At 49.7% G+C, this 57,671-nt stretch carries 43 protein-coding genes and 3 pseudogenes (1 of these 46 running past the window's edge); 16 read left to right on the plus strand and 30 right to left on the minus strand.

The window, feature by feature from the left end:
• Positions 1 to 813: 813 nt before the first annotated feature.
• On the minus strand, positions 814 to 1,866 hold the full coding sequence (locus tag AWJ19_RS06750; protein ID WP_068722337.1) for a rhamnogalacturonan acetylesterase: 1,053 nt from the start codon (positions 1,864 to 1,866) through the stop codon (positions 814 to 816).
• A gap of 357 nt (positions 1,867 to 2,223) precedes the next feature.
• Here AWJ19_RS06750 and AWJ19_RS06755 point away from each other — a divergent pair.
• The 3 genes and pseudogenes from AWJ19_RS06755 to AWJ19_RS06765 all read left to right on the plus strand — a co-directional run bounded on the left by AWJ19_RS06755 (position 2,224) and on the right by AWJ19_RS06765 (position 7,301).
• Positions 2,224 to 4,889 (plus strand): annotated as a pseudogene (locus AWJ19_RS06755) (cation-translocating P-type ATPase).
• Between the two features lie 140 nt (positions 4,890 to 5,029).
• On the plus strand, positions 5,030 to 5,911 hold the full coding sequence (locus tag AWJ19_RS06760; RefSeq protein WP_068722339.1) for an AraC family transcriptional regulator: 882 nt from the start codon (positions 5,030 to 5,032) through the stop codon (positions 5,909 to 5,911).
• A 115-nt stretch (positions 5,912 to 6,026) separates the two neighbouring features.
• Positions 6,027 to 7,301 (plus strand): glycoside hydrolase family 27 protein, encoded by a 1,275-nt coding sequence (locus tag AWJ19_RS06765; protein ID WP_068722341.1) that lies wholly within the window; start codon positions 6,027 to 6,029, stop codon positions 7,299 to 7,301.
• Positions 7,302 to 7,365: 64 nt separating this feature from the next.
• On the opposite strand, the gene AWJ19_RS36315 is transcribed toward AWJ19_RS06765, so the two are convergent.
• Entirely contained in the window at positions 7,366 to 8,754 is a 1,389-nt protein-coding gene (locus tag AWJ19_RS36315; RefSeq protein WP_241781627.1) for a glycoside hydrolase family 2 TIM barrel-domain containing protein, read from the minus strand.
• A 245-nt stretch (positions 8,755 to 8,999) separates the two neighbouring features.
• A pseudogene (locus tag AWJ19_RS36320) lies at positions 9,000 to 9,677 on the minus strand (sugar-binding domain-containing protein); the annotation flags it as partial.
• Positions 9,678 to 9,811: 134 nt separating this feature from the next.
• Here AWJ19_RS36320 and AWJ19_RS06775 point away from each other — a divergent pair.
• On the plus strand, positions 9,812 to 10,636 hold the full coding sequence (locus AWJ19_RS06775) for an AraC family transcriptional regulator (RefSeq protein ID WP_068722343.1): 825 nt from the start codon (positions 9,812 to 9,814) through the stop codon (positions 10,634 to 10,636).
• Between the two features lie 266 nt (positions 10,637 to 10,902).
• On the opposite strand, the gene AWJ19_RS06780 is transcribed toward AWJ19_RS06775, so the two are convergent.
• From AWJ19_RS06780 to AWJ19_RS06795, 4 genes are all read right to left on the minus strand, one after another.
• On the minus strand, positions 10,903 to 12,843 hold the full coding sequence (locus AWJ19_RS06780; RefSeq protein WP_068722345.1) for a DCC1-like thiol-disulfide oxidoreductase family protein: 1,941 nt from the start codon (positions 12,841 to 12,843) through the stop codon (positions 10,903 to 10,905).
• A 660-nt stretch (positions 12,844 to 13,503) separates the two neighbouring features.
• The gene (locus tag AWJ19_RS06785; protein ID WP_068722346.1) at positions 13,504 to 14,229 is read right to left on the minus strand and encodes an HAD-IA family hydrolase; all 726 of its coding nucleotides are present in this window, start codon (positions 14,227 to 14,229) and stop codon (positions 13,504 to 13,506) included.
• A 28-nt stretch (positions 14,230 to 14,257) separates the two neighbouring features.
• A complete protein-coding gene (locus AWJ19_RS06790; protein WP_068722348.1) occupies positions 14,258 to 15,463 on the minus strand; it encodes a M20 aminoacylase family protein in 1,206 nt (401 codons plus the stop codon).
• A gap of 166 nt (positions 15,464 to 15,629) precedes the next feature.
• On the minus strand, positions 15,630 to 16,718 hold the full coding sequence (locus AWJ19_RS06795; protein WP_241781628.1) for a diaminopropionate ammonia-lyase: 1,089 nt from the start codon (positions 16,716 to 16,718) through the stop codon (positions 15,630 to 15,632).
• Positions 16,719 to 16,938: 220 nt separating this feature from the next.
• Here AWJ19_RS06795 and AWJ19_RS06800 point away from each other — a divergent pair, with 220 nt between their 5' ends.
• Together AWJ19_RS06800 and AWJ19_RS06805 are read left to right on the plus strand one after the other, a co-directional pair.
• Positions 16,939 to 17,610: a GntR family transcriptional regulator gene (locus AWJ19_RS06800; RefSeq protein ID WP_198536483.1), complete on the plus strand. Its 672-nt coding sequence runs from the start codon at positions 16,939 to 16,941 to the stop codon at positions 17,608 to 17,610.
• Positions 17,611 to 17,652: 42 nt separating this feature from the next.
• The gene (locus AWJ19_RS06805; protein ID WP_068722352.1) at positions 17,653 to 18,534 is read left to right on the plus strand and encodes a hypothetical protein; all 882 of its coding nucleotides are present in this window, start codon (positions 17,653 to 17,655) and stop codon (positions 18,532 to 18,534) included.
• 608 nt (positions 18,535 to 19,142) lie between these two features.
• Here the strand turns inward: AWJ19_RS06805 and AWJ19_RS06810 are convergent.
• Positions 19,143 to 19,442: a heme biosynthesis protein HemY gene (locus tag AWJ19_RS06810; protein ID WP_068722354.1), complete on the minus strand. Its 300-nt coding sequence runs from the start codon at positions 19,440 to 19,442 to the stop codon at positions 19,143 to 19,145.
• 219 nt (positions 19,443 to 19,661) lie between these two features.
• On the opposite strand from AWJ19_RS06810, the gene AWJ19_RS06815 reads away from it, so the two are divergent.
• From AWJ19_RS06815 to AWJ19_RS06835, 5 genes are all read left to right on the plus strand, one after another.
• Positions 19,662 to 19,850 carry a spore coat protein gene (locus AWJ19_RS06815; protein ID WP_068722356.1) on the plus strand — a complete coding sequence of 63 codons (189 nt, stop codon included), beginning with the start codon at positions 19,662 to 19,664 and terminating at the stop codon, positions 19,848 to 19,850.
• 12 nt (positions 19,851 to 19,862) lie between these two features.
• Positions 19,863 to 20,171 carry a spore coat protein gene (locus tag AWJ19_RS06820; protein WP_082707736.1) on the plus strand — a complete coding sequence of 103 codons (309 nt, stop codon included), beginning with the start codon at positions 19,863 to 19,865 and terminating at the stop codon, positions 20,169 to 20,171.
• Positions 20,172 to 20,315: 144 nt separating this feature from the next.
• Positions 20,316 to 22,103 (plus strand): alpha-glycosidase, encoded by a 1,788-nt coding sequence (locus AWJ19_RS06825; RefSeq protein ID WP_082707737.1) that lies wholly within the window; start codon positions 20,316 to 20,318, stop codon positions 22,101 to 22,103.
• A gap of 167 nt (positions 22,104 to 22,270) precedes the next feature.
• Complete coding sequence (locus AWJ19_RS06830) at positions 22,271 to 22,792, plus strand: DUF3231 family protein (RefSeq protein ID WP_068722358.1); 522 nt, start codon at positions 22,271 to 22,273, stop codon at positions 22,790 to 22,792.
• A 47-nt stretch (positions 22,793 to 22,839) separates the two neighbouring features.
• Positions 22,840 to 23,694, plus strand: a complete 855-nt coding sequence (locus AWJ19_RS06835) for a manganese catalase family protein (protein ID WP_068722360.1) — start codon at positions 22,840 to 22,842, stop codon at positions 23,692 to 23,694.
• A 40-nt stretch (positions 23,695 to 23,734) separates the two neighbouring features.
• Here AWJ19_RS06835 and AWJ19_RS06840 read toward each other — a convergent pair whose 3' ends face one another.
• Positions 23,735 to 24,586 (minus strand): Ku protein, encoded by an 852-nt coding sequence (locus tag AWJ19_RS06840; protein WP_068722362.1) that lies wholly within the window; start codon positions 24,584 to 24,586, stop codon positions 23,735 to 23,737.
• A gap of 41 nt (positions 24,587 to 24,627) precedes the next feature.
• Positions 24,628 to 25,701, minus strand: coding sequence for an SGNH/GDSL hydrolase family protein (locus tag AWJ19_RS06845; RefSeq protein ID WP_068722364.1), 1,074 nt, complete (start codon positions 25,699 to 25,701; stop codon positions 24,628 to 24,630).
• A gap of 375 nt (positions 25,702 to 26,076) precedes the next feature.
• On the opposite strand from AWJ19_RS06845, the gene AWJ19_RS06850 reads away from it, so the two are divergent.
• The 3 genes from AWJ19_RS06850 (at position 26,077) to AWJ19_RS06860 (ending at position 29,604) form a co-directional block, all read left to right on the plus strand.
• Positions 26,077 to 27,729 carry an extracellular solute-binding protein gene (locus AWJ19_RS06850; protein WP_068722366.1) on the plus strand — a complete coding sequence of 551 codons (1,653 nt, stop codon included), beginning with the start codon at positions 26,077 to 26,079 and terminating at the stop codon, positions 27,727 to 27,729.
• 82 nt (positions 27,730 to 27,811) lie between these two features.
• Positions 27,812 to 28,702: an ABC transporter permease subunit gene (locus tag AWJ19_RS06855; protein ID WP_068722368.1), complete on the plus strand. Its 891-nt coding sequence runs from the start codon at positions 27,812 to 27,814 to the stop codon at positions 28,700 to 28,702.
• An 11-nt stretch (positions 28,703 to 28,713) separates the two neighbouring features.
• On the plus strand, positions 28,714 to 29,604 hold the full coding sequence (locus AWJ19_RS06860; RefSeq protein WP_068722370.1) for a carbohydrate ABC transporter permease: 891 nt from the start codon (positions 28,714 to 28,716) through the stop codon (positions 29,602 to 29,604).
• A 92-nt stretch (positions 29,605 to 29,696) separates the two neighbouring features.
• Here AWJ19_RS06860 and AWJ19_RS06865 read toward each other — a convergent pair whose 3' ends face one another.
• The 5 genes from AWJ19_RS06865 to AWJ19_RS06885 all read right to left on the minus strand — a co-directional run bounded on the left by AWJ19_RS06865 (position 29,697) and on the right by AWJ19_RS06885 (position 36,246).
• Positions 29,697 to 31,436 carry a sensor histidine kinase gene (locus AWJ19_RS06865; RefSeq protein WP_068722372.1) on the minus strand — a complete coding sequence of 580 codons (1,740 nt, stop codon included), beginning with the start codon at positions 31,434 to 31,436 and terminating at the stop codon, positions 29,697 to 29,699.
• A gap of 35 nt (positions 31,437 to 31,471) precedes the next feature.
• Complete coding sequence (locus tag AWJ19_RS06870) at positions 31,472 to 33,076, minus strand: response regulator (protein WP_068722373.1); 1,605 nt, start codon at positions 33,074 to 33,076, stop codon at positions 31,472 to 31,474.
• Between the two features lie 88 nt (positions 33,077 to 33,164).
• Positions 33,165 to 33,761, minus strand: a complete 597-nt coding sequence (locus AWJ19_RS06875) for a TetR/AcrR family transcriptional regulator (RefSeq protein ID WP_068722376.1) — start codon at positions 33,759 to 33,761, stop codon at positions 33,165 to 33,167.
• 16 nt (positions 33,762 to 33,777) lie between these two features.
• Positions 33,778 to 35,178 (minus strand): MFS transporter, encoded by a 1,401-nt coding sequence (locus AWJ19_RS06880; protein ID WP_068722378.1) that lies wholly within the window; start codon positions 35,176 to 35,178, stop codon positions 33,778 to 33,780.
• 195 nt (positions 35,179 to 35,373) lie between these two features.
• Complete coding sequence (locus AWJ19_RS06885) at positions 35,374 to 36,246, minus strand: YitT family protein (RefSeq protein WP_068722380.1); 873 nt, start codon at positions 36,244 to 36,246, stop codon at positions 35,374 to 35,376.
• Positions 36,247 to 36,465: 219 nt separating this feature from the next.
• Here AWJ19_RS06885 and AWJ19_RS06890 point away from each other — a divergent pair, with 219 nt between their 5' ends.
• A complete protein-coding gene (locus AWJ19_RS06890; RefSeq protein ID WP_068722382.1) occupies positions 36,466 to 36,669 on the plus strand; it encodes a hypothetical protein in 204 nt (67 codons plus the stop codon).
• A gap of 349 nt (positions 36,670 to 37,018) precedes the next feature.
• Here the strand turns inward: AWJ19_RS06890 and AWJ19_RS06895 are convergent, their stop codons facing one another.
• From AWJ19_RS06895 to AWJ19_RS06915, 5 genes are all read right to left on the minus strand, one after another.
• Positions 37,019 to 37,681 carry a hypothetical protein gene (locus AWJ19_RS06895; RefSeq protein ID WP_068722592.1) on the minus strand — a complete coding sequence of 221 codons (663 nt, stop codon included), beginning with the start codon at positions 37,679 to 37,681 and terminating at the stop codon, positions 37,019 to 37,021.
• Between the two features lie 5 nt (positions 37,682 to 37,686).
• Positions 37,687 to 40,341, minus strand: coding sequence for a hypothetical protein (locus tag AWJ19_RS06900; RefSeq protein ID WP_068722384.1), 2,655 nt, complete (start codon positions 40,339 to 40,341; stop codon positions 37,687 to 37,689).
• A 127-nt stretch (positions 40,342 to 40,468) separates the two neighbouring features.
• Positions 40,469 to 41,884 carry a PAS domain-containing sensor histidine kinase gene (locus AWJ19_RS06905; protein WP_068722386.1) on the minus strand — a complete coding sequence of 472 codons (1,416 nt, stop codon included), beginning with the start codon at positions 41,882 to 41,884 and terminating at the stop codon, positions 40,469 to 40,471.
• 451 nt (positions 41,885 to 42,335) lie between these two features.
• Positions 42,336 to 42,941, minus strand: coding sequence for a DUF1349 domain-containing protein (locus AWJ19_RS06910; RefSeq protein ID WP_068722388.1), 606 nt, complete (start codon positions 42,939 to 42,941; stop codon positions 42,336 to 42,338).
• Between the two features lie 176 nt (positions 42,942 to 43,117).
• Entirely contained in the window at positions 43,118 to 43,933 is an 816-nt protein-coding gene (locus AWJ19_RS06915; protein WP_068722390.1) for a Cof-type HAD-IIB family hydrolase, read from the minus strand.
• Between the two features lie 124 nt (positions 43,934 to 44,057).
• Here AWJ19_RS06915 and AWJ19_RS06920 point away from each other — a divergent pair, with 124 nt between their 5' ends.
• Positions 44,058 to 44,546, plus strand: coding sequence for a prolyl-tRNA synthetase associated domain-containing protein (locus tag AWJ19_RS06920; RefSeq protein ID WP_068722391.1), 489 nt, complete (start codon positions 44,058 to 44,060; stop codon positions 44,544 to 44,546).
• A gap of 81 nt (positions 44,547 to 44,627) precedes the next feature.
• On the opposite strand, the gene AWJ19_RS06925 is transcribed toward AWJ19_RS06920, so the two are convergent.
• The 10 genes and pseudogenes from AWJ19_RS06925 to AWJ19_RS06970 all read right to left on the minus strand — a co-directional run.
• Positions 44,628 to 45,716: a serine hydrolase domain-containing protein gene (locus AWJ19_RS06925; protein WP_068722393.1), complete on the minus strand. Its 1,089-nt coding sequence runs from the start codon at positions 45,714 to 45,716 to the stop codon at positions 44,628 to 44,630.
• 163 nt (positions 45,717 to 45,879) lie between these two features.
• Complete coding sequence (locus AWJ19_RS06930) at positions 45,880 to 46,263, minus strand: hypothetical protein (protein WP_068722395.1); 384 nt, start codon at positions 46,261 to 46,263, stop codon at positions 45,880 to 45,882.
• Positions 46,264 to 46,344: 81 nt separating this feature from the next.
• A complete protein-coding gene (locus AWJ19_RS06935; protein ID WP_068722397.1) occupies positions 46,345 to 47,505 on the minus strand; it encodes an amidase domain-containing protein in 1,161 nt (386 codons plus the stop codon).
• 242 nt (positions 47,506 to 47,747) lie between these two features.
• Positions 47,748 to 50,125: pseudogene (locus tag AWJ19_RS06940) on the minus strand (NdvB protein).
• 146 nt (positions 50,126 to 50,271) lie between these two features.
• A complete protein-coding gene (locus AWJ19_RS06945) occupies positions 50,272 to 50,913 on the minus strand; it encodes a hypothetical protein (protein ID WP_128083526.1) in 642 nt (213 codons plus the stop codon).
• A gap of 360 nt (positions 50,914 to 51,273) precedes the next feature.
• Complete coding sequence (locus tag AWJ19_RS35610) at positions 51,274 to 51,708, minus strand: hypothetical protein (RefSeq protein WP_068722400.1); 435 nt, start codon at positions 51,706 to 51,708, stop codon at positions 51,274 to 51,276.
• 149 nt (positions 51,709 to 51,857) lie between these two features.
• Positions 51,858 to 52,919: an iron ABC transporter permease gene (locus AWJ19_RS06955; RefSeq protein ID WP_068722403.1), complete on the minus strand. Its 1,062-nt coding sequence runs from the start codon at positions 52,917 to 52,919 to the stop codon at positions 51,858 to 51,860.
• On the minus strand, positions 52,912 to 53,943 hold the full coding sequence (locus AWJ19_RS06960) for an iron ABC transporter permease (protein ID WP_068722405.1): 1,032 nt from the start codon (positions 53,941 to 53,943) through the stop codon (positions 52,912 to 52,914). The genes AWJ19_RS06955 and AWJ19_RS06960 overlap by 8 nt, the downstream gene beginning before the upstream one ends.
• Before the next feature lie 20 nt (positions 53,944 to 53,963).
• A complete protein-coding gene (locus AWJ19_RS06965; protein ID WP_068722407.1) occupies positions 53,964 to 54,998 on the minus strand; it encodes an ABC transporter substrate-binding protein in 1,035 nt (344 codons plus the stop codon).
• Between the two features lie 682 nt (positions 54,999 to 55,680).
• On the minus strand, positions 55,681 to 57,671 hold the end of the coding sequence (locus tag AWJ19_RS06970) for an S-layer homology domain-containing protein (protein WP_082707739.1). It continues 4,816 nt past the right edge of the window; 1,991 of the gene's 6,807 nt are visible here — the last part of the coding sequence; the start codon falls outside the window, past its right edge; its stop codon occupies positions 55,681 to 55,683.

Raw genomic sequence — 57,671 nt, forward strand, 5'->3', positions numbered from 1 at the left:
TTCCTCTTGATGGCGGACTCGGGACGGGGATATGGCTCATTTAATGGGATTTTTCCCCTTTAATGACGAGCTTAGGACGGGGATATGGCTCATTTAATGGGATTTTTCCCTTTAATGGCGGGCTCGGGACGGGGATATGGCTCATTTAATGGGATTTTTCCCTTTAAAGGGCGACGAACGTACACCCGGGTCTGACGCACTCTAAGCCAGCACAAACAGCAACCAGTCCGCAGACAAGTTGCTGTTTGTGCTGGCACATCGCGTTGAGCAGAACATAATGTTAGTTTTAACAATAAGCTCATCCCTTACTCTTGCGAAACACTGCCGGTTAACTCCGGACCGGTTCAGCTCCGCCGTACACTGCAGCTTACCTGGCAAACAACAGCGAGCACCACAAACTACCTCTGACGATCACAGCTATCAGAACACGGTTAACTACTTCTGACGAATCCAGTTATCCGAGCACCACCAACTACCTCTGACGATCACAGCTATCAAAACACCGTTAACTAACTCTGAGAAATCACAGCTATCCGAACACCGACAGCTACCTCTGACGCTCAGCTCTTCGGCACCACCCGCATTGTAACAAACTAAATACCTGCTGCTCCGGCCCGGCATCTTCAGCCAAAACCAGTGCTATCCCCCGTTGTCGCAGCAGCACAGCCCCCTAGCCAAGCCTCATTCTTACTCTACCGCCACTTCTGCAGCAAGCCCAACCAATGCAATACTAACTGCCCGTTTTCAGCACTATCAACCAACCGTACCTGCCGGGCCTCAAAAAGCCAGGTCCCTTATTTACGATTATTGCTCTCACACGATCCGGTTCATTACCGCCGCAGCCTCTTCTTCCGTGATAAGATGCCGGCTAAGCGGCTCGAATCCTGCTTCACGCATACCCCTGACTACCAGCCTCGCGATCTCAACAGCTCCTGCTTCTGTGAAATGGGTATTATCCTGAGCGCCCTCAGGCAGGTTAACATATTGACCCGGCTCTGCCCACAAGAACACCTGCTTGGTGCGCTCTTCCCCCAGCTCTTCGAAATAAGCTTTGCTCAGGCCCGCAAGGTCTATGAAAGGCACCTTCTCCCGCAAGGCAAGCTGCCGCATGGCCTCAATGTAAGCCCCGTGTGTATTCCGGATACTCCCGTCTGCCTCGAAGAAGCGCCGGTGCATCGGGGATACCAGCACAGGATGGGCCTCCTTTTCCCTCGCAAGATTGATATACTGCTGCAGATAATGCGGATAGGTAGTAAACGGCCCGGCTCCGTCCTCTGTTTCCTTTTCGTCATTATGGGCAAACTGAATCAGCAGGAAATCACCTTTGCGCAGCTTCTTCGCAATCCGGGTCAAGCGGTCCTCCTGAATAAAGCTCCCGGCACTTCTCCCGGAGCAGGCATGATTGGCGGTAGCAAGCCCGTCCTTCAGAAACAGACCAAGCATCTGCCCCCAGCCGGAATACGGGTACTTCGACGAGGCCTGATCCGTAACGGTGGAGTCTCCGGCCAGGAAAAGAGTTGGAATATCTGCATTCCGCCTGATCTCCACCTGCTCCATTACAGCCCCTGCTCCAGAGGCAAGCATTAGCTGGCCGCTGTTAACATGAACAGAAAAGGAAGCCGTCACCTGCCTTGGAGCTTCGGCATTTTGCTGCAGCAGCCTGAGATGTCCTACTCCTTCACGCAGGGCAGTTATACTCTCCTGAGCCTCAATGCTTATCTTTACAGCAACCTGGTAATTGCCATTCGGCACATCCATCAGCAGCGTGGGCACAGCAGGTGAATAATAATCCCCCGGCCAGGAGTCCCGCAAATCCTCATTTCCGGACAGCCCCGGCGCAGCAGCATAACCGCTTCCGCGGCCCATATCTTATGTAACACCGGCTTCCGGTACGTAAGTACAGCTGAATTTCATTTTTTATCCAACCCTTCATTCATCATTATTCCAATTTACTCATTTTAACAGGAACGGCTCCGCTGCGGCAGCAAGATTACTCATGCTTATGTTCGGGCGAAGTCCCGCTCTCAACCCGGCATATATATCTTTTGAAACCTCCTTCCCGTATTAACCGTAACTTTTACAAACAGGTTCTAAATCGTGATTATTGGGCAAACTGATGTATCATACCTGAGTAGAAAATGAGTTTAACGGGTATTAGTCCAGTAAATCGAAGCTTATGTGCCACATAAAAAGACACCGCACAGCAGAGAGGAGAAATCATTAGTGGAGTATTACCGCAAAAGTGTATCAGACAGCTTACAGGAGCAGCAGAGCTCGGCAAAAGGGCTCACCTCAGCCGAAGTCCAGAAGCGGCTTGAACAGGACGGCTACAATGAAATCAAGGGCCGGGACAGGGACCCCATATGGAAGCTTTTCCTGGAAAACTTCAAAGACCCGATGGTGGTCGTGCTGCTGATTGCAGCTGCCGTCCAGATCTTTATGGGACATGTCATGGAATCGCTAATTATCTTCCTCGTCCTGATCCTCAATGCCGTAATCAGTGTCATTCAGACCCGTAAAGCGGAAAGCTCACTGGCTGCACTGCAGCAGATGTCCGCACCTGAAGCCAAGGTACTGCGGGATGGAGCACCCCGGACCGTTCCGGCCCGCGAGCTAGTCCGCGGTGATATCGTTATTCTCGAAGCCGGAGATTTCGTTCCTGCAGACGGCCGGATCATCGAATCCGGAAGCCTTAAGATCAATGAAGGTATGCTGACCGGGGAATCCGAGGCTGTTGAAAAGCATACCAACACCATTGACCAGGAGGCTCCGCTCGGCGACCGCCGCAATATGGCGTTCAGCGGTTCCCTGGTGGTTTACGGACGCGGTGTTTTTCTCGTAACTGGTACTGCCCTGACCACTGAAATAGGTAAAATCGCCGAGCTGCTCGAAAGCGCCGAAGCCAAACAGACGCCGCTGCAGCGCAAGCTCGAGGCATTCAGTAAACAGCTCGGTATTGCTATTCTGATACTGTCGGTCATTATCTTCGGTATCCAGGCCGGCCGTGTATGGCTGTCTGATACTAACGTTGATACTACTGAAGCCATATTCAACGCTCTGATGTTTGCTGTCGCTGTTGCGGTAGCCGCTATTCCTGAAGCGCTCTCCTCCATCGTGACGATTGTCTTGTCTGTAGGCACGAACAAGATGGCCAAGCAGAATGCGATTATCCGCAAGCTGCCGGCTGTTGAGGCGCTCGGCTCGGCCGGCGTCATCTGTACCGATAAAACCGGTACCCTCACCCAGAATAAAATGACGGTTGTCGATTATTATCTGCCGGAGGGACAGAAGGACCAGTTCAAGCTTGAACATCATGAATGGTCCCCGGAAGCCCGCAGGCTGCTGCATATTGCCGTTCTCTGTAACGACTCGAATATCAATGAAGAGGGCAAGGAGCTGGGTGACCCGACAGAGGTTGCTCTGATCGCCTTCAGTAACAGCCTGGATAAGGATTACCGGGAAATCCGCGATAACTTCCCCCGGGAAGCAGAGCTCCCGTTTGACTCCGAACGTAAACTGATGAGTACCCTGCATACGTTTGGCGGACAAAAGAAAATGATCACCAAGGGCGGACCGGATGTGCTCTTTAGCGTATGTTCGCATGTGCTGATCGATGAAAAGGAAGTGCCGTTTACAGAGGAGCTGCGTGAACGGTTCATTAAAGTCAATGAGGATTTCTCCAACAGGGCACTGCGTGTTCTGGCGTATGCCTACAAAACTGTACCGAATACCACTACACAAATTACGCTTGAGGATGAAAAAAATCTGGTGCTAGTTGGATTAACTGCGATGATTGACCCTCCGCGTGAAGCGGTCTACAGCGCCATCGCTGAATCTAAAAACGCCGGTATCCGCACGATCATGATCACCGGCGACCACAAAACCACTGCCCAGGCAATCGGCCGCGACATTGGACTGATGAGCAAAACGGATATTGCCATCACCGGCCAGGAACTGGATGCCATGTCCGATACAGAGCTCGACAACAAGCTGGAGCAGATCGGCGTATACGCCCGCGTCTCTCCGGAGAACAAGATCCGGATTGTCCGTGCATGGCAGCGTAAAGGTAAAATCACAGCCATGACCGGCGACGGCGTAAATGATGCCCCTGCGCTGAAGCAGCAGATATCGGCGTCGCGATGGGCAGCGGGACCGATGTTGCCAAGGACGCAGCTGCGATGATTCTGACCGATGATAACTTTGTCTCGATTGTTAACGCAGTCTCTGTAGGCCGGACGGTGTTCGACAATATCAAAAAGGCGATCGCCTATCTGTTCTCGGGCAACCTGGGTGCGATTATCGCTATCCTGTTCGCCCTGATCTTCGACTGGATCAATCCGTTCACAGCGATTCAGCTGCTGTTCATCAACCTGGCTAATGACTCTCTCCCTGCGATCGCCCTGGGAATGGAAAAAGCCGAGCCGAATGTGATGAGCAGAAAGCCGAGAGAGCTTAATGAAGGCATCTTCTCCGGCGGCCTGATGCAGGCGATCATTACCCGCGGTGTTCTTATCGGAGCAGCGGTTATTGTCTCCCTGTACCTTGGTCTTCAGCATTCCGATGAAATGGGTGTAGCGATGGCTTTCACCACGCTGATTTTGTCCCGTACGCTTCAGACTTTTGCCGCGCGCTCCAATACCCAGACTTCGATTGAAGCCGGCTTCTTCAGCAACAAATATGTGATTGGAGCCGTCCTGGTCTGCTTCGCCTTCTACGGTGTTGCAGTACTGCCGGGAATCAGACAAATCTTCTCCATTCCGGATACGTTCGGGATGTCCGACTGGCTGACGGCAACAGGCCTGGCCGTCGGCGCCGTTGTCCTGATGGAGCTGACCAAGCTGATCCGCAGAGCCTTCGGAGCCAAGACAGCGGAAAGTGCCCAGGCCTGAGGATAGAGCCGGACACGCCATAGCATTAAAAGATAGACAGCACAGCGCTGCTCCTGCCTGCGGGAGCGGCGCTGTTTTTTGCAGACGGGTGTGATAAAGTAGCAGTCAGATACTATTCCTGCAAGGAGGCCACAACAGCTATGGATATGTCCGCAGGCACCTACGGCTTCCGGTTCGCCGAAGATAAAGAGCTTACGCTGTGCGTGCTGTATGCCGCCGGCTGTGATTCCATTACCACCCCGGCCTACCGCTGGGACGGACTGGAGCGGACAGACGGCCCGCTTCTGCTGTTCCAGTACACCCTCTCCGGCGAGGGTGTGTTTGAGTCCGGGAGCCGGACTTACCGGGTCGCCGCCGGACAGGCTTTTTTGGCGGAGATTCCCGGACCCCACCGTTATTATTATGACCCGGAGGCTTCGGAGCCGTGGGAATTCATGTTCCTGCTGTTCCGTCCCGAGCTGATTCTGCCCCACTGGCGCAAATTTCTGCGCGAAGCCGGGGAGGTACCTCATCTGCCTGCCGACTGCGCGCCGATCCGGCTGCTGAAGCTGATTGTCGCCGATGCGGCAGCAGGCCGGATCTCCGACCCGCTGATTGCTTCCTCCTCTATCTACCAGTTCATGACCGAGCTGGCCAGGATGCAGGTGACGTCTCTGCGGGACAAGGATAACTGGTCTGATAACGTAAGGCGGGCAGCCGAATATATAGAGCAGCACTATGCACAGATGATCAGCGTCGATCAGCTGTCAGAGCATGTGGGCCTGTCCAAATACCATCTGATCCGCCGGTTTTCGGCCAGTACCGGACTGACACCCGGTGCATATCTGACCCGTGTCCGCACGGAGAAAGCCATGGAGCTGCTCCGGGGAACCAGCCTCAGCATCGAAGCCATCGCCGCACGGATAGGCTATTCCAGCGGAAGCTATTTCATCAAGGCCTTCCGCGGGCTGACCGGGCTGACGCCGGGAGAATTCCGCAGCGGAGGCGAGAGTCTGACCTACCGCAGGCTGTTCTTCGATTAACCGTCAACCGCAATATAGTGCTATTTGGCTTGTAAGATTACTATAGATATTGCGAATCTCCTACCTTATGATGATCTTAATAAGAGCAATAATCCATCAGTAAAGGAGATTCACAATGACACATAAGCTTGCAGCACCTACTCCTCCGCTCGGCTGGAACAGCTGGGACTGTTACGGTGCAGCCGTAACGGAAGCCGAAATACGCGGTAACGCAGAATATATGGCGGAGCATCTTAAAGACTACGGCTGGAACTACATCACTGTTGATATTCAGTGGTATGAGCCTTACGCCAACTCCTCCCAATACCGGCCGTTCGTCCCGCTGGTCATGGATGAATATTCACGGCTGTTGCCTGCCGAGAACCGCTTCCCTTCGGCAGCCGGCGGCCAGGGCTTCAAGCCGCTTGCCGATTACGTGCACAGCCTCGGGCTGAAATTCGGTATCCATATTATGCGCGGTATTCCGCGGCAGGCTGCCCATGCCGGCACGGCATTGCTCGGTACAACCGCAACGGCACGCGACATCGCCCACACCAACTCCATCTGCCCTTGGAATACGGATATGTACGGAGTGGACGCCTCGAAGGAAGGCGCTCAGGCCTATTACGATTCGCTCTTTGAGCTGTACGCACAGTGGGGCGTCGATCTGGTCAAGGTGGATGACATCGCCGCTTCCAGACTGTATGACACCCATCAGCCGGAGATTGCCCTGATCTCCAAGGCCATCGAGCGCAGCGGCCGGCCGATGGTGCTGAGCCTGTCACCGGGCCCGGCTCCGGTGGAATACGCCGATTTCTTCGTAGAGCACGCTAACATGTGGCGGGTCACGGATGATTTTTGGGATCTGTGGCCGCTGCTGCTGGACATGTTCGACCGCTGCCGCAAGTGGCAGGGCGTACCCGGGGACGGCAGCTGGCCGGACTGCGATATGCTGCCGCTCGGCCATATCGGCATCCGTTCCGTGGACGGCGGCGGCGCAGACCGCTGGACCCGGTTCACGCGTGACGAGCAGCTGACGATGATGTCGCTCTGGAGCATTTTCCGCTCGCCGCTCATCTTCGGCGGCGAGCTGCGCGACAATGACGAGTGGACACTGTCATTGCTGACCAACCGCGAAGTGCTGCGCATCCAGCAGGAGAGCCACGGCGCCAGAGAAGCCCTCTGCAAGGGCGATCTCATCGTGTGGACTGCCGCACACAACGACGGCACCCGTTATGCTGCGGTGTTCAACACGGGCGAGAGCCCGCTGCAGGTGGAGCTGGCCCTTGAAGAGATCGGCCTGAGCGCAGCAGCCGGTACGGAGCTGTGGAGCGGTGAAGCGGCTGAGCTGGCCGCAGGCACACTTAAGACAACCGTACCGCCGCATGGCGTAAGATTGTATAGCTTTTAATTAAAGAGGTATCCCGCAAGCCGTCAGCCGGCGGCCCGGGATACCCCTTTTTTTGACGCAACCGTTACCTTACATTAATGATCAGCTGTGCCGCATACATTCCCTCCGAGTAGGCTGACAACACGATGCGCCCCTTCTCACCACTCAGCCGGATGGCCGTGCTGAGACAGCCGCGGTACAAATGCATCCAATTGCGGTCATACGGCTCGCTTGAGCTAAGGTCGCCATTGTCCACAGCAATGATCTCAGCCGGGCCTTCGACCTCAAAGGTTACCTTGGAGCTGTCGCGGAATACCGGCACACCATCAGCATCTACTGCCCGGACAGTGAGCAGCTTTTGCGATACGTTATCCGCATCCAGAGTGACTGCCTCCTGATCAAAGGCCAGCCTGACCGCCGGCCCAGCCGTCTTCAGCTCATATCGGCTCACTTCTTCGCCGCCGATAAAGCCTCTTACTGTAATCGTACCGGGCTGATAAGGCAGATACCCGGTAATCATCCGGCCCGGGTAGGCAGCCGGCTTGCCCACATGAAATCTTTTACCGTTTAAATCAAGTGTGACCTCCTCGCAGTTCGTAGCAATCATGTACGAAATCACGGTCTTGTTGAACTGCGGGAAGTTCCAGTGGCCGGCATATCGCGGCGTATCCCAGTGCTCCTTGGTCCCCTCATCCTGCAGGGAATAATCCATGACGGCCAGATAAACCATTGGCTTATCAGACCAGTAGCTTTCATAGAGGTAGGACAGCGGCTTGCGCTCATTATTCGTATAGAACAGCGAGCCTGCCCAGCCTTTTGCCGGATACCCCATAGACTCCCCAAGGTAATCAATCCCGGTCCACAGCATCCCGCCGATCACATAATCGTGCTGCTCCACATCCATCCAGGGGATATCGGCCGTAAAGTTCTGCATCTGCTCGCGGTGGCCGCGGAAAAACTGATACGTCTCCGTCCCCAGAATCAGCTTATCCGGCAAGGCTTCGTGAATCTCGGGATACCATTGCTCCTGGTAATTGCAGCAGATCACATCGACGATTTCCCCGATCCGGCGGATCCGCTCGACCCGTTCGGCCACATCATAAATTTCCGTATCATCCGCTTCATCAACAAACTGCTGGATATCCTCTATTTTGGACACGTCGACATTGCTCTCATATTTAAAATGCGGATTCATCGCATACGACACCGGCCGCGTATTATCCATCGTCAGCAGATGCCCTTTCAGCATCTTCAGAATATTCAGCATGGAAGCCTGCCCCTGATGCTCCACCTCATTGCCGACACCCCACATAAAGATGCACGGATGATTCCGGTCCCGCTTCACCATCCCCTCCAGATCGCGCTGCCACTCGGTCTCGAAGTAACGTCCATAAGCCCCGCCGGTCCATTTGTCAAAAGGCTCCTCGTACACCAGCAGGCCCAGCTCATCACACAGGTCCAGTAACTCTGCCATAAAAATATGGTGGGAGGTGCGGATCGCATTACAGCCGATTTTTTGAAGGCAAGCAGCCGGTCCTTCCAGATCTCCGCCGTTACAGCCGTTCCGAGACAGCCTGCATCCTGGTGGATACACAGCCCTTTTATCTTGGTTGATTGGCCGTTGATGTACATCCCCTTATGCGGAACCATCCTGATCTCCCGGATACCGACGTTCAGGCCGTAACGGTCAACAGCTTCATTTCCCTGGAAAAGCGACAGCTCCAGACGGTACAAATGCGGCTCCTGCGGACTCCACAGCTTCGCTGACGGAACCTCAAACCGGATAACGCCCTGATCGTCGGACTCTTCCGTGTAAGAGGTGTCTGCATCTGCATCCGAGAGAACGGCTTTTACGCGGGCTGTTGTGCCGGTTTTTACAGTGACAATACCTTTCCCGTCTTCAATTTCCGTTGTTACTTGAATTTCATAAGGCACCAGATGATTCTGCGGCAGCTCCAGCAGCTTAACATTACGGTAAATGCCTGCACCCGAATACCACCGGTCCGCCGGGAATACGGTGTTATCCACCTTAACCTGAATCAGGTTATCGCCCTCATGAATCAGGTTCGTTATATCCAGCTCAAAGCTGGTGTAGCCGTATTTGTGGCCGCCCGCCTCCTTGCCGTTGATCCAGACCGTACTGTTTTCATAGATTCCGCCAAAATGCAGCTTATACACATACCCTTCCTTAATCGGGCTGATCGGGAGCTGTTTTCTGTACCACCCGGTTCCCCAGCGGTCCCTGAAGCCCTGAGCCTCTCCCTGCTTCATCTGTGTATTTACCGGAGCGGTGATCGCCCAGTCATGCGGCAGCTTTACGGGTGCAAAATTTCCGTCCTCAGGCTGCTGCAGGGTGAATTCCCAGCCGTCCATGATTTTGGTTTCAAGCCTGCTCATTGTGTTGTACCATCCTTTATTTATATTTGTAAGCGCTCAACAAACTTTGTTATATTTATATTGTAGTGATGTTATTCCCTGCGAACAATCTAAGGATATTCATAAAAACATTAAAATATTAAGGTCGTGGTCCTATGTACAGGAGGCTTCTGCCCCTCATCACGGAATCAGACAAGGAGCTTCCCTACTACCTTGTGGATGCGGGTGTTCACTGGGATCAGGAGCCGATTGTCCGTCCGGACGGCTACTTATATCAATGGATTCAATGCGTGGAAGGCGAAGGCGAGCTGATCACCGGCGGCAGAACCTTCCGGGTAAAAGAAGGCACCGCAATGCTGCTGCTCAAGGGGGCCCCCCATGAATATTATGCGGTCAGCCCGTCCTGGAGGGTGAACTGGATTGTGTTCGACGGCCATCAGGTGGAGAGCTTTCTGAAGCGGACGGCGGGGATTACCGCTCCTGGCGTTTACTATATTTCGAAGCCTGAGGTGTTTACAGCCAGAATCCAGAGCATCATGGATATACAGCAGTCGGACTATGCCCTGCGCAGCCTGGAGTGGTCTTCACAAATCTATTCCCTGCTGATTGAAATGGTCCAGTATGCCTCCGTTCATCCGCACAACAGCGCATCCAGCCTCAATTTGAAGCTGAAGCCGCTGTTTGACTATATTGAGCAGAATGCCCACAAACCGCTGACCCTGGAGGAGATGGCCGGAGTGGCCGGCATTACGCCGCAGCACCTGTGCACCGTGTTCAAGAAGACGACGAATATCCGGATTTTCCAGTACATCCATTCGGTGCGGATCAAGAACAGCAAGGAGCTGCTGCTGCGCAGTCCCAATATGCCGGTAAAAGAGGTGGCCCTCCTGTCCGGATTCGAGGACCCCAACTATTTCTGCACCGTGTTCAAAAAGCACGAGCAGCTCAGCCCGAACCAGTTCAGGAAGCTGTATTACTGAGCTGGTTCGGGGGCCGCAGCTGAGGATAGACGCAAAGCAGCCGCAAACGCGAATGCGCTTGCGGCTGCTTTTGTGGATCGAGTGTGGGTGGGACTATGTTTTGCATAGATGTGACTCAGACAAGGATATGCTGCGAACGCATCTGCGAGTCCGTTTATGGACGCTGATGCGGCGCAGATGATCATGGTGTGAACGCATCTGCGAGCTCATATATGGACGCTGATGCAGCACGGCTGAGTATCGTTGAGATGCGGATGTAGCTATAATTATGGAGCCGATGCAGTTGCGGTGGCATTGACCACAGCCTCCACAGCCTCACCCCAGGTCCCCTGGTCTCCGCTGCCCGCGGCGCCGTCCATTACAAGCTGCAGGCTGCCGCCGCTGGCGGCAATTTCGCCGATCCGGCTCCACGGCTGGTCCATATTGTCCTGCAGCAGTCCGGGACGGAAGTCATCCATTACCACCTTAATCGGCTTCCGCTGGATTTCAATATGCCCGTTGCCCGAGTGCAGATCTGTCCCGCTGTCCTCTGCCCAGAAGGCGGCGTAATCCAGCATACTGTTCTTGGCCTGCTCGTATGGAATGTCGGGTTTTACCGTGGCATAGGCCCAGTTATCCCACTGCCTGCCGACCTTGTAGCCCCGGGAAAAGCCGTTATCGTCCATGATAGGCAACGGCACCGTTGAATCTCCGTCTACATAGACCAGCCGGGTCTGAAACCCATACTTTTCATAATGCGTTTCCGTATACACACCATGGTTAGTCCAGCCCAGCACGGGATAGGTTATCCGCTTGTAGACTGCGGCGGTATCCCTGAGCGCAGCCGTCAGGCTGCTGTTCTCGCCTGTCAGATACTTCCCGTAGGCTGGTGTTCCGAAGGAAAGGATAATGAACGAAACGGCCCACAGCAGCAGGAATGTTCCGGCCGGCCAGAACTTCCCGCTGAATGGAGTCGCCGCCTTCTCCGGCGGAGCCACGATCCCGATGCCGCAGGTGCTGTCTGTGCAGCCGCCCTCCCGTTTGCGTTTCGCTGCTACCTTGCCGTATATGGCAGCCGCGATACCGTGAAACGGCGGCCGGCCGAGCAGCAGGCCTGCCGGATATGCCCAACCCATCGACCGCAGAACCGCGGCATAGGTATCCACGCCTTTATGCAGCTTCGCCCCGTTCTCCACAGCATAAATGTCATGCAGGAGATCGGCCTCCGGAATATCTGCCAGCAGCTTTTCCTCAGCCGCAAAATCCTGCAGCGCCTTCCAATCAATCGCTTTGCGGAAATCCAGTGCCGAGAGGATACCGACTGTCTGGCGGCACAGCGGGCAAAGCCGGTCATAATAGACAGTCAGCCGTTTATGCTTCGCTGCGATCCACCGGTCATACAGCTTGCGGTAGACGCTCTCCGGAATAATGGCCAGATGAATGGCGATCACCAGGAGACTCATAGCCGGAATCGGGAAGACAGCAAGTACACCTGCATGCAGAAGCACTCCGGCAAGACTCATCCATACCCTGAGCGGCCTGAACCACACCAGGAAGATATACGCTCCTTCATAGAGAAGCAGAGAATAACCCATGATGCGCACCAGCCACTCATGATCGATCAGCCAGGAGACATCATAATAAGTAGTAAAGGGCAGGGAGGCAGGAGCCCATAAACCCAGTCCGGAGAGATACATGTCAGAAGAAAGCTTATAGAGCATCGAATCCAGATAAAACAGCCCGATCAGCAGAATCAGGAACGCGGTATGCATAAATCTGGCCTGGGGCCGGGGCAGTTTCCGGACACGGACTCTGGCCTGGCGGCGGCGTTCCATCAGGCTTTCTATGGACAGGCAAGCCGACACAGGCATAAACATCAGCAGGAACGAGCCTGTCAGAAAGAGAGAATCCACCTGCCAGTTGTTCGCTTCATTCACCACAACAAAGCCCAGTATATAGACACTAATCAGATAGTTGACGATTGCAGCGGGGCGTGTCAGGTATCCGATCAGCATCAGGAACAAAGCGGTCATCCAGAGCACAAACAGGACGGTCAGGAAGGACGGCACGGTTGCGGCCAGGCTGTCTTTTTGAAAAATCAGATCCCTGAGCGTCATCATCTGCAGCAGCTCAAGCATCAATACAAGCGAGAACCCGATCCGGAACAATGCAAGCGGAAAAGCCGGCTCCTTCCGGTCATACAGCTTCTCTTTGATCTTATTCAACATCGCATAGCCCCCTTGCAACTGTCTTGGTTTCACTCAATCATTAACCGATTACCCGCCGTGCAAACAGCAGGAACTCATACGCAGCCGACTGTAACGGACTCAGATAACCTTATTTAGGCAAAATCCCGCACTTGCCCTGGCTAACGGACACCAGCGCTCTTATTTTGCGGAAATGGCCTGCTCGGCCTATATTTAAAGGATAATAAGAGCATCTCGGTCCGTTAGCCCGTCTGAATGCCCTCTATAATGAAAATAAGGTCGCCTCGGTCCGTTAGCGCCTGCTCCTGTCCTGCTCCTGCTCCTGTACCTAACAGGCCGTCGACAAGCTTTCCGGGTCCCGATAATACGCTGGTCTGTGCGCCTAATAACTGTCTGGCCCCACTAGCTGCCGCATCCCCGCCTGTCTGCTTTCCATTTTCCGACTATCCTCCAACAGTCCGTCTGCAACTTCACAGCTATCCGCCAACCTATCCCCCGCCTGCTCAGCTGCGTATAAATCTGTTTACTTGCCCTCTAGCTGCCTGCTTTCTCTACTCAACCGGATGTTAGTCTATGTGACTATACCTCTTCCCCAAAACAAAAAACCTTGAAGGCAAACGCCATTCAAGGTTTATTTTCCAACAGGACTACAACGGAAAAATACGAACAAATACTGTCTAATCAGAGCAACCCGCCGCTGCCTGTATGCAATTGGCTGTTTAGCGCAGTGTATGTACTGAATTCCAGGTGAGGCTGCCGGCCGTCACCTGCCGGCAGCCTCCGGGGATTGTACCAATAGACCTGCCAGCCTGCTGCCAGCGCCCCGGTCACATCTTTGTCCCAGGAGTCTCCGATGTATACACATTCCGGCAGCAGCGTGCCGGTCATCCGGTTAACGTATGCAAAAATCTCAGGGTCCGGCTTGGCCAGGCCAAGCGCCCCGGAAATAAAGATCAGCTCCCTTGCGATGAGCCGGTCCAGCCCGAGCCCCCGGATCTTGGTCCACTGGTAATCCTCGGGCCCGTTGGTAATAATGCCAACCGGATGTCCGGACTCCATAATCCGCCTGATACACTCCCTTGCTCCGCTGATCCAGTCAAACCGGCGCTGGCGCTGCAGATAATCACGCTGGAATTGCTCCGACCTGCTGCGGTCCAGTGTCAATCCGCAATCCTTGCAGGCCAGCTCTATTCTAAGCAGCTTAAGCTCAGCCAGCTCAAGCTCACCTCTCTCGTAACGCGGCCAGAGCTGATCGCTGTGGTGGCGCATCCGGCAGAACAGCCGTGCCGTATCCGTTGCTTGTTCATCCGCAGTAAGCAGCCTGCTAACCGTTTCCTCAAAGGGCATAAAATGATCGTAAAGCGTATCGTCCAAATCAAAGAAAAAGGCCTGTTTACGGGTTATCACGGCAGACTCCCTTCTCTGCAGATTTAGGTTATTCCGGCAGCCGGATCCGGACCAGCTCGGCAAAATATTCCGCACCCCGCTTCAAGATCCGGTCATTAAAATCATAACCGGAGCTATGCAGCGGAATATTGCCCGAACCTTCAGCATCGTCACCGTTACCGATAAATACAAAGCAGCCCGGAACGTGCTGCAGAAAGACGCCAAAATCCTCAGAGATCATCGTCGGCCGGACATCCGGGTCCACCCGGTTGTCACCGGCGACGTTACGCGCTGCTTTTACAGCGAATCTGGCGCACTCCGCCCAGTTAACAGTAGGTGCAAACTCATGGGTATATTCAAACGTGCATTCCGCCCCGTTCATTCCGCAAATGGCTGTGCTGATCGTCCGCATCCGTTCCTCCAGCAGCAGCTGCACCTCAGGCGTATAGCTCCGGGTATCTCCTTTGATTTCAACACGGGTCGGAATGGCATTACGGATTCCGTCCGTATGGAGCTCCGTGCAGGAGATTACTGCCGGCACACCCGGCTCGAGATTACGCGAGATGATGGTCTGCAGAGCAATAATGATTTCAGAGGCAATGACCAGCGGGTCCTTGCTCATATGCGGACGTGCCGCATGTGCACCCTGCCCCTTGATCCTGATCACAAAATTGTCCTCACTAGCCATTATACCGCCGCTTCGGGTAGAAAATGAACCCGCCGGCATACCGGGCATATTATGCAGGCCATAGATTTCATCCACCGGAAAACGTTCGAGCAGCCCGTCCCTGAGCATGGCCAGTGCCCCTTTTCCCGGTTCCTCGGCAGGCTGAAAGATAAAACGGACCGTGCCGTTAAAATGTTGGCGCTGAGTTAGCAGCCTTGCTGCACCCAATACCATTGCCATATGGCCGTCATGACCGCAGGCGTGCATCTTGCCGGTATTCAGTGAAGAGTAAGCGTGCTGTGCTTCTTCAGTCAGGTTAAGGGCGTCCATATCCGCACGGATGCCGATGACCCCTGGCCCGTTCCCCGCTGTCAGGCTGGCTACAATACCTGTCCCGCCGATGCCTCTATGTACCTTGAGGCCCATTTCCGTCAGCACAGCGGCGATATAATTGGATGTGTCCTTCTCCTCAAACGCAGTTTCGGGGCGCCTGTGCAGATCATGTCTCCAGGCGGTAAGCTGCTTCTCAAAGTCTGACACATCCGTATTCACCGCCGCAGCCTCATTTATATCCCTGTCCTTGTGCATATTTATCCCCCTTCCCGCCGGCACGAAAAACTGCCATTCCAGACAATCTCCCTGTAGCTCTCCGGATCGGTATCACCCTCCGTGCTAATCAGAAGTATTTTGGCGTCCTGGTCAAGCTTTAGCCTTTCAGCCAGCTCATGCTGATCTCCGTGTACCAGAATAGAGCTTAATACGCCCAGCCCGACTGCCCGGATTCGCCTGAGATCACTTTGGGATCACCTTCCAGGGGATTACCGAGGATTCTCATTCCACTCGCGGCGGTATAATCCGGACAGGAAATGTACAAATCCGCATAGTCACGCAAAAGCGGCCACGCCACCGTGCTCGGTTCCCCGCAGGCCAGCCCTGCCATGATTGTAGGCATATAGCCTTCTACAGCATGCGGTTTGCCGTCACCTGCAGCCGCTGACTTGTAAATGCAGGCGGCCTCATCCGGCTCAACAATGACGGTTACCGGCCTGTCCTCACCAAACTGCATCAGCAGATAACCAAGCATACTTGCTGCAAAAGATCCCACCCCTGCCTGCAAAAACACATGCGTCGGAGCCCCTTCCCCTTCGGCCATGATCTGTTCCAGCGCCTCGTCGATCAGCGTGCAGTAGCCCTGCATAATCCAGACGGGAATTTGTTCATATCCGTCCCAAGCGCTGTCCTGCACCAGTGTGCCGTTATTCTCAGCCGCATAAGTGCCGGCCCATCTTACCGCATCGTCATAATTCAAATCTGTGACCGATGCGTCTGCGCCTTCTTTTCTGATATTAGCGAGCCGGGTTTCCGAGGAGCCTCTGGGCATGAACACGACCGATTTCTGGCCCAGCTGCTGTGCCGCCCAGGCAATGCCTCTGCCATGATTTCCGTCTGTCGCCGTTACAAAAGTGACCCCTCCAAGCTGCGCTCTAACCGCATCCGTGTTCAGTTCGCCAAAAGTCAGCTGCGCCGGTTCCCTGTCAAGCTTTTCCGCCAGAACCATTCCGGCTGCGTAGGAGCCTCCCAGCACCTTAAAAGCATTAAGGCCAAACCGGAAGGACTCGTCTTTAACCCAGATTTTCTTTACTCCGAGTTTCCCGGCCAGCTTATTCAGACTGTGCAGCGGCGTTACCTCATATTGCGGAAAGCTCTGGTGGAATCTCCTCACCCTGTTTACAGTTTCCCTGTTTACAGTTTCCCTGTTTAAAAAAGGGACTGTACTCTCCTCCACCTCCTGCTTCCGGGCCCGTTCATTGGCCACATATTTCAGTTCACCGGCTTTATTCACATGCGTCCCTCCCTAGAAAAATATGGTGCTTAGTCTTTGTTGATGATACCGTCTCATGTTGATGATTCTGGCTAGTGTTGATAATTCCCGTTTGTAAATTGATATGTGATATATTACATGTTAATTAGACTGCCTGCTTGCTGTCAATCCAAAATTGTATGTGATATATTACTCCTATGTGTAATTGTTTTGTGTAATTGTAATGAAGGAGGTTTTTCGATTGCTGCCGCAAGATACAGCGAAGGTCAAGCGCTCATCCATCCGTGAGCAGGTGTACCTTCAAATACAGGAATGGATTATTAACGGGGTGCTGAAGCCGGGCGACAAGCTCAAGGACCAGGAGTTGGCGGAAGCCCTGGGCGCAAGCCGGACTCCGATTCGTGAGGCGCTGCTCCGGCTCGAAGAAGAAGGTATGATTCAGAGCAAGGCCAACAGCTGGACCCAGGTCGCACCCGTGGATATTAATCAGGCATACCGGTTGTATCCGATGATCATCTCACTTGAAAAGCTGGCTGTCTCCTTTGCCAAGGACCATGTCACCTCTGCGCATATCCGGGAAATGGAGCAATATAATGAGCAGCTGGAGCAAGCGCTGAACACCCGGGATGCACTGGAAGCCCAGCGTCTGGATACGTTATTTCATCAGGTGCTGATCAGCCTGTCAGCTAATGAGGAGCTTATCAGTGTACTGGACGGACTCAAAAAAAAGCTGCGCCGCTATGAAGTAACCTACTTCAACGGGTTCACTGGTGCCGGGCAGTCGGTTGAAGAACATGGGCAGATTATCAGCGCCCTGCGGGCAGGTGACTTCCCGGCTGCGGCAGCGGGTATTGAACGGAACTGGCAGGAAAGCTTCAAGCGCCGGCTCGGCGGTCAGGGATTGGACGCCTAAGCGCATATTTTCGCGTAACGATCAGAAGGTAAAGGGGATATCATGGAATCCAACACAACAGAACGAATTCAAGAGGACAACTACAAAGTCTTAACCTTGTTAAGCCAGTATTTAAATAACAGGGCAGATTACATTAGCAATGAAGATATAGATGAGATAACCGGATTCGGCGTGTCTGCGGAGTATGCATTCGGTGTTCTTTTTGCGGGTGCGCTGGGGCTGGATATTGTGGATAACGCTGAGGATACGATCCTTTACAACCGGTATTTCAGTAAAATGCTCCACAGGCTGGATGTCCATGAATACTACGCTAATCCCTACTTCAGGAACATTACAATACCTGCGGTCACGATCGGCAGCAGTGAATTGAAATATGAACAGTACAAGCCTTATGAGGCTTTTGTCTGCAATGACATCATTACCACGCCTGAAGGACGGCTGATGCCGCAGATCGGCTTTTTTGAGAAGGAATTCCGCTTTCCGGCGGTGCTCGAGAATAACCGGATCTGGATGACGATTACTCCGAATGAGATCGAGACGATGAAGGAAGCTGTAACAGGAGCGACTGGCAATGTGCTTACGTACGGGCTCGGGATGGGGTATTATGCCTACATGGTGTCGGAAAAAGAAGACGTGCAAAGTGTAACGATTGTGGACAGCAACGAGGATGTAATCAGGCTGTTCAACCAGTATATTCTGCCCCAGTTCGGTAATGCGCACAAGGTCAGGATTATTCAGGCAGATGCTTTTGAATTTGCGCAGCAGCAAATGTCCCAGGGCCAATACGACTTTGTGTTCACCGACCTGTGGCATGACGTTTCAGACGGCCTGGGCATGTACCTGCGGATGAAGACATACGAGAACCTGAGCCCGGCCTCCCGGTTTATGTATTGGATTGAGCAGTCGATTTTGTGCTATTTGTAAAAAGAGACTTGTCTCTGAGAGTGATGCAGAAAGCGATGGCGCATGGGTTAGCATGGCCCGGTGTACGGGCCGTGAGGAGCCGGGCCAAGGGGCCGGGCCGCAGGCTACCGGGCCTCTTAGTTTAAAGGGACAAATCCCTTTATTTAGCCTCATTCCACTTTATTTGGGCTAGTTTAAAGGGAAAAATCCCTTTATTCACTCTCACTCCACCTGATTTGGCCCAGTTTAAAGGGAAAAATCCCCTTATTTAGCCTCACTCCACCTGATCTGGGCCAATTCAAAGGCAAAAATCCCCTTATTTAGCCTCACCCCACCCGATTTGAGCCCATTTAAAGGGAAAAATCCTTTTATTCACTCTCACCCCACCTGGTTTCAGCCAGTTTAAAGGGACAAAATCCCTTTATTCACTCTCACTCCACCTGGTTTTGGCTAAATTAGCCACAATCAACCCGTCCCCGACTCTCACTAAATCAAGCAGTCTTGGCTGTCCTCCCCTCTATTCCAGGCGAGCAGGGCAGTTTTCCCCTTCACATTAAGCGACTAGAAGCCATAAAAAAGCGTCCAGCCCGCAGCCGGGCCGAACGCTTTTTTCGCATAAACAGTATTGCTTATTTTTCAAGGAATCCGGTAGATGGATTTGTGATGAAGAAGCCTTCCTGCGGCACGTAGAAGTATTGAATCCATACTCCGTCCAGCAGCGGCTCACGTGTATCCAGCAATACCTCGATATCCTTGTCGGTTGCCACAATTTCATCATGCTCGGTAGGTGTATCCAGGGTCACGTCATAGTGGCCGTGGTCTCCGTGATTCTGGGTAATCACTACGCGGATTTTCTTGCCTTCTGCTTCCGGAGTGTTCAGCATGTCTTTCAGAACTTTAGCGGCATTACGGTTAATTTTACATTTCATCCTCTAGCGACCTCTATTCTTCATAATTTGCAGTAAGGAGTTCATTATAACATATTATAAGGTACTATATATAATTTAGTGCAACCTCTTGAATTTGAATTTGAATTTGAATTTGAATTTTACTCACCTCCGGCAGGGATGGAAAATCCCTGTTTAGTTCCTCCGGCACGGGTTATTTATAATGTAGCACTTTATGAATTCACAAGGAGGCATACATCCATGGCGAAGGAACTGGCACTGCATGAAAAACTTGAAATTCATGAGCTCCTGACCTTGAAGACCTCATGCGCCACCAAGGCGGCTACCATGCTGGAGCTGGCCAAAGACGACAAGCTCAAAGCCTTAATTGAAGAAGATTTGAAGAATTCATCCAAAGCGATCAAGGAATTGTCTTCACTTTTACAATAAGGAGGGGTTACGATGCCAACCACAACCAAAACAAAGGAAATGCTGGTTAACGCTATAGCACCTATGGATGATCTCGCTATTGCCACAGACATGCTGTTATCGGCAAAAGCGGCCGTACGCACCTACGCGATTGCCCTTACAGAAACCGCTACTCCCAAAGTACACAAGGCACTGAAGGCCCAGCTGGATACCGCCATCGAAACGCATCAGAAAATTGCAGCGTACATGATTGAAAACGAAATGTACCATCCTTATGATGTCAACGAACAGGTGGATCATGATATGAAAAAAGCTGAAACAGCGCTTGACCTGTCTAAATAAACATAACGTCACGTTAGCGTAATCTCCGGCAGCCCGGTTAAATTCCGGGCTTTTTCTGACGGCAATTATAAGTCTCCGGCTTATTCCATTTTAAAAAGGTAACAATAAAAACCATACGCCATCAGCTTACAGGGAGGAACAAAGATGATATCAAATGAACAAGCCATAAGCTCTGCTAACCTTACAACCAATATTCATTTGGAGAGTCTGCATCATGTTCCGCACAGCAATTGGGCCTACCCTTATGACAAGGATACCTTTCATTTACGCGTCCGGACCAAAAAACAGAACGTGGAACGGGTCTATGCGCTGACCGGGGATAAATATGACTGGGAAACTTACAATCACGAATATGAGATGCGCAAAATTGGAACCGACCGGCTCTTCGACTACTGGCAGACGACCGTAAAGCCGGACCACCGCCGTTTCTCCTATGCCTTCCGCTTTCATACTGGTGAAGAAACCGTATGGATGACGGAAAACGGAATTTTTACAGATGAACCGGAAGCTCCAAACGGCTTCTACGACTGGCCGTATATCCATGAGATTGATATCTTCCAGGCGCCGGAATGGGCAAAGTCAGCTGTGTTCTATCAGATCATGCCTGAACGTTTTGCGAACGGGGATACAAGCAATGATCCCGATGACGTTGCACCTTGGGGGGACAAGCCTACCAGGGAGAATTTTTTCGGCGGAGATCTGCAGGGGATTATCGACCATCTCGACTACCTGGAGGATTTGGGCATTACGGCCATTTACCTCACTCCGATCTTTGAAGCGGCTACGAATCACAAGTATGATACCACCGACTATATGAAGGTTGACCCTCACTTCGGAGATACGGAACTGCTGAAAAAGCTGGTCGATGAGGCCCACTCCAAAGGCATCCGGATCGTCCTAGATGCCGTGTTTAACCATATCGGGTCCAATTCGCCCCAGTTCAAGGATGTTATCGAAAAAGGGGAGCATTCCAAATATGCGGACTGGTTCCACATTAATGAATTCCCGGTCCAGCTCAAAGAAGATAAGCCTAATTACGATGCCTTCGGATTCTTCGCCGAGATGCCCAAGCTGAATACGGCCAATCCGGAAACGCGCGAATATCTGCTGAATATTGCCGAATACTGGCTCAAGGAACTCGGGATGGACGGCTGGCGGCTGGATGTCGCCAATGAGATTGACCATCGTTTCTGGAAGGAATTCCGTGCCCGCATTAAAGCAATTAATCCGGATGCCTATATTATCGGGGAGAATTGGAATGATTCCCTGCGCTGGCTGCACGGAGACCAGTTTGATTCGGTGATGAACTATCCGTTGTCTGAGCGGCTGATTGAATTCATGAAAAGCGACGATATGGACGCACAGACCTTCTCGGAATATATCAGCAGTCTGCTGATGCGTTATCCGCAGCAGGCCAATGAAGTGCTGTTCAATCTGCTGGCCAGCCATGATACCGCTCGGCTGCTTACCCAGCTCGGAGGCGACAAAAGAAAGCTCAAGCTGGCGGTTGCTTTCCTGCTCACCTTTACCGGAACCCCGTGTATCTATTATGGAGATGAGATCGGACTGGAGGGTGAAAATGACCCGGATTGCCGGAAATGCATGATCTGGGAGGAAGAACGGCAGGACCGCGATCTGCACCAAACGTACAAGCAGCTGATCAGGCTCCGCAAGGAGTATCCGGTTCTCCGTACAGGGGAATTCGGATTCCTGCAGAACAACTCTCAGGAGCGTCCGCTGATTTACGAACGTTACGATGCTGAAAATCATTGTACCGTCTGGATGAATCCGTCAGGAGAGCCGACAACCTTGGCCCAGAAGCTTGAGGGCAGCTGGAAGGATGCCCTGACCGGAGAATCCGCCAAAGCGGATAATGGCGAGATCAGGCTTGAGCTTAAGCCCTTCAGCTTCAGGATTTTGATTAAAGAATAAACGCTTCAGGCACTAAGCATACAAGCCGCTTCTATTCCTTGTGAGGAGTAAAAGCGGCTTTTCTTTTTCCAGCATTTCCGTAAAAAAGAAGTCTGCAATTTCTGCACATTTTCCGGGCATGCTATTTGTTGTTCCATATTTAACTTTAACGACAAAGGAGCATAATCATGACAGGAATATTAGGCGGTAATCCCAAAGACGAGCCGATGCATTACGGTGAGATTTTTAGTGTGTGGTCAGCCTCGAATATGGCCAAAGGCGCTTTATCCTGTTACCGGGCGTACATGTATCATGCCGGTGACCATGACCTGAAAAAGATCCTGGGAGCTATGATTGATCAGGCGGAGCTGGAAATCAGCGAATTGGACTCACTTTTGGCTGAACAGGGCCTTGCTTCTGCACCGGCTATGCCGCTGCGCCCTGAAGCCAAGCTGGAGGACATCCCGGTCGGTGCCAGATTTACAGATTCGGAGATTGCAGCCAAGCTTGCTGCGGACAGTGCAGCCGGATTGGTTGCCTGCAGCCAGGCCATGGGTCTCTCCATCCGTGAGGATGTCGGCGCATTGTTCGCCAAGTATCACCTGACCAAAGCCGCACTTGGGATGAAGGTACTTCATTTGACCAAGAAGAACGGCTGGCTGATCCCTCCGCCGCTTCAGGTTAAAAGACCCGAGGCTGTAAAGGCGTAACAGCTTTATTCCAACACTAAAAATTTCCTTACAAAGGTGGGGATTATTTGTATTTCTACAAGGAAGGCCTGATCAATGACATCGTAGTGGACAAGCCGGATCCTGCGGCTGCAAAGGTGCTGCAGGAAATACTCGGCGGACATTACGGCGAGATGCGGACCATGATGCAGTATTTCTTCCAGAGCAGCAACTTCCGCGGGAAGGAGACCCAGTTCCGGGATCTCATGCGCGGCATATTCCTTGAGGAGATTGCCCACGTGGATCTGGTTCAGCATACCATTAACCAGCTCCTCAACGGCTCCGGAGAGGAACAAGCCGGAAATGCCGGACAGGATGGTGCTCCGCTGGATGAAGCGGTACGGCACGCTAATCCCCATCACTATATTGTGGGGGCACAGGCTTCGCTGCCGGTGGATGCCATGGGCAATCCGTGGCTCGGCAACTACGTCTACAGCCACGGTAATCTGATCAGTGACCTGCTGAATAATGTAGTGCTGGAATCGACAGGTGTGCTGCAGAAAACCCGGATTTACGAGATGAGCGCAAACAAAACATTCCGTGAGACGCTTGCATTCCTGATCGTGCGCGACAACGCGCATCAGAATGCTTTTGCCAAGGCACTGGAAACGCTCGGGGTCAACTGGGGAAATCTGTTCCCGGTTCCCAATTATGATATCAACAAATATCCCGAATGCCGTAAATTCGTGGATATGGGCTACCATAATGTGCAGTTTAATTTCTGTCTGGACCCTTCCAGAATGGCAGAAATCTTCCAGGGCCCTTCCCCTAGCCGCAATAAAGGCAATCTCGAGGTTACTGCTCCGCCGCCGGGCTTCCCGGTTCCGGTCATGCCGGAGATGCCGAACGAGCATAGCCCTGGACTTCAGGATATGTCCAACTGATTATGAAGAGGCCTGCGGAAACCGCAGGCCTCTCTTCTTGTCAGGCACCCGTCCGGCTGGAGCGGGATTTCGTCCGGCTGTGATGAGGCTTATTGCCGGTTCCTTTATCCGCCTGTCCGGCAGGATTGAGCAGCCTCAGACTGGCCTGCAGCGCATCCATCAGTTCAAGCACACCATGGGCCGCTTCCTCAGGAGCCCTGCTTGCCTCTTCTCTGCCTTCCACCTTATCCTCAATCGCCTTTTTGAGCCGTTCTTTGTATTCATCCCTGTATTTCTCAGGCTCAAAATTCCCGGTTAACTGGTCGATCAGCTGCTTCGCCATATCCAGCTCCCTACGGTCTGCTTTTTCACGTTCAGGCAGATCCGGAATCTGTTCCTTCCCTAGAATCTCCTCATCATATAGCATAGTGACCAGCGACAGGACTCCATCGATTACCCTTACTGCAGCGAGGCTGCTTTTCTGGCGGATGGTCACATTCGCGATGCCGATTTTCCGCGTAGACTCTATAGCTTCCACCAGCAGCCTGTAAGCATGCTGTCCGGTTTCCTCCGGAGATAAATAATAGGTTTTCTGAAAATAGATCGGATCGATATCAGCCAGGTCTACAAAATCCATAATGCGGATTTCGCGTGACGATTCCGAAGCCAGCTCGGCCAGCTCCTCTTTTTCAAAGGTGACATATTGCCCCTCTTCATATTCATAACCCTTGACGATATCGCTCCATGGAACCTCCTCTTCACATTTCGGACAAGTCCGGCTGTAATGAATCGGCTCCTGATACTCCCTGTGCAGCATCCGCAGCGGAATGTCATTCTCCCGGGTAGACTTATACATTCTGACAGGAATATGGACCAGACCAAAGCTGACTGCGCCTTTCCAGATGACCTGCATGCCGTTAGCCTCCTTCTTGGATGTTTGACATTTATTAACCGCTATTCACGCTGCATAAGCTCTTTAATATGGGCAGCCAGTTTATCAGCCGCTTTATGATGAGTAACCGGAGACGGGTGTAGGTCGGACGCATAACCGTCTGCCGCCTGCTGCACCTCAAACTTCATCGTAGAAATATTATGGTCCCCGGTTTCAGCAGAATAGCGGCTAACCGCCTGCTCCACATAGGGATACAGCCTGTCCCCCATGATTCCCAGCGTACACAAGATGTGTGCACGGGGATTGCAGCGTCTGACTGTTTTCAGAAATCCGGCATATTCCCGGGCATACTCGGCTTGCAGGCCGGGGTTATCCTTGGTATAAGAATCATCATTGGTACCCAGATTGATAACGATCAGGTCAGGTACAAACCTGTTGAAATCCCAGGGAAGCTGCTGGGGAAGCAGCTTATTATCAAATCTGCCCTCAGATTTGCCCACCTTTTCATAGTAATCCGGAAGCAGTTGTGTAGTCAGCTTCTGGTCATTTTCCGTATAGCCTGTGATAATCCCGTATCCGCTGAAGGATACCATGCTGTAGTCTGCCTGAAGCCTCCGGGCGGTCAGATACGCATAAGCTTTGGTTACATCTTCAGTAGCTGTGGTAAAAGGGTGCGTTCCGTCCTCATCATCCACGCCATAGCCGCAGGTAATGGAATCGCCGATAAATTCGATCTTATGTTCGCTGGCCGGGGCCGGCTTAATGCCGTCCGCAGCATCGACTGTGATAGACTGAATCCCTGCGGTCGACATTGCCGCCTCGGACAGCTTGATGACGGTTACCGTAATTTCCTGTTCTGCATCGCTTTCAAACACAGTGTAGGTTACAAGCGGCTGATTAATCTGGTCATCAATCACCCGCACGCCGTTTACACAGATAGCGATCCGGGCCAGGTTATTGCCGGTCAAGGCGATGGCGTCTCCCTGCAGCGTAATTTCCGCTTTGCGGCCGTAAAAGGTGAATTCAACACCGCTGCCGGAGAGGGCCAGCCACAGCACATCATTATAATAATGTGTCCGTCCGATGATTTTTACATTATCCTCCGTTGCTTTATATACCTGGATTGTTTCCGCCATACCTGCAACTACCTTCCTTCTTGTCTTCTATACACTGATACTCGCAGTAGTAATGTAATCCCAAAGCCGGTTTTTTGGCAATAGCTTTTGAATAACAGCAAATTCCCGTACCGGTCACCTCCTTAAGCCAAAGCTACCTGCATTTATTATCGCATCTGACCTCCGGGTAATTATAGAGGTATTCCTGCTGATCCCAAAAAGTAAAAAATAAAAAAAGAATCTGTAAAATAAGTGCAATATCCAACCGTTTCAGCAGCATCAAGTCAAAAAAGTAACGGGTTCTCGTCAATATAATTTATTACGCTTCAACAACGCCTCGTTTAGAATAAGTGGTGCAAGTTACTCTTTAACTACAAGATTAATGGGGGTAGATGTATGGTCAAGAAATTTACAGTTGTGATCCTGACATTTTGTATGGTCTTTGTACTGGCGGCATGCAGCGGCAGCGGCAATGAAAGCAATAGCCCGTCGGGAGAAGCATCCGGCAACAATGAAGCAGCCGGCTCCATTGAGGTTGACCCTTCAGATCCTTCCTTTAGCGCCTTCAAGGAACCGGTAACCATTCACACGGTAACTTCTGAATACGCTTCCGCAAAATATCCGGAGGGCGATGACATTACCAATAATGTCTGGATCGAACGCTACAAAGAAAAATACAACATCAATGTCGTAACGGACTGGGTCAGCGATGAGTACGACACCAAGCTCAATCTGGCGATTTCCTCCAATGATCTTCCCGATGTGTTCCGCGTAAATGCCTCTCAACTGCAGCAGTTAATTGAAGCAGATATGATCATGGATCTAACAACTGTATTTGAAGGCTATGCCTCAGACCGCCTGAAGGGTTACATGGAGGCTGATGCAGACAGCTTTGAATCAGGCAAAAAGGACGGCAAGCTGTACGGGATTCCACAGCTGCACTGGGGACTCATCGACCAGCCGGATTACATCTGGATCCGTAATGACTGGAAAGAAGAGCTGGGAATCAGCGACCCGCAATCCGTTGCCGATTTGAAGGACATCGCACTTAAGTTCATGGAGAAGCATGGCGGCTACGGTATAGCAGTAGATCAGACGCTTGACTATCTCAATCTGCTGGCCATTGCCTGGAATGCACATCCTGATATGTGGATAGAAGGCGGTGACGGCAAACTGACATACGGCTCTATCCAGCCTGAAATGAAGGCTGCCCTGACCGATTGGGCGGAATGGTTCAAGCTGGGGATTATTGATCCGGAATTTGCCATCAAGGATTTCAGTGCGATGAATGCTGATGTAGTAGCCGGCAAGGTCGGCATGCAGCCTTACTATCAGTGGTGGGGCTACAACCCGGGGGTAGATACAATCTCGAATCTGGGCAAGGATGCCATCTTCTACCCGTATCTCATACCTACAACCGACGGTAAAGAAGCCAAGCAGTCCATCTTCTTCGCTAACGGTAACTATACCGTTATCAAGAAGGGATTCAAACATCCGGAAGCCGCAATTAAGCTGCTTAACGACTATGCCTACATCGTAGATGAAGGCGTCGGCAAAGAATCTGAAGAAACCTTGTCCGCTCTCCTGGACAATGATATGGCGCATGTGGTTGGGGCTTTCCGGGTGCTGAATCCAAACTCCGACTATGAGCAGTTCGAAGCAGTATCTGCAGCTCTGCAGTCCAAGGATACCAGCGGCCTGACCACTGCGGGCATGTGGCAAAAATATAACAATAGTGTCGATTTCATTAACAATGCCACACCGGGTGCCACAGGCGATTATCTGCAGCAGGGTGCTCCCAAGACCGCCTACGGCTTGTCCAAAAAAGTACTCGACAGCGGAAATTACATCAAGACTGCCTTGTGGGGAGCCAGTCCGGAAGCACTCGCAAGCTTCGGTACAACACTGGACGACATCCTGACCGAAGGCTTCACAAAAATCATCATGGGCACTGAAAGTATCGATTACTTCGATACTGTAGTCCAGAACTGGCGGACAGCCGGCGGAGATGCGGCCGCTGAAGCCGTTAATGCAGCATACGGAAAGTAAAGGTTCCGGTGACAGGGGGACGAGAAGGCTCGCCCCCCTGTGTTATGTATGCGGGAAGATCCATTGAAACGGAGGATTTCGAATGCTCAAAAAATTAAAACAGCAGGGCCCCTTTCACCTGATGCTGCTTCCGAGTATTGTTCTTGTATTCATCTTCTGCTATATCCCTTTCTACGGGCTGGTCATTGCCTTTCAGAAATACAATCCCGGCCTTGGATTCAGCTCCCCGTGGGTGGGCTGGGACAACTTCCAGCATGTCTTTAATCAGCCCAACTTTGTACGGACGATCTGGAATACGCTTTACATGTCCGCCTTCAAGATTATCGGGGGCATTGTAATGCCTGTTATCTTTGCACTGCTGCTGAACGAGGTGGCCAGAAGCAGTATCAAACGCACCTTTCAGACCCTTGTCTACATTCCGAACTTTCTGTCATGGGTCATTATGGCCGGCATCCTGCTGGATATCCTTAGCGCAGACGGCATTGTCAACAACTTCCTGGCCATCTTCGGCGTTAACCCCGTCCCTTTTCTGGGCAATCCGTCCATCTTTCCATGGACGATGATTGTGAGTGATATCTGGAAAGGCTTCGGGTTCGGCACGGTTGTCTATCTTGCTGCCCTGACCAGTATTGATCCCGGATTATATGAAGCGGCGGTCATCGACGGAGCCAAGCGATGGAAGCAGACACTCTACATCACCCTGCCTTTACTGATGCCGACGATTGTACTAATGTCTGTACTCGCACTCGGCAACGTACTGAATGCCGGCTTCGACCAGATCTTCAACCTTTATTCACCGGTTGTCTATCAGACAGGGGACATTATCGACACCTATGTATACCGTCTGGGTATTCAGCAGGCTCAGTATTCCATCAGCGCGGCTGTAGGCCTGTTCAAATCCGTAATCTCCTGCATTCTGGTAGGTGTATCCTATATTCTTGCCTACAAAGTCGCCAATTACCGTATTTTCTGAGGAGGCCTCTTATGATTCAAGACAACAGCCTGGGCAGACGCCTGTTCCATATCCTGAATTACACCATACTGATCGCAACCTCCCTGCTCTGCATCCTGCCGTTTATTAACCTGCTGGCCGTATCCTTCAGCAGCAGTGCGGCAGTATCAGCCGGCAATGTGGCGTTCTGGCCGGTCGAATTCACAACCAAAGCCTATGAGTTCGCCTTGACCGGCGGTGACTTCTTCAGCTCCCTGTGGATTTCCGTCAAACGGGTGGTGCTCGGCACCCTGATCAATATCGTCCTGATGGTGCTGACCGCATACCCGCTCTCCAAGTCCGCCCAGAAGCTGACGGGCCGCAATCTCTATATGACTTTTTTTATCATCACAATCCTGTTTAACGGCGGATTAATTCCAACCTACCTTGTTGTAGTAAAAATGGGACTGATCAACTCCATCTGGTCGCTTATTTTGCCCGGCGCCCTTCCGGTGTTCAGTATGATTATTCTGATGAATTTTATCCGCGGCCTTCCCGAGGAGATCGAAGAATCAGCCATTATAGACGGCGCAGGGCCGATGCAGATTCTGACCCGCATTCTGCTTCCCTTATTGAAGCCGGCCTTGGCCACTGTCGGCCTGTTTAGTATCGTCGGCCACTGGAACTCCTGGTTTGACGGCATTATCTACATGAATAACCCTGACAATTATCCGCTGCAAAGCTATCTGCAGACCCTGCTGCAGAGCTTTGAGCAGATTATGCTGAAGTCGGGTACGGATTATACCCAGCTGTTATCCATGATGAATGCGAGAACCGGTCGTGCCGCCCAGATGTTTCTTGGCGCAATCCCTATTCTGCTGGTATATCCATTTTTACAGAAGTATTTCACCAAGGGCCTGGTGCTCGGAAGTGTCAAAGGTTAGGATCAAAGTTATGGGCAGTAGCCATCATCTGAAAAAAAAGCAGAGGAGCTCTCTCCCCCGGCGGAGAATGACACCTCTGCTTATTTGTCTGACTATCCGGGTATACCGGGCAGCAGAATATAAAAGGCTGTCCCTTCCCCCAGGCGGCTCTCAGCCCTTATTCCGTAGCCTTCGCCAAAATGAAGCTGGATGCGGCGCTGCACATTATACAGCCCGATTCCTTTCGCTCCGCCTTGAGTGGCCGTCCAGCTCTCCGTCAGCTCCTGTACCATCGCCTGATCCATACCGCTGCCATTGTCACGGATTATAATCATCAGATCATTGCCGCTGGACCCAATGGTAACGGTGATCATCCCCTCTTCTTCGAGCTCCGCAAAGCCATGGAAGATTGCGTTTTCGATAATAGGCTGCATAATCATCTTTGGAATCCGGTAATCCAGCAGCGTCTCTTCAATCTCGTATACTGTCTGAATAGAATTATAATATCTGACGTTCTGGATCGTGATGTAGTTCATGACATTATCCAGCTCTTCCCGGACGGATACCAGCGTTCCGTCCAATCTCGTAGCATAACGGAGCATGGAGATTAAAGCTTCCGTCATATCGACGATTTTGTCAGCCTTTTGCATGGAGGCAATCCACTTGACCGAGCCCAGCGTGTTATACAGAAAATGAGGGTTAATCTGTGAGTGCAGCGCCTTGATCTCAGCAGCAGCCTTTTCGCTTTCCTCCTGCTGAACCCGTTCGATCAGCTGCTTTAATTCGTAGGACATTTTAATGAAACGGCCCGACAAATGCCCGAATTCATCTCTGGAGCCAATATCCTCGACCCGCTCAAATTGCCCTTTTTCAACGAAACGGATATTGTTCATAAGCTTTTTGATGGGCCGGGTAATCACATTGGACAGAAAGACCGAGATGATAAGTGCAAACAAGGACATTACGATAGCCAAAGTGATCAGATTGCGTCCCAGAATTTCGCCTTCATCGGTTAATTCATCCATGGGCATATACAAATAGGTGGTCCATTCCTGCTGGCTGAGCGGATTAGTCACCACAATATTCTTAAATTCATCTGGACGGACATTATCCCTGAATAAGGTGCCAATCAGCCGGTCATCGGGGTTGTACACAATTTTATCGTCAGCATCGACAATCATGAACCTGGAGCGCAGCGCCTCCTGCAGATTGCTGTTCACAATCTCGATAAACCTGATATCGATACTGACGACAATGACGCCCAGCAGCTTCCCGGTTGTCCCATCGTATATTTTTCGCGCATGGGAGACCGCCAGCACTTTATTTTGCAGCTGCTCATCGATTCGGGTAGTTAAGGTGATCGTCCTGTCCTTGGTATGCATAAATTTCTTGAACCACAGCTCGTTAGCGACTTTGAAATCATAGTTAATCGGCTGATTGGGGCTGACGAACAGATCGGCTCCGCCGTTTAAATTGTAGAGATAAATGGAGAATACTCGGTCTTTCATCATGATGTAATTCATCAGAATGTTATAGGCTGAGTTCTCGTTCTGCTCGCCTCCAAACCGGAGATAATCCTGGATCGGATAGCTGCCCTCCATAGTCGCGGATAAGGTACTGCTTAGCCCGTTGCCGGCCAGCAATGTGATTTTTTCGACATCCTTAAGGAATTCATCAATTCTTATATTCGTCTGTTTGGCAAGATCCTTCAGCAGATTTCTGTAGTTATGCTCCAATAATCTTTCAGAGGACCGGTACGAATTAATGGTCATAACAAACACAGGCAGAATAATTACCGTTAGGCAAATAATCATAATTTTGGTCTTTATCCGAACCGGATATCGTCCGCGCATATGCACCTCTCCAGACCTCATAAGCAGAATTGGTGTTATTCCCGGTAGTCCTCAGGAGAGACACCTGTGATTTTTTTGAATATCTTGCTGAAATAAGTGTGATTGTGATAACCAACCTTGTCAGCGATTTCATAAACCTTCAGCTTGCCTCCCTTTAAATACGCTTTAGCCCGTTCAATCCTGACCCTGGTTAAAAAAGAGATGAAATTCTCTCCCTGCTCCTGCTTGAAAATCCGGCTCAGATATGACGGGTTGACGTTAATCTGGCCTGCCACGCTCTGCAGTGAAATATCCTCGGCATAATATTTGTTAATAATATCTACAGCCATCTCTGTATACGTGCGTTCGCGCATCATACTGGAGTCTACTTCAAAGCAGTATTTCATGTAATCGAGTACACTCTGATGAATATCGCCCCAATTTTCCCCTCTCAAGATGGTTTCATAAGGCGATCTTTCTACCGGTGAAGGGCGCAGCCGTTTGGCCGCAAGCGGAAAATGAGTGTGCATTTGCTCCATCAGCAAAATATACTTTTCCCGGATGCTATGCTCATTAGCCCGTAATTCAGCAAGCCTGGAGCGGAATCCGCCCAATAATTCTGCCGCCTGCTGCTCATCCTTGCTCTCCCAGACGGCCGCAAAGTCATGCTCTTCGTCAGGGGTGATCAAAGTTATAACCGGTTCACGGGAAGGTAATTTAGCCACGTCTTCATAGAACAGCACGTTCTTGGTGCTGTCAAAAAAACGATAACCGAGAGCCAGCTCAGCCTCCTCATAGGCTGTCTTGACCGATTTATAGCTTGCAACGACTGTACTTACTCCTGCAGTAAGCTCAAGATTCATAAAATCTTTTATAGAAAGAATAATCTTATCGCACAGCCGCCCGATATCACCGCGAATGGAACCGCTGCCAATAAGTGTGTTCACAAAAACCAGATATTCAGATGAATCGCCCAGGATAACCTCCCTGTCCCATTTTGCAGGAATAACCTCTTCTATAATGTTAAGAATCGAGAACCTGAGCAGCTTTTCATCCTTTTCCACATATTTCTTCTTCACCCTATCAAAATGATTCACTTTAAAGATCAGCACTGCCAGGCCGCTGCCCCTGACCTTAATCTCAAGCTCCTCCGCTCTCGCCTTTGCAGCCTGCTCACTGATGAACCCGCTGATCAAGTCCTTGAAATAGTCCTCCTTCAGGTGCCCCAGTCCCCGCGTAACGTTATAAGGCAGCTTGCGGTTACTCCCCTGGCTCTCGTGCTCTGTCTGCAGCTTATCGCGGATTACGGCAAGCAGGTCTGTTAAAGAGGCTGGTGAAATCTCACTTTTGATCAGGTAATCTGCTGCACCCAGCTTCAGCGCTTCCTTCACATAAGCGAACTCATCAAAATTGCTCAGGATGACATATTTGCAGGCTTTTAAGTTAAGAGAGAGCTCCCGTATAAACTGCAGGCCGTCCATCACAGGCATTTTGATATCGGTAATAATCAGGTCCGGCGAGGTTGCCAGTGCCATTTCGAGCCCTTCCTTGCCGTTCCCAGCTTCTCCCACCACATGAAACCCGTGCTCTTCCCAATCAATCATTGAACGTATGCCCACACGCATTAATAATTCATCATCGACAATCATTAATTTGTACATAATCATCCCTCGGGTGTATTATTCTTAATTAGAATATAATCAATTTCTCTTAAAAGGGATACAAATTAATTAACGTTTTTCTATGAACCTAACGCCCCAGCCCCCTCGTAAACGTCCCCACACTCTCCGTAATGAAATCTTCCAGTGTCAGGCCGGGGAATTGTTCACCGGCAGTCAAATTGTTAAGGAATACACCGTAATTCATAGATATGAAGGAATAAGCCTGCATCTCCGCGTTTGTCTCAATCAGCTTGCCCTGACTGGTCATTTCCGTAAAATAACGGGTCAGAATTTCAATGAACTGCTTGGGGTGCTTAATGGTGCGCTCACGAAAGCCCGGCAGATGATCTGCCTCCTTTACACTGATCATAATCATCTTGCGATTGCGGTTCATGATCTCATGATAGGTCCGGCTGATTAGCAGCAGGTCTGTTTCCAGCTCCCACACCAGCTTTTCATTGAACAGCCTGGTCATTTCCTCCGCATAATGAAACCGGTCAAAGGCTGCCTCAAGCAGGTTTTGCTTGCTTCCGAAATGGCGGAACAGTGTCTTCTCGCTCAACCCGGCGGCTGCGGCAATCTCCTGGGTTGTTACTCCCTTATAGCCTTTGCTTGCCATCAGATCAATCGCAGCCAGCAGCAATTTATCACCGGTATTCTTGGCAGCATTGCTTACTTCACTCATTCTTTCCACCTCATGATTATAGTCTGGCCGTTCCCGCCCGTTCAGCTGTGTCCTTGTCAGAGCCGCGCCCGAATTGTACAAAATACAAAACAGCCATAACGGCCACCAGAAACGCCAGTATTAAAAAGATATTACTGTATACAAAAGCAGCATCATTCCGGGGAATCGGATTAAACCGGACCGTTGTTGTGCCGAAATCCAGAATTTTGCCTATCGTCGCAGTAGATACCGCTGCTGCAATAAAGTTTAACATGGAAAACAGGCCCATCCCGATCCCGATCTGATCCTTGGCTAAGGTGCGGGAAATGGTGTTTGATAAGGCGATCTGCATAAAGGATTGGCCCAGCACCGTAAAGATAAGGGATACTGCAATAAAAACAGGCGGCATGCCTGCAACCGATGACAGGCAGATAAAGCCAAAGATCAGCAGGGCTGCAGCAGTAATTAAAAGAAAGGAATTGCCTTTTTCGTCAGCAAGCCTGCCTCCTTTGCGTCCCATGTATGCCGTTATAAGCGCTGAGGGCAGCATGATCAATCCAATTACAGCAGGTGACAGCTCGTTTAGCTGTGCCAGGAGCTGGGGCGTAATGAACGGTGTGCTGAAGCTGATTGCAGTCAGCACAAACGCAATAGCCAGACCGGATGTATACGCCTTGTTCCGGAAAACTACCGGATCAATAAACGGATGAGCCGCATAGCGGACGCGCAGGATGAAGAGCATCAGCAGTATGATCCCGCTGACTGCGTATTCTAAGCCCCCATTCGTTAATGCAAGCAGTAAGGCAGCTACAGTTCCTGCCAGCAGAACACCGCCGATAAAGTCGATTTTGCTGTCGTTCCCCTTCTCGTCGTCCAGGTATTTACGGTAGAACGGCAAAGTGAACAGGGCAAGCAGCGGAATTACAAACAGGACCTGCCAGCTCCACACCGTTGAAACAAACCCGGCAATAATCGGGCCGAGTGCGGAGCCAAGCGCTACCCCGATGGCTGAAGTGCCCAGGGCACGCCCGCGCTTTTCCGGTGAAAAATAACGGATCGGGATGATCATCGCCAGCGCCGGAATGACGGATGCCCCGACGGCCTGGAGCAAACGCGCCACAATCATCATCCAGTACTGGGTGGACACGATTCCGAATATGGAGCCCGCTGCTAAAAAGATCAGACCAAACGTCAGCAGGTTTTTAAGACTGTATTTGTCCGTCAGCTTGCCGAAGGTAACCGTGCCGATTGCGTATACAATCAAATATCCCGATACCATCCAGCTTACCTGTGACGGAGAGAGCTGAAATTGCCTGCTGATCACCGGAAGCACTACATTAAACATTGTTCCGTTCATCACCGAGATGATCAGTGTAAATACAAGAATTCGCATAAGCCGCTCGCCGTTATTGGCGGGGATGCTGCTGTTTGTCTGCATTGAAGGGCCTCTTTTCTCTTTTCTATAAAATAAGCCTGCCATTCCCGGCCTGACTGACTGTCAGTACTGACTGACATTTATGCTGATGATAGCCTACATCCAGTTGTTTGTCAAAGGTTAATATTGAAGCTGTTGCACAAAAATAACGCGCCCGCAGAAGAAAAGCGATCCTCCTGCAAGCGCGTCATATGATGATTAGTGAATATCTTTCTTTTTAAAGTTACCGCCCTTCACTTCCGCCACATCGTACACTACAACAAAAGCACCCGGGTCAATCTCATGAATAATCTCTTTAATCTTGCTTTCTTCCAGACGGTTGATGACACAGGTAATTTCTTTGAACTGCTCATTGGAGTAGCCGCCGTAAGCATCGGTGTAGGTTGCTCCCCGGCCCAGCCGGTCGCGGATGGTTTCGACCATGACTTCAGGCTGGTTGGTGATGATTTTGAACGTTTTGGAGCCGCTCAGGCCCTCCTCTACGATATGTATAACTTTTGAAGCAATAAAATAGGCAAGTGCCGACAGGATCGCCCCCTGCAGACCAAACACGGTTGAAACGACAATGAATACAAAGGTGTTCAGGAACAGGATCAGGTCACTCGTACCAAAAGGCAGCTTCCGTGACAGCAGCACAGCCAGCATATCAATCCCGTCCAGCGCCCCGCCGTTACGCAAAGCAAGACCCATCCCGAAACCGATTATAATCCCGCCGACCACCGTAACAAGCAAGGTATCCCCCTGAATAATGGTCGGTACGTGATGCATAAGGACAGTGCCGACCGCTAATGACGCAATTCCGAGAATGGAATAGAGGGCGAAGCTTTTGCCGATCTGTTTATAACCCAGCCACACAAAGGGGATATTAATGACCGCAATCAGCAGCCCCAGCGGCACTCCGAACAATTCCGAGCCCACGATACTAAGACCGGTCACGCCTCCGTCAGAGACATTATTGGGTATTAACACAGCCTCCAGCCCGTAAGCAGCGATCATGGCTCCGATGGTTACTAATATTGCTTTTGAAAAAATCTTCAGCTTATTGGACTTCGGTTGTCTTATCACATTCATTAAACTTCCCCGTTTCTGAATAAATTTTCCTTTTAGAAAAAAGCTCACAGAAACCAGTCTATAATATTTATCACAATATTAGCAAATGAGCGGTATGTATGCGGAAGAGGAATAGAGGACTTTATGGTTCATGAGGTCCGGGGGCGGTTATCGTTACATATAACGGCTTTTTGTGACACATCCTAAGATAGAGTCTGCACATTGAAAGGAGATTATCCAATGAAGGACAACAAGGAAGCTCCGCTGGACGGACGCAAACCGGGTGTACACCCGATCCCTGAGCCGGATTCCAAGGCGGATAGCGATACAGGAGCAGCGGGTAAGCTCGACGAAATTGTCGGCGCTGTGCTCGGAGATGACCCTGAGGTAACCGCTCCCGGGATTGCCCCGGATCGTGAGGACAATAAGGACCGCCGAGGCTGAGCAGCTGTCTGAAAATCTACGGGCGCCTGTTTAGTAGGGCGGGGCCGGCTAGGGCTGCTTCTGCCCAAATAGAGGGATTTTTCCCTCTATTTGGGCTTGGGCGGGACAACTTCGGCCCCTTTAGAGGGATTTTCCCCTCTATTTGGGCTTGGATGGGGCAATTTCAGGCTCGGACAGAGCAAACGGAGCATTGGGGGCCCGCAATAAAACAAGGTATCCCGGACCGCAGCAGGCTGCGAAGTCCGGGATACCTTGTTTTTATTGGATACAATTAGTGTTCTAGAATTATCGTTCATTACAATTATCGTTTAGCACAACTATCGTTCATTAGATTGTCACTCAGCACCCTTTACAGTGAAACGGGACCTCCGTCTGCCTTTGCACCCGTTTTGCCCAGCAGCTTGTTCGTAAAATGCACATCGAAGAAATGAATGATCGGACCCAGACCGAATGCGGATACCAGCGTGCCCAGGCCGATGATGCCGCCTGCCAGGAAGCAGATCAGCGCACACAGCGCATCCGTAAACATCCGGTGCCAGAAGTAAGAAATTCTTGGCGCTCTAATCTTCATGATCAGGGACAGCGCGTCATAGGGAGCTACTCCGACATCCGAGCTCTGATACAAGGACACCCCAAAGCTGCACACCACCACACCAATCGCCACAGTAATGACCCGCTGCCAGAGCAACTGGGGTTCACCCAGGACATCTATCCAGATATCATAAAAAAATGTAGCGATATAACCCAGAAAAATAGCATTAACGAACGTTCCGGCTCCGATAAACTTCCTCCCGGTAATCCATTCAACTATGAACAGCACTACATTCAGTAAAATCAGAAAATTAGCATAGGAGATAAAACTGAGATCTGCAAGGGCCATCACCATGCCGCTGAAAGGATCATTCCCCATGCCGGACAGCTTGAAAATACTGATGCCCATTCCCAGAAAGATGTTGCCGATCACCATAATGATCAGCCGTTTGGGGTCCACGCTTTTAATATATCTCATCATATAATTCATCCCGTCACCTTAATGCTGACTTCCAGTTTGACCGGGATTATCCCGTCATCAGCAATGAATTCTGCAATATATGGTTCATTCCGCACATCGTCCACAGTTGGTGTCCAGCTGAACACACAGGCCTTGCCCGGTACAAAAGAAGAGATGTCAAAGCTCGCCCCCTCAGGCAGCTTACCAGCTGTCAAAATCATCGGCTCAGCAATCCCCTGTACAGCCGGGTCCCTATCCGAGGCGGTCTCATTATAAATTTTGCCGTCCGTTTCACGGGCGGAAGCCTCATACGCAGGCTGCCTGGCTACAACGGTAAAGGAAAGGAGTTCACCCGCCCGGACACTCTGCTCCGGTACAAAGGCGAAGAACGGCCGGAATACCGTCTGCGGCAAAGGAAGCTCAGGGGTCGCAACCGGATAGTTGTATCCATTCTCAGGAATTGCGACCGTTTCATACGGATACAACGAGTCCTTGGGCGTCCCCGGAGCAGGTGCCCCGACTTCTACAGCCTTGACAGACAAACGGTTGTCCAGAGTTACATGTTCAACTTCAGTCTGCTGATACGGATAATCCGGAACATATTCCAGTCCTGCAGGCCGTTTGAACCGGTTTTTCACGAGGATAATTTCTTCAACACCTTCTGCATGATCTGCACGGATATTCTGAAGCGAGCCGTTTACGACATCATCAAGCACAATGGGATACCGGGTATCTTCTGTAAGATAGCGCAGCTCGATTTCATCCAGAACCAGATTTTCCACATGTCTTGCATACAGCCCGTATGCCGGGAGGATTCCCCAGTTGCTCGGCTCCGGATAAACCTCCGGCAGCTCCGGTACGTTGAAGGGAGCATCCTTCCACACCCCCGCTTCCGGATCCCATTCCACCCGGGGCAGCAGCCCTTCATTTTTCAGAAAAAAGGTGTTCACCAGCCAAGGCAGCGACTGCACACTGCGTTTGTTCCCGCCATACTGGGCATATTCCCAGTTGGTATTCAGCTGGCGCTGCTCCACTGCATGCTCCAGGCTCAGACCGCCGCGGTATTCCACCTTGATGTTGGTAATAGATACATTTTTAATCCGGCTTCCAATCAGCCCCATGATTTCAATCGGATAGCGGGGATCGGCATTTTTGACCGAAATATTCCGGACGATAATGTCGTGAACATAAGCAATGTGATCACTGCCGTTCGCATTGGCATACAGCGGAAGCTCGCTTTCCTGCAGCTCTTTAACATAGTCGGGCACATACTTTTTGGACAGCTCATCATAGCGGACAGCGAAGAATCTGCCGTTCTCTTCATGAATGTTCGCCGGATTCAGCCGGAGAGGCTGCTCAGCGTCTACGATATAAAAGGAAGATGCGCCGTCCGCCGAAACTTTACGGGTTCTGTTATAGGACGGAAGATAGCGCCTCGCCGGGTACACCTGATAAGGCTCCTTGGCCGGCAGTACCCAGTGCGTCTGGTCGAGTCTCACATTCGGCGGAGCATCCCTGTCCGGGATGAAGTCTTCCCCGGTGCTATTCCCCGTTACAGGAAACCGGCCGCGGTCTCCTGCTTTAATGAAGATTGGCGAGCTGCTTACATCCTCCATAGTCGAATCCTCAAAGATAATATTGCTCAAATCCGCCCCGTCGACAGCCTCAAGGGCAAAGCCTCTGGATCTTCTAAACTGGACACGGCGTACCGTAACGAGGTCATACCCGCAGGTGGATTCCGTACCCAGCTTGACCCGGGCGGTAGGGCCGCAGCGGTCAGTAGCAATCAGCTTGTCCTGTGTATACGTTTTCGCATATACGGAGCCCATGTCGTAACCGCTGACAATGCAGTCCTCAATCAACACATTCCTCAGCGGCATGAATATACCGCCGCCGTAGGAGGCTTTTAACACAATGGCATCATCGGTCAGGGAGTTGAAGGTGGAATGCACAATCGTCACATTCTCACAGCAGTCCACATCAAACGCATCGCGGTTTGTATCCACCAGAATACGCTCCACAACCATATTTTTCACACATGTTGTAATAATCGCAAAATGGCCGCCGGCCAGGATCGAAAAATCGCAAAAGGCCACATTTTCACACCGCACCAGCGCAATCGCCTTGTTGCCGAACCATTCTCCCTGGTGTCCCGGCCCGTTACGGCGTACCGGCTCATGCGGGTCTCCGCCCATCAGGATCTGCTCCAGCTCCCCCTTATCATTCAGAGAGCTTCCATCCAGCAGCCCTGGCCCGTAAATCATTACATCACGGATATCCGCGCCATAAATCAGGCTGTTGGCAAAATAAGTATGGCCGTGATCCTGCAGGCCGACATACAGATTAACCTCCGGCTCATCATAATTGCCGCCTTCTCCAGCCTGCAGCTCATAGGATCGGGTGATATCCGTTCTGGCTGCTGAAAGCACACTGCCTGCAGACAAGTACAGATTGACGCCGCTCAATAGACGGACCGTATATACTCTGAAGTTACCTTCAGGAATAACGACTGTCCCGCCTTCTGCCGATGCTGCCTGAATAGCGTGATTAATCGCCTCAGTATTCACCACTGGTGAATGTTCCACACCCGCCCCAAAATTGCGGATATCAAACCGGCGTTCTTCCTTTAATAGATAGCTTCTGTCAAAAGGGCATCCTGTTGCTTCTGTTACCTGAAACATAATAGCCTCCATTTTATCAGAGAGAACTCAGGACGGATCATCCGGCGCAGTCATCTCTTGTTCTATTTCTTTGTTGCCGTCCGGCAGCCGGATTACATGCTGAACCCTTTCATTATAGCGCGTACCGCTACATTATAGGCAGTGTAATCTCAACAATCGTTCCGGAAGGCTGATTCGCCTTGAACAGGAACGTTCCTCTATGATTATGTATAATCTTTCTGCTGATCATAACCCCGAGCCCGTGCCCTCCCGGTTTGGTGGTGAAGAAAGGCGAGCCGATCTGATCTATGTATTCTGCGGGAATGCCCCGTCCATTATCGCTTATCCGAATGACGGCCATATCCTCTGTGCGGTCCAGCTCTACTGTTATTTCTGCTCCGTCAGGGCTTGCTTCAATTGCATTTTTTAGAACATTGATGAAGACCTGCTTCAGCTTGTTGGCTGAGCCTTTAAGCGTAAGGCCGGCAAGATGGGTATGCATGAGAATCTCAATGTTTGTCATATGCGCCTGGGCATTCAGCAGCACGACGGCTTGTCTTAACAGCTGAACCAGATTATAGTCAGCCAGACTGGATGGGGCTTCTTTGCCCAGCAGCAGCAGTTCACCGATAATCGAATTGATCCGGTCTACCTCCGACACTACGATCTGATGAAACTCTCTGCCTTTTGCGGAACGGGAGAACAGGAGCTGAACGAATCCCCGGATACTGGTAAGCGGATTACGGATTTCGTGGGCAATGCCAGCAGACAGCTCACCGATCATGGAAATATTCTCCGTATACCGGAGAAACTCCTCGGTCCTCTTGCGTTCAGTCAGATCACGGCTGATCGAAATGACCATTTTGCGGCCATTCAGCTTAAACGGCTTGGCACTGATTTCTACAGGGATTTGCTTCCCTTCCCTTGTTACCTGAATCCATTCAACGAATATCCCGTCTCCTTCAAGGATTCTATCAAAGAGATGGTCAACCTCGCTCTGCAACGACTCTGCTGCTATGGAATACGGTGTTTTATCCAGAAGCTCCCGGCGTGTGTACCCCAGCATCCGGCAGGCTGCTTCATTAACGTCCAGAAATTTGGACGGCTTCCCGTCCGGGTTCTGTTCATAGATAAAAATGGGGTCATTCGCTTCATTAAATAGCTTGTAGTACTTTAGCTCAGAGAACTTAATCTCGGTTACATCCCTCAGTACACATACATAAGCCTTAATGCATCCTTCCGGATCCTTTACCGGAGAAATGGTTATTTTGACACTGATCAGTTCCCCGTTTCGCTTAATGCGGAACGTATCAAGGGCAAACAGCTTCCGGCCCTGATCGATGAAAATATACATCTGGGCAAGCTCATCCCTAAGCTCCAGGGGGATATGCGGGAAATCGAGCTTATTCAGCTCTTCCATTGACCATCCATACAGCTCTACAAAGACAGGATTGGCGTAGATTACCTTTTTATCGTTGCCCAGAATGTAAATCGGATCAGGACTGTACTCGGCAAAAGAAAACAGCGAATAATGTATGAAATCGTGAACTGAGTAACCACTCATATAACCGCTCCCGCAGCCAGTTTATTTCAATATATAGTAGCATTACACGGGTAACATATCTATGAAAAATAAGACTAAAAACACAGACTTCCAAGTTTGACAGCATACTGTCCAATTGATAGGATGCTCATAAGGTAAGGGGTTCAGGAGACATCATCAAAATGAACGGAATGGAGTGTTCCTATGAAAGATATCTACGATAAAACATATCCTGCGGAGATATTACAGCGCATAGCTCAACGATCAACCCCTCAGTGGGGAACCATGCATGTCGCTCAAATGCTCGCTCACTGCTCAGCGTGGATCATCATTTAAGGCAGTTTGGTGTATAGCATAGCTTTTATATAGCCTACCGGGAATAAAAAAGCGGTGCCCACAATAAGGAGCACCGCTTTGGCAGAATGTTTATAGATTACAATTCGCGGACGCAAGCACCATCATTTACTTTCTCCTACACACCTGCCCTGATATTTTTTACGGTTCTCTTCTCTAAAGAAAAACCAGAGTACCGTCTGTCGCCGCCGTTGCCATTGGGAGCCTGCGGAACGAAGCCTACCTTTACAGTCTCCTCCACCGGTAAATTGAAGAATCTCACCATGTAGAAATGGTCACCGTCTAACGAATAATGAAAAGCAAAGGCCTGGCCGACTCGGGTAATCTGTAGCCATACTGAATCGCCGTCAATATTGTTGCCGTTTGCGTCGTCTGATAACGGATTTGTTACTACACTTACAACGGCACGGGTATTAAAATCCGTCAATTCAAAGCACAGCTTGGCCCACACCGCGAGATCCTTCATGACCATAACCGAAGCAGAATCATACACATCCCGGAAATCATGCCCTGCCTTAACCCGCATTACAAAATCACCGGAAACCTCTGTGTAAAAAAACGGGGCATTTGTAAGGGAGCTTGGGGTAATCCCTTCTTCAGACACAGTCCCGTTATTGCAGAAAAAATCACTATCCTTCGGAGCGTATAATATCATTGCTTCGTTTTCAAACCGGATGCTGCTTTCGTTAAGCCATTTAAAGTTGCTGAAATCCTTATGATCCATTCAACTTCCCTCCAGCTGGTTTAGGATTAGTAAATTTTCACACTACAGTAAATAATTATATCATTAAAACTGCTATATCGTGTAGAACGATTCTTCTCAAACGATAGCACGATCTGAATATTCGGAACCGTACCTAACCATCAGTTGAACTCCCCAATGACGGCGGCTTCAACCCATCATTTCCCGAATGGCCCCTGCCCCGCAAAATACTGATCAATCACTTCCAATACACCGCTGTTATTGTTAGCCGGTGCCATATATTTTGCCGCCCCCTTCACTTCATCCGATCCGTTCTCCATGGCAAAGCTGTACTTTACATGTCGCAGCATTTCAATGTCATTGCCTCCGTCGCCAAAGGCCATCGTTTCGTCATCTTTGATCCCCCACTTGTCCTGCAGCAGCTGAATACCGGAGGCCTTGTGGAACTCCGGCACAATCAGATCAATACTTCCATGCCCGCTGGAGACAGCAGTTACCGTATTTCCGATACTGCTGCGCAGCAGATCTCTTAACTGAAGCGTTTCTTCATCCGGACAGGACAGCGCAAATTTCAGAATCTGATCGTTGACCTCATCGAAGCTCTTCACTCTTTTTAACCGGTGATAATATTTGTTTACTATAGTAAAAAAGTTGTCCGATACACTGTCCAGCACATAGGCACTTTCTTTGCCGCATAACACAATCTGAAACTTATTATTGGATACCAGCTCTTTCAGAACCAGCTCTATATCCTGCTTGGGAATATCAACAGCGGACACTTCCTGCCCCTGATCGACGATAAAGGCGCCATTTTCAGCCACATAACTGATCTCATCCTGGATCTCTCCAAAAAAGGACTTCAGCTGATAGTACTGGTTGCCGCTGGCCACAACAAACCGGATTCCCTGCTCCTTCATCTTTGCATACTGTTTAAGGAACCTTTCTTTGTCATATCCCATCTCTTTATTTAGAAAGGTTCCATCCATGTCCACTGCGATAAGCTTGATTGTCATCCTGTTGCCTCCTGAAATAACTCATACTTTTTAGTGATATATCTAAACTCTTTACCCAATAATGATGATATTATTATGTCCAGTTGCAATGTCCACTCTACAAAATCCGAAGATAAAGGTGATCATGATGAACCGCGAAGCCGTTATTGAGCTGTTGAAGCAGCAGAATGTAAGCCATGAAGTGATTGACCATCCTGCAGCCTATACCATCGCAGACATGGAGAGCTTTGGGCTCCCCAGAATAGATCAGATAGCCAAAAATCTGTTCATCCGTGATGACAAAAAAAGAAACTATTATCTGCTGACGATCCAAAAGGACAAGTCCGTTAACCTGAAGCAGCTGCGTACGCTGCTGGAGTCCCGTCCCCTTACGTTTGCTTCTGAAGAAGATTTAATGCAGCTGCTCGGCCTCACTAAGGGCGCCGTCTCCCCGTTTGGCATTCTGAACGACAAGGAGCGCACGGTGAAATTTATCCTGGATGCAGATTTGCAAAAAGGGGCAACCATCGGCGTCCATCCCAACGAAAACACCGCTACAGTCTGGCTTGCGCCTGAAGACCTGCTTAACATCGTAACAGCTCATGGTAACGAGATTAGTGTAATAACATTGTAAGCATAGATGAAAAGAACCCAGGCTCTCATCCTTTTTGGGAACAAGCGCTTGGGTTCATTTGAGTCCAGCAAAAAGCAATGCTTATTCAGCACTATCAAGCATACGCAACAGCACATCCCGCAAATGTCCCAGATCACCCTCTGCATTACTGAGCAGAATAACCGCTGTCCCCTTGGACATATCCCGCCAAATTTCCGAGGAGAAGCCATTAATCGCCCCGTTATGTGTGTATATCGTTCCAGTCGAGCCGGGAATTGCCCAGCCTAATGCGTATTCATTAAGCTCCGGTGTGCGCATCGCTTCCCATGAGGCCTTGCTTAGGATGGTCCCGTTCTCAAGCCCCATAAGCCATTTATAAAGATCTCCTACAGTAGAATAGATACCCCCAGCTGAATAAGGCACGGTCATATCGATCGGCTGGGCGACCTGAGAGACTTCAGGAGTAAGAAGGGAATACCCGGTTGCAGTATCTGTAGAGATGCTGTCTTTAGCTAAATAACCTGATCTGTTCATACCCAGCGGTATAAAAATATGCTCCTGCAAATAATCGCTGTATGACTGCCCGCTGACCTGTTCAATTACTGCTCCCAGCAGCACGTAACCAGAGTTACTGTAGGCGAACCGGCTGCCCGGTTCAAACTCTAATGAGAGGTCTTTAAATTTGGCAATCAGTTCGTCAACGCTTACTTTGACATTCAGCTCATTTAGAAAATCCGGTAAACGGGTATATTCGGGGGTTCCTGACGTATGGGTTAGTAAATGGCGGAGTGTAACTTCATGCTGAGGATAATCTTTAATGTATGTATCTACGGTGTCGTCAACGCTGAGCTTTCCGGCCTCCTGGAGCTGTAAAATAGCTGCGGCGGTAAAGGCTTTGGTAAGTGAACCGATCTTGTGAATCGTATCAGGTCCATTAGGCAGGTTATTCGCATAGTCCGCCATGTTATAGCCTTTGGAAACAATGACCTTGTTATCTTTGACAAGCAGCACAGAGCCCGAAAAGTTCTTGGACATGTACTGATCAAGCTTTGCTTCAAAAGCCTCTTCGTGAACTTCTTCTTTCACTGGCGGCGGTGTACTATCATTAACTTTGGTGACGCTATTGTCTGAACAGGAAACCAGGACAAGGGTTAAACTGAGGGTTGCAGCATATTTTAAAAATTTCAACAAACTAAGTCCCCTCCTCTGTAAAATAACACTGCTCTATTTCCACAAAAAGCCATACGTTATCTTGAAAATAATGTTCCATATCTTTCAATTAATTCCCTGTATTCCCTTATTAAAAAGAAAAGCAACTTATCCGAAGACAAGCTGCTTTCATGTATTATTCCAGCTATGGCTTAATATCTACTTTTGTTGCATACCAGTTACCGGATTTCAATTTTAGTGTTAAGTTTACAGGTTCCCTAAAAGCAAGAGCATTATTTTCATATTCTTGAGTTACATATACTTTGGATACCAAAAAGAAATGTAGCGGAAACACAAAGCCGATATGATGTGAGCCTACACTATATTCAAAGTTATCTGCGGTCATTCCACGTTCGGCCGGATTCATATGTTCATACGCTGAACGGCTCATGTATTTCATATTGGGATCCCGCTTCATGCTTTCTTTTAAAATCATTTTAGTATCCTGCGCAATCCATACACCAAATATGATATATACAATAACAAACAAAAGAACAAATAATAGTGCTAACTTTCTTTTATTTCTCATTTTTTAATTTGTCCCTCACTTAGCATAAAATATAAAACAATGGTACAATCACTAGATTGTACCATTAAAAATATTACTTATCTACAAAATATGTGTGAAGTATGGGATTACACTCCCCGCTGTATTGATGATATAGAAGTCCCAGGTAACATTTTTCCGATTGGTAGTGTGATATGAAACCAGCGGTGAAGATGGTGTGTCCCGGTTCGTGATTACCGCTGTATGGTTCATGGTATAGTCAGAACCTTTATCGTAAGAAATGATATCGCCTTCGTATAAATATTCTGGTCCCGGCTTCCCATAGCCATGAATTGTATCTGTGCTTCTAATCAATTTAAAAAAGGAATCTGCTTGAACCCATGGTACGGCGTAAAGCCATTGGCCTGCTGCTCCGGTGTTCATCCACCAATTAGGCATCCCTTCATAAGGTTCTACTATTTTTTGTTTGGGAATCCCCCCGGCATTAAGGACTTGAGACGCAAAGTTTGTGCAATCATTTTCGAAAGTCCAATATTGTGTATTGTTATTGATAGCGTAAGTTAGTGCGTAAGCTTTTGATTGTGTCCTATTAAATGTATAAGTAGCAGCAGGTGAAACTATAGAATCTGTTGTGGAACCTAAGCGGTTTGAAAACTCTTCACGCATTATATCTATGCCTGCTTTTTTTGAATAAGATTGCTCCTGTGCTTTCTGCGCAATTTCATTATTTTTTGTTGCATACTTTTCAAGGTTGTTCATTGCTTTTTTGACCAACTCATCTCCTGTTATCGCACTTTTTGGAAATGTTGATTTAGTAACCACTTGATTTTCATCAGAAACAGTAATCGTTACAATATCTTTTAATGCAGTATCTTCATCAGAACCTTCCCAAATAATTGTCTGTGTCAATTCACCTGTAATAATGGTGTTATTTTCTATGTTCTCACTCGATGTCTGCTTAAAATCCATATTAAAGTCCTTCAGCACTCGCCCTGTTGTCTCCTCCATTACCCTAATAATGTTTAGTGCCTCATCATAAAGATAATCTAATTCCGGGGAAGCCACTGCTTGTTCAGAAAAAGCAGTTCCTTTTGCACTAATATTCTTGAAATTTTCTATTTTATCTTCACGAGAGTTTAACAGATTTGTTACTATGCCTTCTGTTGTGGTAAGTGAACTTTCGGCTTTCACAGTGCCTCCAACATATAAGGGAAGAAGAGAAGTGACAAGAATTCCTGTTAACAATACTTTTTTAGCACCCAAAATATTACCTCTTTTCTGTTTTTTTGGAATATTAATACTATTAATATCCACTTTTTGTATATTATCAAAATAACCCTTCTGAATAAATAGGGCTTTTTAACTGTTAATTTTTAGCATAGGTATAAATATTTAGTGCAAAAGGTACGCAAAAGAGCAACTTATCATCAGATAAGTTGCTCTACCGATTTGGAAGAAGACTTGCTTTCCCTCTCCTTTTCCACTTCTTCTTATTGTTTATGCATCTACTGCGGAAGTTTAACAATTACCTTATATTCCCCGCCAGCTTCCAGCCCTTTTAGGACACCATCCCGGACAAGCTCACCGTCCAGATAAACCTCTGCAGCCGTAACTCCGGCTTCACGCTTCATTTCAACATGCAGCTGTGCGCCTCTGAAGGTGCGTTTTACCACAGCCTTATTCCAATCCGAAGGCAACTGCGGCCGCACCTGCAGCCCTTCACGGTTACCCTGCAATCCGAACAGGCCGTCTATCAGACAGCGGTATACCCACGGCACGGTTCCTGTATTAAAAAGATGGCTGGAGCGTCCGGCCGTCTTCGGAAACTGTCTGTAAGCTCCGCGGTAATAGTTCGGAATAAAGACCGGCAGCTGGCCCCGCTGGATAATGTCCTCGATGTCGGGTCCCGGAAGCATTTTACGCAGCAGCCGGTAGGCATCATCCTGCTCGCCCACTGCATATAAGCCATAAATATAGAACGCTGCGGCGTGATTATAGACCGCCCCGTTCTCGGCTGTCCCCGGATGCTTTTGTGTTACCCTGCCCACATCTTCTCGCATAGCGGTGTAGGAGGGTGCCAGCTTTTCCACACCATACGGGGTTTCCAGCTGTTCCCTGACCGATCTCATCAGCTTCTCCCGTTTCTCCTCATCGGCCGCACCGCTGAGCAGCGCCCAGCCCTGCGGATTAATGAAGATCCGTCCTTCCTTATCCTCGCTGATGCCAAACACTACATTGTCGTCGGTGATTCCCCGCGCATACCACTCGCCGTCCCAGAAATACTGATTGACAACAGCATTCGTCTCATCCGCTGCCAGGCGGAATGCCATCCCGTTCTCCGGCCGCCGCTGTGTTCACAAATATCTGCCCAGATCATAAAAGCATACGCCGTCGCTATCGTCAGCCATCCGGATACGCCTGCGCCCTTATAGCCGACCATATTCATCGGGTCACACCAGTCGCCCTGATTAATATAATTCAGGCCTCTCCCGTCCCGCTCATGGATCAGCCAGTGCATCGCCCGGTCGATGTGCTCGAAGACAGAACCGGTTTCCTCTCCGCCCGAGTAAGGAACCTGCTCCTCCAGAATGGTGTAATCATCCGTCTCCTCCAGATAGGTAATGAGGCAGATCGGCAGCCAGACGCAGTGATCTGTATGTGGAACCTGGTTGATATATTTCAGTTCAGCCGCTTCGTGCAAAATAATGCCGTCCGGCATGGCTCCGTTTACATTTTGCTGGCTCAAGGCTGTCAGGAAGGCCTCCCTTGCCATGTGCGGCTTAATATAACTCATGCCCATATTATCCTGCAGATAATTCCGGGTCTGGGGATCTGTCGTCAGGCGGTTCGTCTGGCCGTGGTAGTACATCTGCCGGGGCAGCCAGTGATTAACCAGATTATCAAGATCCGCATCCGGAGTAGATATTTCGATACAGCCTCTGCCTTCCCGGATGTATTCCGCATACTCCTGCTCAGCGAGCACAAATCCGTCTTCCCCGGCTGCATTGGTAGTTAGGAACAGCCGCTGACGAATATCGGCAATCTCCTGCTCATCATGAGCGGGCCCAAACACGAAACGGTATTCCCGTTCTTCGCCCGGAGCAAGGCCGATGCTGTACTGAAGAACGCCTACGGGCGTTTCATAGCGCGCTTCCCCGTTGGCCAGCAGTCCGCTTTTGAGTGCTGACGGTGAGCCGATCCCTCCCTCTCCTTCAAAGGCTTCCTGGTTAACCTCCCAGGCCAGCGGCGCTTGATCGGCTAAAAGGAACGTCTTATCCTTCAGGAGTTTGATCTTGGCATAGTCCTGATATTTCTGGTAAGGTGTGACGGCTGTAGCTACGATCCCCTGCAGAGCTTCCTTATACTCACCGGACTGGTTCATCCAGGACATATACCCGATGGTGAAATAGGGATAGATGCTAATTTTACGGGCAGCGGAGGACAGATTGGTCACCTTCACCCGCCACAGCTCCATCGGCTCATTTTTGGGCAGGCTCAGCGTCATCTCGATAGCAATGCCGTTACGCTCTATTTTCCAGACAATATTATGTTTACCTACAGCAAAGGTATAGTGATCGGGAGGCATGCGGACAGGCTCGTACGGAGCAGAGAACAGCTCACCGCTCTCCTCATCCTTCACATAGACAAACCGGCCGGGATGATGGGCATAGTAAGGTTGCTCCGGCTGCATAAAGGTCTTGGCCTCCAGATTCGGGGCATATGAATACTTCGCCGGCTCCGGCTGCATAAATTGGGCTACCGCATACCCCCGGCAGTTCATATGGATCATCATTTGCTCATTCCACAGAAAGCCCGAAGCCTTCGGCAGAATCGTCGGACTCGACAGCTCATAATACTCATTATCTTCAGATGCTCTTATCATTTGCTTGCCTCACTTTCCAGGATTCTCGTACTTGATAGATCTTGTCTATATTCAAGAATACGCTCTCATAGGTTGCAGGGCAAGTCTATGAAATTTGATCAAAATTATCATTTGAAATAAATAGTAGACCTTATTGGCAAAATTTATCAATATTTATTTATGATAAGTTTATTGAATATATCGAGTTTTTCGTAACATTCATTTATTTCTGCCGTCACATCATCTGCGCTTCTTATATTCTCGGCAGAGATGAAACACTGATTAACAAAAGCTCCGGGATAATCATCCCACATCGAGCTCTTCTGCCTGTCCCCGACCAACTTTTTTAGAGTAAGCTCCTGTTGTGGATCGGTAGACTCTTTTGGAAAGTTTAAAAGGAAACTGCCTACTTCCACATTCAGATCTTTTAAATCACGAATAACTTCGTATAATTGCTGTAATAGAACGTCCTCATCTTTTTCCATATCCAGATCGGTAAAAACAGTAATATTGACTGCTATTTTTTCAAGGAACTCTTTACTTCTCTGTTCATCGAATTGCTGTAAATTGTATCTCCTCTTCCGTTCCTTAGTCTCTATACTATAACCATCATAATTTCCTTCTATATAAAAATGCGTTTCATACAAATCTTTTTGCAAAGCATGGTTTAGGGCTTCGTTAATTACGTAGTTATCGCTAAATTCCATTTCTTTCGGGGCAAGATACACTTCGACCAAAAAAGATCGTTCCGGGGAACTGACAGGATGAGCCCGCAGATTAACTCTTTGATCAACGTTAAGATATGTCACAGTATCCTCATCGACAGTAATCTCCTCACCATACTTTTCGCTTAGCACATGTTCAACTGACGAAACAACCTTCTTTTCGCTATAAGTGATCTGATTAATCAGTTGATCTAATGCTAGTAACAGGAAGGGTCCAAACCAGATAAGCAGTCCCAGAATTAATAGCGCAACTATACTGCGCTCAAAAACTTTCTTTTTCAGGAGTTCACCTTCTCTATAGTATTGTTTTTATTCATAGATTTCCCCTCCAAATCTCTCATGATCCGAATAGTATCATAGAACCAATATGTACTTTGTCGAACTGTGTATTACCCATTCGAAGGTTAACTGCAGAAGCGCTCCTAAAACTCGGATTGCATCTCATTACTTTGTTATTCTCATTGCCCATAACACAACTATTAGGATTATTTGTATAAGCGAAACAACTAAAGGAAAATAAAATAATAAAGAAATCTGACCGTAATCGATGTCCATATTATTAAAATGATTCAGGTCAACAAAACCCGCTACAGCTTCTTTGTTAGTTTGCATCTGTCCTAGATAATGCAGGATAAAAAAGCTAGGTAAAGTACTGGCACTAACCCACAACAAATAGTACCTGAGCTTATTAGCTTGTAAAGACATTGCGCAGGTTGTGCACAATAGAATAATTGGACTGAAATAAGCAATCCATGCGCTCTTTAATGCCACCGTTTCATTCAATCCTATTTCTAAAAAGCAAATAACGATGAAGTGAAATAATACAACTAATCCGACATGAACTAAGATTCTCAATTTTAGATTTGCTTTGATCAGCAAGATATCACCACTCTATAGTAAAGTGATTGCCACTTCATTCTGTTCCCTCTACATTTTATCGGATTAATTTCCTAATTTATGTATTATGTCTCTAATTTCGGATATTGTACTCTTAAAAATCAAAAACGACTCATCCGAAGACAAGCCGTTTAAGCTTTATTTTTCAACAATGATTTCCGTAATAAAAACAGAAAAAAAGGTGCCCCCAGCAGCGTAGTAACCGCCCCCACCGGCAGGCTGGTCTGATGATTCTCCATGCCCGGAAAGGGCAGCCTGAGCGTGATGCTTTGTCCGATCCAATCTGAAGCCAGTAATAACAAGGCTGATAGCAGAGCGCTGGCCGGAAATAGCGCCAACGGCTTTCGTCCTGTAAGCAGTGAAGCAATATGCGGTCCTATGAGTCCAATAAAGCTTATAGCTCCTACTACGGAAACCGTAGCTGCCGTCAACCCCGAGGCGATGATCAGCAGCATTACCCTGGACCTGTTTACGTTAAGGCCCAATCCGGTGGCGGTAGCATCCCCCAATTGCAGCAACTCCGCTTTTTTCGCATACATCATGGACAGCAGCAGGCCGAGGATCGTCCATGGCCAGAGCAAGGTCCAGCTGGACCAGCTTCGTCCATTCAGGGAACCAAACGTCCATAAGAAAATGGTGGACAAGCCTTGCTGACCCTGTAAAAGAAATAGCGAGGTCGCCGACTGTAGTATAGCTGTCACAATCAGGCCGATCAGCGCAAGCCTTGTCCTATTGCCGGCATGTCCGGCATTGAGTGTAACTACCAATAACACTGCCCCCAGTCCCCCTATTAAGGCGACAATAGTTAGCGGTACACCCTTGACCAGAGGTTCAGCAGCAAAATTAAGCCAGAGCACAGCCGACAATACAGCCCCGGAGGATGCACCTACAAGGCCGGGCTCCACAAGCGGATTGCGCATGACAACCTGGAGGATGGCCCCGGCAGTGCCCAGCATCAATCCGGCGGCAACAGCAATTAACGCACGGGGCAATCTTAAATTCCAGACGATATAACGAAGGTCCTCATCGCTGCCGTGGTGAAACAAAGCCTGCACGACTTGCTCAGGCGTCAGTGTAGCTTTACCAAGTCCAATATGCAGGACGAACATCACGGAGATGCCCAGCAGAAGACAAAAAAAGGTGCCTTTTATTCTCAGTCTTCGAGCCCCTGCCTTCCCCCCTTTCTTAATCATTGCTACCTCCTCCTTGACGCTTCAAAAAAAGCAGCAGGAACACACCCCCGCCGAGCAGTGTCGTCCACACCCCGACGGGAATTTCCATGGGATAAAACAACAGCCGCGCAACCGTATCTGCCGTGACTAACAAAACGCCACCCGCCAACACCGCTAACGGCAGGATCTGACATATATCCGCTGTCCCCAGCAAGGTACGGATGATATGCGGCGCAATCAGGGCAATATACCCGATCGGACCGCATTGGGCAACCGTTATGGCTACCAATCCCGTACATACCCCCAGCACAAGAACCCGTACACGGAGCACCTTAATCCCTAGACCAGCGGCTGCTTCATCCCCTAATTGCAGTAAATTTAGCGTGCGGGCAAACATAAAAGCAACAGGGAGTGCGATAAGGGCCCAAGGCAGAATAGGCAGGATATGATCCCAGCTGCGGTTAGCCAGCGAACCAAGCAGATAGGTGTAGAGCAGGTTCACATCATTACTCGTCGCCAGTGCGATCAGAACAATGAGCAATCCATTCAGAATAGCAGACACAGACATGCCGATTAAAAGCATACCTGCCGCCCCCCGGCTCCCTCTTGCCGATAACACGACACATAATCCGCCGAGCAGGCCTCCAATTAGGGTGATTACCGGATGCAGAATGACTGCAACCGGCAAATGCAGCACGGTAACAGCAGCCATGGCAAGCGAGGCTCCCGATGAAACACCCAGAATCTCAGGTCCTGCCAGCTTGTTATTCATTGCAGCCTGCATAAGTGTGCCTGCAGCGCCAAGCATCATCCCGACAAGCAGACCCAGCAGCACACGGGGAATTCTCATCTCCCAGACAACGGTATTCTGCAGATCAGTGCCTGTCCGCTGAAAAATAATGCCGCCCAGCTCCTGCAACGGGATCTCCGGTGACCCCGAGCTAATATTGAAGATGGTTACCCCTGCAAGCAGCGAGCACAAGATGACTGCCGGAAAAATAAAACCTCTCCTACCCGTCCTGCTGATCTGCGGTTCCGTTTGCATCCGAATTCACCTTCTCCTGTTTAAAACTGCTCCGGATACAAGGCTTCCAGCGCTTCATCCAATAAAATCCCAAGCGAACGGGTTCCACGGCCGTCTCCCCAGATCGGGGACCGAACTTCAATCACGTTCTGTTCCTGAACAGCTTTCAGCTTACTCCATAAGGGCAGCTCTTGCATTTGCTCGGACAAAGCTTTTGTACCCGGGCTGTATGAATAGCTTTCTACAAATATGACATCAGGGTTCTCTTCCAGCAGCTTCTCCAGTGAATACTGGATGCTTCCTTCTCCATAAGGATCTTCCGACGGATCATTCACCTTGAACGGGTAATGGCTCACTTCCTTTAATACGGAGCCTCCAAGACCGCTATCGGTAACTATTGAAAAATTGACATCTGTTCCGTACATAATCAGTGCTTTTTTATCCTTGGGTGCCTTCTGCTTAGCTTTCTCAAGCTTGCTTAAGAATTTCTCTGCTGCAGCCTTGGCTTCGTCTGTTCGTCCTGTAAGCCTTCCGATGTCCTCCAGAAGCTTAACTGAATCTGTATACGTTTTGGGCTGAGCCAGATACACAGGTACTGCACCTGCAAGCCCCTCACGCAAGGAATCGTGCACACCAAGCAATCCAATGACCAGATCTGGCTTCACTGTTATAATGTCCTCCAGATTAGGTTCAAAGAAGCTACCGCCAATGGAAGGAATGGTTGTCCCATGCTCCCCGTAAAATTCCTCTGCCACAGCAATGGTGCGCACGCCGCTCTCTCCGATCGCCACCGGCTCCATTCCAAGCTCCGCTACTATATCTACACAAAGGGATACCACGCAGGCTACCTTCGCTACTTTTGATTGAAATTCAAGCTGTTCGCCTGAGGCATCAATCATTTGCTGCGGTTCAAAAGTCGCTTCTGGCGATTCATCCGTCACAAGTGTCGCGGCTGGCTCCGATTGCTCCGGCTGCTGAAGATTAGCCGATGGATTCGTAGTGGACGAGCTGCATGCAGCCAGCAGAATAACGGTTAACAACATAGAGATTAATAGCAGGATTTTCGTATGCTTCATCGTTAAAAATCTCCTTACCTGTAGTTTATTAGTAATAATTACGTTTAAACTATATCAGAAACTTTACGATTTGAATACTTATGTTTTTGCGGCACATGTCCAGAAGCCCTCTTCATTAGAGCAGAATACGATGTCACAAAAATAAACCAATCTCGAATGATCCCGATTCGAATTGGTTTACCTTAGTGTTTATATTTAGGGTGCAGGAGCGGCAATGATTCCGCCTGATTTATCAATAATGTGCCTTTTTTATGGGAAACCATCAGCCCTTAACCGACCCTACCGTTAGCCCCCCTACAAAATACTTCTGCAGGAACGAGAATGCAACCAGCAATGGCAGTGCACACAAGCTCCGCTGCTATTCCATTCAGGATGTCGCCTACCAAGTCATGCTACTCCAGTCTGACTTACTTCGGGAGAGTGTTCAAAAAGTTTACCGGCATCTTCCGTATTTTTCTGGAATGCCGTCAATTGTACGGAAGTCCCTCAATCACCAAGGTACTTCATGCATCCATGAAAGTGATCTTTTGAAAATTTGAAGAATGGCTCCCCATTTCTTCCACGTCCCTGGTTCTTCACATCCGCATTTTTACATTGTATAATTCCCCATCAACCAAAAAGACCTGTCATCTGACAGGTCTTCCAGGATAACAACATTCTCTTCCGTCTGTTGCCAATGGCGCTACTGCGGCAGATTGTACAGTATTTGCGCTAATTCCGCTCTCGTCGTAGCATGGGTAAGGCTCAGTTTACCGTTATTACCGTGAATGATTTCAGCCTGGATCAGTGCGTTTACTGCTTCATACGCATAATCAGAAACCTGATCTCCATCGGAATAATCTTTAGCCGTACTGTTTCCGGTCTGCTCTGGAAGCTGATGTAAAGCCCCTAACACCCGATAAATCATGGTAAACATGTCCTGACGTGTAATTTCGCTGTCTGGTGCGAACTTATTATCGCCTACACCCGTTGTAATGCCTAAATTTTTCGCAGCAGCAAGATAATTCGTATAATACTTATTACCGGCATCCGAGAAATTAGGGGTCAACGTATCATTGGCCTGAAGGCCGTAGGCCCGCATCAGCATGACCAGGAATTGTCCTCTTGTAAGTGATGCATCCGGACTAAATTCCCCATTGCCTGTACCAAGTGTAATTCCACGCGCTGCGTTGAATGTGATGGCGTCATAATACCAAGCGGTTGAAGCTACATCGTTAAATGTTACTTTGTTATGTCCAATAACAAATGAAGATAAATGGGCAGTGTTCCATTCCGCAGCTTCAGTATCGGGATTGTATTTACCTCGTACAGGCTCAAATCCGTCCTTACCGCTAGGTCGGTAAATCACAATGGCGTTCTGTTCTTCGCCAGGCAGCAGCGTATACGGAATACGAACCAGAGCTTTACCCTCCCCCAGATCTGTAATGATTGTATTACCTGCAAGGACAGAAATGTTATACATCGGCCTTCCGTCCATTTGTGTCTTCAAGCTGCCGGACAGGCCGCCAGAAGCTTCTTTAGCGATATGAATCCCGACGTTGTTCTCCTTATTCGAAGAAGCGCTAATGGCCTCCATTGCACCTTCATCTAACGTTACAATACCTATACCCGCATTTACTCTCAGCTGTGCATTTGTTTGCTGGGCGAGCAGGTCGAATAGTGCTTTCGGAAGGGTAACCTCTGCTGCTGCTGAAGCGTTCAACTGAATGTCCACAACCACTGCTCTTCCTGCCTTTCCGGCTTCTTTAACAACATTCAGAAGATCAGTAACCGCTGCGGAATCAAGGCTGCCCGTAACCCGGTCCTGGCTGCTTCCGGAAGCAGCGAGCTGAATGCGGATCGTATTCACATTACCGGCTGTACTGCTCTCGATGGATGAAGGATTACTCGTATTGTTGCTTGATCCGGCATTAGTAGGATTCTGATTTCCGTTCGAAGGTTCGGAGTAGGCCGGGATATCCATTTTCAGAACATTACTCTTGTTTCCGGCCTTGTCCTTCGCCACGATGTAAATGCTCTTGTCTCCGGCATTCAGATCAGCAAGCGCAATACGAACCTCAGTGTTAGCTTGATAAGCTACACCATTGCCGGCAGTATTAACGGATGGTGCGCCGGCATCACGATTTACAACTCCATAATAATAGCTGCCTGCTTCATCGGCACTGAAAGTCACGGTGGCCGTGCTGTTCCCGCTGCGGATTACTTGACCGGCTGTCAGCTTCGGCGCTGCTGTATCCGCACTGCCATCCGACTTACGGAATGCAGCAAGCTCACTATAGGCTATACCTGAATCGTTCTTAGCAATAGCCATCCATGTATCATGGGTAAGGCCAGAGAGCCCTTCAACGGTGATAGCAGCCGAACCCTTTTTAACTGCTGCTGTATTCAGAGCCGTATTGCTGTACAGAACCGCATCGATGCTGCCTACTGTCAGCGTTTTGGGCTCCAGATCAAAATCAAGATCCAATTCGTAAATGTCCTGCGCAGCAGCTTTCACACCTGCTTCATAGGAAGCTAATTTAGACCCGTCATAATAATTATAGTCCACTAATTTAGGCGAGTATGAATTCATGTAAATCTTACCGTTAGCAAGGTCGAAATACAGGTTCTTGTAGTAAGCATTTCCGCCTTCTTCACCGGACTGGTAATCGGTAAGAATCTGATAAACACGGC

The sequence above is a fragment of the Paenibacillus sp. DMB5 genome (assembly GCF_001517085.1).
Taxonomy (GTDB): Bacteria; Bacillota; Bacilli; order Paenibacillales; family Paenibacillaceae; genus Paenibacillus_AQ.

Coding starts and splice junctions, on each gene's coding strand:
- AWJ19_RS06870 (WP_068722373.1), bottom strand. CDS start 33,076: ATGTACAAATTAATGATTGTCGATGATGAATTATTAATGCGTGTGGGC.
- AWJ19_RS06855 (WP_068722368.1), top strand. CDS start 27,812: ATGCTCAAAAAATTAAAACAGCAGGGCCCCTTTCACCTGATGCTGCTT.
- AWJ19_RS06840 (WP_068722362.1), bottom strand. CDS start 24,586: ATGCAGGTCATCTGGAAAGGCGCAGTCAGCTTTGGTCTGGTCCATATT.
- AWJ19_RS06825 (WP_082707737.1), top strand. CDS start 20,316: ATGATATCAAATGAACAAGCCATAAGCTCTGCTAACCTTACAACCAAT.
- AWJ19_RS06910 (WP_068722388.1), bottom strand. CDS start 42,941: ATGGATCATAAGGATTTCAGCAACTTTAAATGGCTTAACGAAAGCAGC.
- AWJ19_RS06760 (WP_068722339.1), top strand. CDS start 5,030: ATGGATATGTCCGCAGGCACCTACGGCTTCCGGTTCGCCGAAGATAAA.
- AWJ19_RS06815 (WP_068722356.1), top strand. CDS start 19,662: ATGGCGAAGGAACTGGCACTGCATGAAAAACTTGAAATTCATGAGCTC.
- AWJ19_RS06905 (WP_068722386.1), bottom strand. CDS start 41,884: ATGAGTGGTTACTCAGTTCACGATTTCATACATTATTCGCTGTTTTCT.
- AWJ19_RS06830 (WP_068722358.1), top strand. CDS start 22,271: ATGACAGGAATATTAGGCGGTAATCCCAAAGACGAGCCGATGCATTAC.
- AWJ19_RS06750 (WP_068722337.1), bottom strand. CDS start 1,866: ATGGGCCGCGGAAGCGGTTATGCTGCTGCGCCGGGGCTGTCCGGAAAT.
- AWJ19_RS06895 (WP_068722592.1), bottom strand. CDS start 37,681: ATGATGAGATATATTAAAAGCGTGGACCCCAAACGGCTGATCATTATG.
- AWJ19_RS06775 (WP_068722343.1), top strand. CDS start 9,812: ATGTACAGGAGGCTTCTGCCCCTCATCACGGAATCAGACAAGGAGCTT.
- AWJ19_RS06810 (WP_068722354.1), bottom strand. CDS start 19,442: ATGAAATGTAAAATTAACCGTAATGCCGCTAAAGTTCTGAAAGACATG.
- AWJ19_RS06915 (WP_068722390.1), bottom strand. CDS start 43,933: ATGACAATCAAGCTTATCGCAGTGGACATGGATGGAACCTTTCTAAAT.
- AWJ19_RS06875 (WP_068722376.1), bottom strand. CDS start 33,761: ATGAGTGAAGTAAGCAATGCTGCCAAGAATACCGGTGATAAATTGCTG.
- AWJ19_RS06960 (WP_068722405.1), bottom strand. CDS start 53,943: ATGCAAACGGAACCGCAGATCAGCAGGACGGGTAGGAGAGGTTTTATT.
- AWJ19_RS06930 (WP_068722395.1), bottom strand. CDS start 46,263: ATGAGAAATAAAAGAAAGTTAGCACTATTATTTGTTCTTTTGTTTGTT.
- AWJ19_RS06865 (WP_068722372.1), bottom strand. CDS start 31,436: ATGCGCGGACGATATCCGGTTCGGATAAAGACCAAAATTATGATTATT.
- AWJ19_RS06850 (WP_068722366.1), top strand. CDS start 26,077: ATGGTCAAGAAATTTACAGTTGTGATCCTGACATTTTGTATGGTCTTT.
- AWJ19_RS06920 (WP_068722391.1), top strand. CDS start 44,058: ATGATGAACCGCGAAGCCGTTATTGAGCTGTTGAAGCAGCAGAATGTA.
- AWJ19_RS06955 (WP_068722403.1), bottom strand. CDS start 52,919: ATGATTAAGAAAGGGGGGAAGGCAGGGGCTCGAAGACTGAGAATAAAA.
- AWJ19_RS06885 (WP_068722380.1), bottom strand. CDS start 36,246: ATGAATGTGATAAGACAACCGAAGTCCAATAAGCTGAAGATTTTTTCA.
- AWJ19_RS06790 (WP_068722348.1), bottom strand. CDS start 15,463: ATGCACAAGGACAGGGATATAAATGAGGCTGCGGCGGTGAATACGGAT.
- AWJ19_RS06965 (WP_068722407.1), bottom strand. CDS start 54,998: ATGAAGCATACGAAAATCCTGCTATTAATCTCTATGTTGTTAACCGTT.
- AWJ19_RS06845 (WP_068722364.1), bottom strand. CDS start 25,701: ATGGCGGAAACAATCCAGGTATATAAAGCAACGGAGGATAATGTAAAA.
- AWJ19_RS06890 (WP_068722382.1), top strand. CDS start 36,466: ATGAAGGACAACAAGGAAGCTCCGCTGGACGGACGCAAACCGGGTGTA.
- AWJ19_RS06805 (WP_068722352.1), top strand. CDS start 17,653: ATGGAATCCAACACAACAGAACGAATTCAAGAGGACAACTACAAAGTC.
- AWJ19_RS06860 (WP_068722370.1), top strand. CDS start 28,714: ATGATTCAAGACAACAGCCTGGGCAGACGCCTGTTCCATATCCTGAAT.
- AWJ19_RS06900 (WP_068722384.1), bottom strand. CDS start 40,341: ATGTTTCAGGTAACAGAAGCAACAGGATGCCCTTTTGACAGAAGCTAT.
- AWJ19_RS06820 (WP_082707736.1), top strand. CDS start 19,863: ATGCCAACCACAACCAAAACAAAGGAAATGCTGGTTAACGCTATAGCA.
- AWJ19_RS06765 (WP_068722341.1), top strand. CDS start 6,027: ATGACACATAAGCTTGCAGCACCTACTCCTCCGCTCGGCTGGAACAGC.
- AWJ19_RS06880 (WP_068722378.1), bottom strand. CDS start 35,178: ATGCAGACAAACAGCAGCATCCCCGCCAATAACGGCGAGCGGCTTATG.
- AWJ19_RS36315 (WP_241781627.1), bottom strand. CDS start 8,754: ATGGCAGAGTTACTGGACCTGTGTGATGAGCTGGGCCTGCTGGTGTAC.
- AWJ19_RS06780 (WP_068722345.1), bottom strand. CDS start 12,843: ATGTTGAATAAGATCAAAGAGAAGCTGTATGACCGGAAGGAGCCGGCT.